The following is a 57,671-nucleotide window of genomic DNA, read 5'->3' on the forward strand; positions in this document are numbered from 1 at the left end:
GAAGCGAAGTCGCTGCCATGACTGTCGCCGGACGAGCTCCGGCTATCCCGAAGCTGATGAACATCTGACGCGATGGCGACTTTCGGGCCGTCACGCCACAAAGGAGGAACGGCTATGAAGGCTGGGCGGCGGCACTTTCATTCTCAGGCGCCGCTCTATGCCACCTGTCGGCCAATGTGACATCGCCACTGCGGTCCTTCGAACAAGTCGATTCGATTCTGAATTTCGGCCTTTAGATGATTGTAGCGATTGAATCAGCGACAAGGGCTGGGCAATCGCGGTTGTGGTGACCGCGAGCCACTAAGCTTGTGCCGTACCCTTACAATGATTCATCAAGGCGTTTACCTCGGCAATCACGAGATCCGGCGTGATGTCGAACTTGCATCGGACTTTGACCGGACAATGCCGCACTTGGTCCAGACCACATCCGCGACATTCAATAACACTCATAAGCATGCTGACCAAGGGACCTCGAAACCCCCAAATCTCCGGTAGATGTGACGCCGTGAAAATGCCGATAGTAGGGCGGCCAAGCTGGGCAGCGACATGGCCGGCGCCTGAATTGTTCGAAACGACGAGGGCGGCCGAATTCACGAGACAATTGAATTCCAATTCTGACAAGTCGACAGCCGTCCGAATGTTCGCGGCCCCACGTTCCCTAGCGATCCTCGCAACCTCCTCAAGCGCTTCCAGGCATTCGCCACGGCCAACGAGGACCACCTCACCACGGGTCGAAAGAGCAGCGACAACTTTGCCAAAACTTTCAATCGGCCAATCTCGCAGGCTGGAATTGGAGAACGGAGCCACGACAATCGGGGCATTGCCTGTAGTCGAATTCTGTGGGTGACCCGCTCCGCTTTCGAAATAGGCAGCTGCCTTTGCGACCAGAAAGAGGAGGATTTCTGACACATGCTGGAGACGCACCTGCTTACGGTCAATGAACCAATCAAGCCATCTACGGGGGATTTTGTTAGCAAGCCCTATTTTTTGGACCAGCTTGTAGAAAATGGTTCTGCGCAGTTTCAGATTGAATGGCGCTATCGCAATATCGATCTGATGCATGCTGTACGGATCAACTATCGCCGCACGGTGCCTGGCGGGAACTTCAAGCAAGATCGGCCTTGTTTCTTCCGGAACACGCATATCAATGGCAAGATCAAACTCGCCGGTCAGCAGCGGCCTTATGTCCGCGGCTTCTTTGCGCGTTTTGACTTTTGGGTTGCGAGGAAAAAAGTCAAAAGCAACGTGATCGTCGGCGAGGTCGAACTGTTTTGCAGTAGCGATATTCCAGCTTCCCACCACCAGCGTAATGTGGGCATGCGCAAAACGCTGACGAAGGTCCTTTAGAGGCCCTAGAGACATCCAAAAGTCGCCGACATGATCAAGCTTGAGGACCAAAATTCTCATCCTTGCGCTTGACTGTTCCGGCTCTTCCCAGCTGCGGTATATAATTTGATTGCCGTCGTGCTTTGTAAAATATGCCATTGCCATTCCGAAGATTATACGGTCAACACTGATAGCCCAGTGACGCGTGTGTAGGTTGGAGTGCTCCCCACTTTGTCCGCGTCTCCGCAAGAATTCTGCCATCAGATCCAAGCCGCGCTCCAGCAGGAGCTGTTGGGCGAAGTCTGCATCTCTAGCGATGGTAGCGCGCCAAGAAAGCCAGCTATGTCCCGACCCGCAATGTGAAGGGCTTCGTCACGGTCTCGCATGCAGTGAGTTCGGCAACGCCGAGTAGACGGTGATCGCCAAGCCGCCGTCCCCAGATCTCGGAGCATAACGGCAGTGGCCTCGCTCTTTGGTCGATGCTGATCCTGAATGCGACCGTCGCCGCCGGCGACGACACCGCCGGCCGCATTGACCGTCTCGGGCACGTGGTCCCGCATCACGGTCGCTAGCAAGGACCCGCCGCAGCCGCTTTTTTCTGCGCGTCCGGTCGTCCAAGGTGAAGTGGACGAATCAACCCTGTGATGAAGTCGACTGCCTGCCAGCGGTGAGGTGGCAGGCGGCATCGATGAACACCATTATTCGCCGAGCTTGGATAGCGGCACCTCTATCACGCTGAGAGCCTGTTATGCTGGTCCAGCGTTTGATCGCAGTCTTGATCCATGCGAGCAGCTTGTGAGGGATGCAATCGAACGAGGCGCTGCTCCCACAGCCGTCGCAGGCCCTCCATCAGAGCTTCACGCTTAGCCTGATCCGGCGCAATTGTATTGAGGAGATCTCCCAACACGGCTTCGCCCTCAATCCGCATCAGCAGATTAAACAAGTCGTGTGAAATTCGTACACTGTCACTGCTGAAGTGGGTCGTGCTGATCTCGCAGTGAGTCTCCCGACGATCTGGCGCTTTGTAAGCGCGGGTTTGATGGAGGGACACATAGGGCGGCAACGAAACCGCAAGCGCAGTCCAATCCTGCAGCGTTGCAGCCCGCTTTTTTACCAGGAAGGGCCCGACCACAAGTCCATCCAGCTCTGTCGTCAGAAAGGTGGCAATCGCGTCTGCAACCGAATCCACGATCGGTTCGGCATTGTTGTTAAAGGACGTATTGAGCAGAATTGGAGTGCCTGTGCGCTTCTTGAACGCATTGATGACCTCCCAGTACGCGGGATTGGCGTTGCGCGATACTGTTTGCAGGCGAGCGGTACCGTCGACGTGCGTGATGGCACCGAGCAAGGCGCGCTTTGAGTCACGCACGCGAACGACGAAATTCATGAATGGAAATTCGTGCCTACCGTCCGGGAGGTCGAAAAATTCGCTCGCATCCTCCTCCAGCACAGATGGCGCGAAGGGCCGATAGCCTTCGCGCTTCTTGACCATCGCATTGATCCGGTCCTTGTTTGCGGCGGGCCGAGGGTCGGCAAGAATGCTGCGGTTGCCCAGCGCACGTGGCCCAAACTCCGAACGACCCTGCACCCAGCCGATCACGGCGCCGTTGGCGATCCAGTCGGCTGCACTGCTTGCCACGTCATCAGAGCGTTCAACCTCGAGATGTCCGGCCCATGCATTCAGTTCCTGTTGCACGGCGCGCTCGCTCCCGAGATCAGGACCCCAATAGACCCCCTGCAGTCGCTCACACGGCGCGGGGCGGCCCATCTCGTTAGAGACTATCAGCGCAGCTCCCAATGCGCAGCCAGCGTCGTGAGACGCGGGTTGCACGAAAATGTCTTCGAAAAGCCCTGAATACAGCAGCTTACCGTTCATCGTGCAGTTATGGGCCACCCCCCCCGCCAGGCATAACCGCTTCATGCCGGTGGCCTCACGGTGATGCCGGAGAATGTGGAACACGATCCGCTCAAGCGCTTCCTGCAGTGACGCACTCACATCTCGATGCTGCTGGGTGAAGGGCATTCCCTTTCGCCTGACCTCGATATTGCGGAGCAACGCCGGACCGATGCGGTCGAGGTGAACACGGTAGCCACCGCCGTTGGCGGAGAGCTCGTAGAACTGCTCGAAGAGCTCGCGATAGGGAGCGGGGTCGCCGTAGGGCGCGAGTCCCATTACCTTATACTCGTCGAACAAGCCGTAGCCGAGATAGCGGATCGTCTCGAGATAAAACAGCCCAAGAGAATTGTTCTCGGGGAAAGCCTCGAGTTGCGTAATTTCTGTGCCAGACCCTACCGCCAAGAGGCCCGATAGGAAATCACCAGAGCCATCAATCGCTAGAATGAGACTTTGTTCGAAGCCCGACATTGCAAAGGCGCTCACGGCGTGCGCCTGATGATGACTTACGAATGAAATACGCGAACTGTCCAACTTAGTGCCGAACTCACGCGTTAACAGATCCTGCACCAACGTTTTAGCATCCAACGGAATGGAGAGAATGTCCGGGTGGGATGCGGACATACCTTCAAGCATGGCGTTGGCATAGGGCTCGCTGGCGTAGAGCGCGACACGATCAATGTCGTTGAGCTGAACCCCCGCCGCTGACAGACAGTATTGAATCGAACGAATTGGGAGCTTGTTGGAGTGTTTCATCCGATTGAGGCGTTCCTCTTCGACGGCTGCTATCACCCGTCCGTCTCGGACGAGCACCGCGGCGCCATCGTGCATAAAGGCGTTCCGAAGCTCGAATCGGTTTTCATGGACTTGGTCAAGTCCGCCGCTAATTCCTAGACACAGCATTTCTTTCTCCACATAGTGACGGGCAAGCCAAATTGGCCTGCCTCAGACCGTTTCCAACTAAATAGGCCGCGTTGTCGCTTGCAGCTGCAACCGCCTGTCAGGCATCACCGGCATCAAAGAACGCCTCATAAGGGTCCGCCTGAATCAACATGAGATGCTTCGATCGTGGCGCCTGCCGTTCCATGGCGCCGAGAGCTTGGCTGGATCATCGAATCTTGAGCGGCTGCTGACTTGCATGCCGGCGATGCCGTTTTCATCTGCAGCACGAACTTGTGACGCGGGCTGCCTATATCCTTGCGAAGGGGCGGCTGTTGACGAATAATGCCGCGCCGTGAACTGGCCCGATTTCATTCCCCGAAAGACCGTCGCACAGGCGACTGACATGTGCTGCACTGTCCGCCTGCTTCCCGGTCGCACATCCGATAACGCCTTCGCTTGTGCAGGAGGCCGCATCGCGTCATTCGTCGGCCAAACATGGCACCGACTGGAAGCCCGGCAATACCGCGTAGATGTAAAGTGCGCTGATGTTGTATGGTAGCGCTGCCGGCCGGGTCTCCAATCCGCTGCCCAAACGAGCGGACTGCCTGCGGCAAAAAGCCCGCCACAAGCAGAATCGCGCTGGGCAGCTGGCTCGCCTGCAAGACTTCGCAGCTCAGGAACATTGGGGACGACTAGCGTCGAACCGCCGACATGATCGGCCAGTTGCAACTCACTTCTCGGCACGACCTCCACTGCACGTCAGGGCGCATGGAAGATTTTCTCCTTTGGATGGGTGACCGGTGCGGACGTGCTTTTGTCCATGCAAGATTTCCGAAGAGTTATGAAATCGTTTGTTTCGATCAAAGTCATCCACGCTATGAATAGCTGCCGGACATGCGCTTCAAAGGGGCTTCAGGCTTCCCGGATGGCTACTCCGATTCGAAGCGCGTGGCATTCCATGCGCTCTATGACAACATTTTTCAGCAAAGGGTATGAGAGCAAACCCACACTTCTTTTTCAGAAGTCGCTTCGAAGCAGCCGAGGCCTTGATGGGCTTCTTCACCAAGTTCGGCGATGGTGCCGCAGACATTCTTCCTCTTTCCGGGCTGAACAAGCGCAGAGTTCGCGCCTTGGCAGTGTATCTGGGCGCTCGTCTGATCTTGTTGAAAAGATCCCGACCGCCGACCTGGAGAACCTCGTCCCGGTCTCACATACGATGAGATTGACGACTTCCTCGAAGGCCAAGAGATCAACGAAGCGGCGCACAGGCGTATACTTCATGCGCATTCCAGCACAGCCCATAAGCGAGCGCTTCCCGTCACAACGATTGCCATGACGGGTTCGATATTTAGGCATCGGCAATAGCGTCTCAACATACACGATCGATGGGCTTGCCGCAGTTAGGCAGCTAGCGGCCTGAATTGAAGCGCTGCTCTTTCAGCCCGCCTGCGGTCATGAGGTTGACAGTGTCGGCACGTATCGCCGAGGCCGGCACGCGAACTCATTCTCCCTGAATGCCTGCTCTATCGATCTTCCGCAGCGTACCCACTTGACCGGTCGCTTCGACATTCCAGGCACCTGGATTCTAGCCGATCCTTGCCGCTCTCCTTCGGCCGGTCGCAATGCTGGACGTGCGGCCGTTACGCGATGCAGAGCTGGTTGTCAGATGCGTGATGCGAAACGTGAGATGCAGCTCCAGTTTTGGCGATGGCGGGCTCGCCGCATTGTTGATATCATCCGCACAGAACAGGCGCGCAAATGACATCGGATTCAGAGAAGGCTGAGGCGGTCGAGCAGTTACTTGATACACCTGACCTTGCAACCGCACTGGAAAGCGAACAGTTCAAGAAATTCCTCGACCAGGTGCCGATCGCCATAGCCGTTTCGGACCTTGCCGGTGAAGAGCGCGTGGTCTACGCCAATCCGGAATTCGAGAAATTGTCAGGCCTGACGTCCGCCAGGCTCACCCAAGAAAACTGGGCGGCCCTTTTAGGCACGGGCCTCCATCAGCAAAAGGACAGGCCGCTAGCCGAGGCGGTGGTCGAGGGAACCGATTTGGTCGGCACCTTCAGGCTGGAGCGCGGCGAGGACAAACCCGCGATCGTCGACGTTTATTCCAACGTGATCGAGGATGACAACGGCAAGATGTGCTTCCGGCTGGTGGCCCTGGTCGACGTATCGGCTCACGGCGAGGCGGGAGATCAGCGCTCGGCCGAGGAGCGTGTCAGCGAGAAAGACACGCTGCTGCGCGAACTGCAGCACCGGGTGAAGAACAACCTGCAGATGATCACCGCGCTGATCCGGCTGGAAAGCCGCAACGCGACCGAGGCCGACCGGAGACGGTTTGAGCGGCTCGCCGGTCGCGTCGACGCTCTGGCGATCCTCTACCAGACGCTAACGGCCGACGAGCCGAAGGAGGAGGTCGATCTTGGCGTCTATCTCAGCCAGATCGCGTCCGCGGTGATGAGCTCGCATGCAGTCGAGGGGATCCGGCTGGATATGAAGGTGGATACATATCCCGTGTCAATAAACGTCGCCATGCCGGCCGGGCTGGTCGTAAACGAATTGCTGACCAATTCACTAAAGCATGCGTTCCGGGGCCGCGATGGCGGCACGATAACACTGCACAGCGTCGTCGATGGCGACGGCTGCCGGGTTATAGTGGCGGACGACGGAATCGGCCTGCCGGAAGGCGAGGTGTGGCCCAAACCAGGCAAGCTCGGAGCGCTGATCGCGCGATCGCTGACCGAGAACGCCAAGGCGCAGCTAGCCGTCGAGTCCAGCGCCAACAAAGGGACGAAGGTGACCATCGTTTTCAAGCGGTCGGCGGCAGCAAGCTGAACGGTTGCTGTCGAACTAGCAGGCTGGCGGCTGGCTTCATGTCGCGGCTTTGAGCAGGTGGCTGCAAATAGGCTAGGTCGCCCTTCACGGCCTGCTTCACATGGTCGAGGTCTTCCATTATGCTCCAGGCTTGCTGCTTCTGACTTCGGCGGCCAGTCCATCCCCACCTAGCGGAAGGCACTCCCGCCTGATTACGTTGCGGCTTGAGTCTTGACGGCGGGGGCACCTGACGCCTTCGCGCTCATCACGCGCGGGCCGGCAATTCAGCAGCGAGTCATCGCTTGGCCAATCTTGCCGAGGGCGAAGGTCTAACCTACAAATAAAATTGGTCCGACTGTTCGTGGCCGGAGGTAACCGCGAATTTGCGCTATCGGGACAGGAGAGCAGTGCTGTAGGCAAACCGCGATGCGTGCATTCGTTCGATTGGTTCTACGATTATCCTGACGCCTGGGGTGACCAGTTGCACCAGTGTTTCCTACTACGCGCAATCTTTGTAGGGTCATGTGCAGATCATCGCGGCCCGCCAAGACATCGGAAAACTGATCGACGATCCTTCAACCCCTGAGATATTGCGCGCCCGAATGGCATCGGCGGCCGCCATATAATAGTTTGCGGCAAAGACGGCCGCGATCGAACGGCTGAGGACGCGCTCGCCAACAGATTGCGCGACAGACGATGGGGTGGATACCGCGGATACGACGCCTGGTTCGATGCTCCGATCAACAACGCGAAGCTCGCCGCGACTTCCGTCTACAGCGATTCGGTTCAAAGGCTTGGCGCGTTGGACAAAGCTCGCCGCGCCGAAGCGCGATGCATAGAAGCCGGGATAGTCGCCCGAACACAAGTCGAACAAGCGGAGTGGTCGACCGTTTCGTCCTCCCCGGGGACGAGCCGGTTGCTCTGGCCTGGGGCGACCTGATGGGTCTTGCGGAGCACCGTCTCCAGCATGGCGATCAGGTCTTCGGGAAGTATGGCCTCATTCTGCACAGACGGTTTTGCGTGGCTGTTACGGATGCCGGCGGGCACGGTGGCGATATGGCGGTCCTTTCGATCGAGCGGCTCGCCACGCTGCGTATAATTCCACGCCAGGGAGGAGAGACGGCGCTCGATCGTCGCCACAGAGTTTGGTTTCTTGTCTCCTGTAACCTTTCTGGATGCACAGGCCGTGATGTAGAGGCCGACGGTCTGCGGATCAGGCGGCAACACCTCCGAGGTGCTGCCGGCGCGCCCAGGCGCAAAAAATCCGCTCTCGACCGAGCGGCGTCAGACCGGTATTCTTATGGATGTTCATCCGGTCCCCCTGGAGTCACTGAAGCTTCGACAATCTCAGCTTTCCCGGTTCGGACCGGATGGACAAGCTACTGAAAGCTCACAACTAGCTACCAATGCGATCAGCTTTCGGGCTATCGGGCGCATCCAGGGAGGATGGGTATGTTCTTGGCTAACGGGCTCAAGCTGCGGGACCGCGGGTGCACGCTGGCACTGATGTTGGCGATCATACGTGTATGTGCGCCTGCACTGGCGGCAAACGCGTCGGATCAGGCGTGCCGGTCCATCGCCAAGCTCAAAATTCCAAGCGTGATCTTTACCGAGGCTAGCCTTCAAAAGCCGCAGGAGATCCCCGCAGATCCCTTCACTGCATTCACCGGCGCCTCGCCTCAGGCGGTAAAAGTGGGCGGGCACTGCCTTGTCCGAGGTGTTATCGGGAAACGCCAGGGGGTCGATGGTCAATCATATGGCACCCGGTTTGAGGTGCGTCTTCCGACGACCTGGAACGACATGTTCCTTTTCCAGGGCGGCGGCGCAGTTGATGGCTTCCTGGCGCCGGCCGTCGGGACCATTCCTTGCCGGAACTCGACCGCGGCTCCCGGGCTCTTGCGCGGCTACGCTGTTGTAAGCATGGATGGCGGGCACCCAAGCCCCGATCCGGCTTTCGGGGTCGATCAAGCCGCACGCATTGATTTTGCGTACGCCTCCATTGGCAAAGTCACTTCGGTCTCGAAGCAGGTGATTGCAAAGTTCTATGGGGCGGCTCCGAAAAAGTCGGTGTTCATGGGATGCTCGAATGGCGGTCGTAGGCGTTGATAGCGGCTCAGCGATATCCGCTCGAGTTCGACGGCATTGTTGCAGGTAGCCCGGGTTTTCGTCTCAGTGCCGCCAACATTGCCGAAGCCTGGGATACTCGCCAGTACATGAGCATCGCTCCCAAGGATGAGGCCGGCCATCCCATTCTATCCCGCGCCTTCTCCCAGCAGGATCTGAACATCGTCGCCAAGGCGGTTCTCGCTGCCTGTGATGCTCGCGATGGCATTGAGGATGGCGTCATCAACGCCTGGCAGCAGTGCCGGTTCGACCCAAAGGTCCTGTCCTGCCAAGGCGATAAGACGGACAGCTGCCTCACGGCTGGTCAAGTGCAGGCCATGAGCCGCGCGTTCGCGGGTCCGGAAAGCTCCGATGGCGAAAAGCTTTACAGCGATTGGCCATATGATACGGGCGTTGCGGGCGCGGACTGGAGAATGTGGAAGCTGGGCAATTCCCCCACTTCCCAGTCGGATGCAAATAACATCGTTCTGGGAGCCCGCTCGCTTCAATACTACTTCATGACGCCCCCGGCGCCGAATTTTGACCCCCTGAAGTTCGACTTCGACAAGGATCCGGCACGCGTTGCGGATACGGCCAAGCTCAATGATGCGACCGGCACGTATCTCGCCAGCTTCGCTGCCCACGGTGGAAAGCTGCTCTTGTTTCAGGGACTTTCCGATCCGGTCTTCTCAGCCAACGATCTGGTGCGCTGGTACAAGCAAGTCGTCGAGGTCACAAGCGGCGGCGATTTGGAAGCGACTCGCCGTTTCGTGCGCATGTTCATAATCCCGGGGATGACCCACTGCGGCGATGGCCAAGCCTTCGACGACTTTGATCCTTTGGCCGCCATCGAGGGCTGGATAAACCAAGACAAGGCTCCGGATTCTCTCGCGGCTGGCAGCAAGGCATTCCCCGGCAAGCACCAGCCGATCTGCGCTTATCCCACTCAAGCTGCCTATGGCGGTAAGGGAAATCCCGATGAGATCGCGAGCTATTCGTGTCGGGGATAAGAGACCTCGTCATTTGTTCGCTTCAATCTGCGCGCATTCCCGGAACAGGTCTCCCGGACCAAGGATCGGTTGGAAAAGCTAAACCCGGAATTTGTGGGCCGTGCCATAACGCAGTTGATGATCATGCCTGACTACGAAGCGTCGGCCGCCGATAGTCTGGACACAGCGCTCGCTGTGCTCGATGAGGTAATTGTTATCGCCTGAGATCTGACCGCCTCATCCCAGCGGACAAAACGGGGGCATCAGAGCCCGGACGCCTTGGTGAGATTTACGCGGAAACGATCGCGCCGGCGCTGATAATTTCGCGTCATCTCCGCGGAGGCATGGCCGAGCTGTTTTTGCACATAGCGTTCGTCGACCTCGGCCGACGAGGCGAGGCCGGCGCGCAGTGAGTGGCCGGCGAATTTCTTGGCCCGTTCGCCCTCCGACAGATCGCCGCGCACGCCGGCGGCGAGCGCCGTGCGCTTGACCAGGCGTGCGACCTCCTGGTCGTTCAAGCGATCGGCACCGACGGCTCTGCCTTGACCAGCAACGCGCCGAAACAGCGGTCCGTGCGCAATGCGCGCCAGTCTTAGCCAGGTCTGCAGAGCGACCACAGGGCAGGTGGCGTCGGAGGAGCCGCGGCCGATTTCGACCTCGCGCCAGCCGGTTTTGCCGCGCAATGTGACAAGCAGACCCTTATCGGCAAAAATCTCGACCCAGCCGCGCCCGTCCTCGGTCTGATCCCTGCCGACGTCGAGGCCGACGATTTCGGATCGGCGAAGGCCGCCGGCGAAACCCAAAAGCAGCATGGCGCGGTCGCGCAGACCACGCAGCGTGCCGCGGTCGAGGGTCTCGAACATGCGATCAGATCCTCGGGCAGGACCGCTTCCTTCTGCCGGGGAGGGGAGGCGTGGGTGTTTCGAACGCCAGCCATCACCGTGGCGATATGCCGGTCCTTGCGGTCCAGCGGCTGGCCGCGCTGGGCAAAATTCCAGGAGAGCGACGAAAGCCGGCGCTCGATGGTTGAAACGGTGTTGGGCTTTTTGTCGCCAGTGGCCGTACCTGACGCGCAGGCGGCGATATAGAGCCCGACGACCTCAGGATCGGGCGGGAACATCTCGATGCCTTGGCGCCGGCACCAGCTCGAAAAATGCTTCCAGTCGGCTGCGTAGGCGCGGCGCGTGTTGGCCGAACTCGCCGCCTCGATATAATCGCGCGCGCGGCCGGCGAGCGCCTCAAGCTGCGCAGGCAGGCTGGGATTGGCAATGGCTGGAAGGGGAGGGGACGAGGCTAGGTCGGCATCGCCCATCTGCATGACGATATCGATGATGTCGGGCAAAGCCGCGGCGCTTTGTGTGTGAAGCTTGTCCGAAATTCGTAGCATATTTCGGACATCTTGACCGTCACTTCGTCCGAAATCGGACCACAGATTTCGGACAAAGCCCCGGCATCAACCCGCCAATATCTCGATCTGCCGTCGCCGCTGCAAACGTCGCCTGTGAGAGGCGAGCCGCCTCTAAACTGGTCGTATATCCCGATTAATAATAAGAATGTAGTCAACTTCCATATTTTAGAGGGCACGCATGCTGCCACTCAACCGGCCTGATCACCACACAAAGTGAGGAACAACCTGGTTAGGTGCAAAGCGACAATTGCCTCGACAGCGGGTCCCGGAAGGTTTATGCTGCCCAATCTTACCGCAATCCGAAATGGCGATTGAGTACCTTCACGAGTGAAGGGATTCCCGCGGTCTTAGAGATGAGTTGTCGAATGGCGCGAAGTCGCACAGAATCGCGAAGTCGCACAGAATCGTGTGTTTGATACCGATCAGGATCGCGAGCTATTTCAGGCGCAGAGAGGTCTTGCGCCCGATGCACGAGTTGCTCCCGGTCCAACGGAAGTGAATGGGGTGGAACTGCTTTGTCGACCAAATTGTTGACGGAACGTCCGGCGCCCATTGTTGCTACATGTCTGGATTCTTGGGGCGTTTTGGATGATGCAATCCACCATCTCACTCCAAAGGGCAGTGGAATCTGGAACAATGTCGCTTTTGTACGCAGGACATCCTTCGCGCCCGATTGGCATATTGTCTTTAACTCTGCTTCTATTTTTGGGCTCCCTGTTGATATCGAGGCGAGTCCAAACAGGACAATTTTTGCAATCGGCGAACCGCCGACGAAAGCTCATCGCGCATTTCATGAAGGGCAAGGGAAAAATACCATCGTCCTGACGTCTGACGCAGAGCTGGCTGCTCGGCAGAATGCAGAGCGCCGATTCGTTTTGTCTCCACCTATCACTCGGTCTTGGTCTGTAACAAAGACATATGACCAACTTCTGGTCAGCGAAGTCGTGGACAAGCCGCTTCGGCTCTCATGGATTACCAGTAACATCGCCCTGCTTAAAGGGCATCGATATCGGCTGGCGTTTCTGGAACGGCTGAGAGAGGAGCTCGATTTTGACCTGTTCGGCCGAGGTTTTCGGCTGATTGGAGATAAATGGGACGCACTCGCACCGTACCGTTACAGTATAGCTTTCGAGAATACTCGTGCTGATTACTATTTTACAGAGAAGCTTATGGACTGCTTCGTTGCTGAAACAATGCCGATCTATTACGGCAGCCCGGCAATCACGAGGTTCTTCCCTTCCGACTCAATGGTTCTGATTGACCCAGAGGACAAGAACGTAATCCAAAAAATTCAAGAAATCATCGACTCGGACCTCTGGAAGGAGCGTCGCGGCGCAATACAAGAGGCGAAGCGGTTGGTTCTTGAGAAATACAATACGTTTGCTTATCTCGCGGGCTTCATCGAAAGCGTTCACGATAAACCCTTACCGCCGGAAGTTATACACATCGGTTCGCCTGCGGTCGATTTTGGGACAGACGAATGAAGTACTCCAACGCTCGCTTCGCGTGCCCGGCGGTTGGTGGTCTGGCGAGATCGGTACGGAGCGCTCGGCGGAGAATGCCTACCTGCGCAGACGGGCCGGCACGGGCGCACGAGGTCATGCGCCCCCGGCTGCCGCTGATCAGACGAACTGGGGAAGGCCAGGAACGGAATTGAGGACCTCGTCCACGAGTTCGTCGCCGGCATGTTCCTTGGCGAAGGCGATCGTCTCGTTGGCGATGGCGGCGATCTTTAGAATGCTGAGACCCTCACTCATCAATTGCTGGCCGAGCCCCATGAGGCCGCCTCCGCCCTCTGGGTCGTTGCCATGATACTTCGCCACTAATTCCGAAGCTCCGGGAATGGCCGCGATCATGCGCGCAACGGGACCGTCGGCCGCGTGGCGTTGCAGGAAACCCAGCATTAACCCAACGGCCTTCTCTGCGAGAGCCGGGCCGATGCCGGCACCAGTGGCGATGCGCGATAAGAATTCTTCCATGGCAGGGTTCGTCTCTCTTTAATGAGGTTTACACGGGGCCGGTCCGGCGCCCAAAGCGCCCTTGGCCGAACCACAATTGAACTCCACAAAAATAGGCCGGCGGAAGTGCTATTGCAACTGCGCGTTCCCCATCCTGCTGTCCGCGAATTAGTGAAACTGCTGTCCGCGATTTAGCGGAACGACTGTCCCGTTTTTGCGAAATACGCACGTCCGACGCAGCTTGCGTTGACAGAGGCGGTTTTACACCCCACTCAGCCCTGTCCGGATCTGGCGCTCCTTGCTCGCTCCGCTGGCCTACACAGTTGATTGCGAACGACCCAGAACGGCTCTCGAAAACGAGCGTCGAACGAAATCAGATCACTGCTTGTTCTCCCTTAGCGTTGTTTGGCGTACTTTTATCGCGATGCCCTCTTGTGGGCCGTGCCTCATGCCTGACTACGAAGCGGCGCTAGTCGGACCGGTTGCCCGCGCGACCGAAGCCTTGGCCCGCCTTGACGAACGGCTGGCCCGTTCCCCCGTCCGCGAAGGGTTTATCGAGCGCCAGCATTTTGCCGATGCGGCCGCGGCGCTGTGGCTCGAAGGCGAACTCGTCATATCGAGGACCTCGTCCTGCACGACGCCCACATGGAGATTCGCATCCCGACCCACGAGCTCACCCGCGCGCATGCCGTCTTGCGCGTCCGCCGGCACCGACGTGCCGGCGAGGACGCCACGTTCCGACGAGCGGCCGGACTTGATCTACGATCTCGACTGGAATGAAGAAGAACGGCTGACCGAATGGCAGACCGTCTTCGCCGACACGCGGGAGTGGCCATTGGTGATGCGCGCCGCGATCCTGCTCGATGCCTGGTCAGACATCGAGGTGCTGCAGCATGGCATCTGGCTCGGACAGCTGCTGGTGACCGCGCTGCTGCGCCAGGAAGGTATCTCCGCCAACCATCTCGCTAGCCTGCATCTCGGCGCGAAAAACATTCCGCGGGAGCGGAGGCGGGCGCGCAATCGCAGTGACCGGTTGCTGGCCTCCCTCGATGGAATCCATGAGGCCGCACTCGTGGGGCTGAAGGAGCACGACCGGCTGGTGATGGCGAAAAGCCAGATGGAACGGCGGCTAAAACAACGGCGCACCAGCTCGAAACTGGCCGACCTGGTCGAATTCGTACTCTCGCGGCCGATCGTCTCGACCGGCATGATCCAAGAGGTGCTAAAAGTCTCGAAGCAGGGCGCGCTCAATCTTGTCGGCGAGCTCGGCCTGCGCGAGATGACGGGGAGGGGGAGGTTTCGGGCATGGGGTATTGTATAGTCCGCAGCCGTTCGTCGTAAGTTCTGCCAACTTTGCCAAGTCATTTCATCCACCCGCGCAGAGTGTCCAGCGTTCGCTTAAGCCACCCGTGTTCCCAGCCGTACATGGTGACGTAGTTGGTCACTTCGGTCACTTCCTGCTGGCCAGGCTCCGCAATCTTGAACCCCTGATAGTCCATGCAGCTGTAGAGAGCCCCTGGCTGAGGATTGACCACACGATTGCCGGCTGCATTGATTCCAAAAGCTAAGGAATCCGAAAAGCCCCACATGCCAAAATGATCCGAAAGCCATGTAGCTTAGGAACGCACCTATCGCGGCCATTTCCAGCGTATTGCCGACCTCGCTGACTCGTTGAACATGGTCAGATTGGTCGATCGGCAGCACGTTCAAGACGCGGGACGCGATCGAGTGGGCATCCTTTGTGTCGACGGGTGTTCAGGTACTCGATGGCTTCGGAATAACGTCTCCATCCGAGCTTGAGCGAGTTGCCCGGGAGTCCGCAAAGGTCGACGCGCCCAGTTGTGCCATAAAGCCCTCACCTTTTGTCTGGTAGTGAAATACTCGGGTCCGATACCTATCTGTAGTCATTCAGATTCGGATCAGGTCTTGAACTCCCAAAGCGACGGCGATACTCGGAGCGTTGGACGGGTCGGCTACCAACGAGCGATCAAAATCGAAAGACATTTTGGGTGGGAGTCCTGGGAGGTTCTTCTGCTTCCAGAGATATTGGGTGGCAATGCACCCCTGTCTTATAATGCCTTGCGGAAATTGCTTTGGGTTGTAAGCAAGGATGCCTTGCTCGAAAAGAAAATCATAGAATTCACTATTTGACCCAACGTCTGATAAGGCCTGTTCTCCGGTCTGATCGCTTTTACGCATTACGTTCCTGTTGAATTGAAGGGCGGCGCTCTCTAGGGTGGCGCGCGTGTTTCCAGGAAGTTCAACAGTCCATATGGCGCTTGTTATCTTGGTTAACCATGGAACCATTAGGTATGAGCCATAGACGCCTGGATAGTAGGCCCCCTTTAAGACGGCTTTCATCCAAGCGCGAAGGTATGCTTCGTATTTTCCGCCAGCAGGTTTAGGAGTCTCTATGTCGAAGTAGACTACAGAACCCGGTGGGAATTGTGCCTGCTTCATCAATTTTATAGCCGCTTCGCCGTGCAGCGTTCCATCTGCTTCTGCAGGACTGTCGCTCTGATTTCCGATGTAGGTTGGAAGAAAGCCCCAATCTCGCTCGGCTAGATAATCCTTCTTTGAAATCCATTCGTGATCTATTTTGGTGATGGAGTGAGTTAAATAAAGGCAGGTCAGTTGGAAATTATTCTTGCGAATGGCTCTTTCATTAGCGTCTTGAAAGTAACTATATATGTCGATGCCGAGAGTAGGCTTCTTTTCATCGCAGTTGACTGCTGAAGTATCCGGAGGAGTGGCTGCATCCGCGCGCCCTATGGGTAGGGCCGAAGCAAGGGCCAGTGAGGAACCACAGACGAATTGCCGGCGCGTACTCACGGAGCCGCCTCCCCCTCGTTAGCGGAACAGAATAGCCCAATCCTTCCGCTCGCCATAGTGGCAGCATTCCAAAAGGTTGGCAAATGTAGCCGACATTGGGTTAAAGCGCTCGCTCCTCGCCACCCTCACGGCCCATGCCGTCGTCGGCCAGCCCGTGCTGACTCTAAGCGCCGAATGGTTTCTCGGCGTTCTGAGCGCGCGCCGATACCAGCGACAACGCTCCGCAGCGATGCCGGACCACGGTCGACGCCGCCGTGCCAGGAGCAGGCGCCCTGCCGCCCGATCGAATTGCGAGTGCCAGCCGTCGCGGCAGGTCATGAGCCGGCAAGGAGCACCAAAGGTCACCATCGCGAGAACGAACGCGATTGCCCTTATCGCGGCAGGATGCCTAAGAGCTCCATTGATCGGAAGCGGCTCGCCGGCGACGCGATGCACCTGCTTGTGCCCACTTCGGATGGTAGCGCCGAAGGCTGAATCAGGCGAACGCCCTCGAACAAATATTTCCCGCCTTTCGGGCTGCTCGGCAAGCTGGGGAAGAAATGTCATATGAAATTCAATTGTTTAGATGTTTTGGTGCCCAGGGGCGGGATGCTTCCAGACGATTGTTTTCAGCGACTTGCCAGCGGTGGGACACGGGGAGGATTGAGGCGCGCGTCGTCTCTGAAGGTGCCAATCTCGACATTATTGACGAAGTCGCACAGCGAGTTTCTATTCAAGGAACAGAAGGATGCGCTTTGGCTCGCCAGCCCGGTCCAGGTCTATCTCGATCTGCTGCGCGGGGACGGCCGTTCGCGGGACATGGCCGAGCATTTGAGAAAGGAAATTCTGGGAATTTGACATGAGCAAACCGATAACTGCCGATGGCTGTAAAAAACGAAGTCACTGACAACTGCGAACGCCTCCTGGTCACGCTAATACGGGGCCTTGGCCAGTGGCACGACTCGATCCTCCTGATCGAGGGGCTCACCCCGCGCTACCTGATTGACAAGAAGCCGCCGGACGTTCCTGCCCATGCCGGTACCGGCGATGTCGACGTCGTCATTCAGCTCCACATGCTTGGCCGATAACGACGCCTTTCACACGCTGGAAGACAACTTCAAAAAGCTCGACTTCGAGCGCGGGACTAACAGCGCCGGCTGACCCGTCTCTTGGCGCTGGGAGATCAAGGCTGACGCGAAAGCGAAGGTCATTCTCGAACTGCTTGACGACGATCCGGAAATCCGTCACCCGCACGCACGCGCATGATCTGATCTACTGCCTGACCCACTACGACGGCGAACCGGAAACGAAGGAGTCGCTCAGACTCTCGGGAGCGCTGTCGTCGCTTATGAGTTTATGTAGGGGCCCTGCGTTACAAGGGCGCCGGTCAAATTTCACAAGCCAACCGAGGTCCCAAGCGCCGCGAACCTTTCCTCCGATGGGTTAGGGGCAAAGTCTCGCTGCCCCGCTAACCATTTCCTCGAGAGTGGTACCCGCCGGCAGATTCAGCCATCCGTTCAGTCGCCGTTTGCCAAGCGGTGTGTCCGAACTTGGGCTGGTCCAAGACCAGTCATGCTCTGACACTTTCTCGCTTTGTCACGGCGACGTTGCTCTTTCTTGAGCAATTGCACGAGGCCTCCATGGGCCTTGTCCAGCGTCTTCGGAGCAGAAACTTTTGCCCACGGTCTTCGCCGGATGCCTACGTATTGCCTAGATCTTCTCGCTCCTGTCGCATCATTTCATCAACCCGCCTTCAGGAAGCCGAACAGCCCGCGCCTGGGCCGCTGATCGGCAAGCAATCGCTGGGAAGTCTCGGCCTGTTTTTGCCAGCTGTCACGCTGGGCCTTTAGATCGTCGGCGTGGTCCCGCATCATTGCCAGCTGGGCGCGCAGGCCTTCAATCTCAGCCTTCAAGGCGGGTGTTTCATCTGCCGTTGCAACTGGGGTTGCGTCTCGTTTCACAGCACCGTCGAGCGCAACCGTCCCGGCGTTGCGCGGATATACTCGGAACAACTCGGCAGGATCGATGTCGAATATGTCGATAAAGGGCGTCGGCGATCTTCAGAGATTGGAGTAGTTTAGACGACTACCCCCTGCCCGTCACCCATCGCAATTAGGTCCGGACTCACAACAGTGCCCTGTCCGTTGCTGCGGGCTGCCTGGACAACCGTGCCCTGCCCGTTGCCAATCGAAAGCGCACTTTGATAGGCGGTAACCCATACCAACCCGATCAGCGAGAGAGCCGCAAGACAGTTGAGTATGTTCCTGCTCATGCTTTGCCTCCGTCGTGTTTGCCGATCTTTTTGGCGAACTCTTCTTTGATGGGGAACCAGACGTCCTCATAAAACGTCTTGGCGATCGGCCCAACCCGAATGTCGAACTCTTTGCCTTTCGTGACGGTCACGAAACCGAGCCGCGCCAGCCGAGCCAGCTTTGCCTTCGCGTGGGACTGAGGGCACCCCGGGTGATAGTCGCCGGTATCCCTGAAGTGCTCCAGGTTCATGGGACGGTTGACCCACGAGTAGCGCGTCAGCACATGGACCCATCCTTCGACCTCGGCGCTTCTCGCCAACACAAGCCAACGCAGTTCATCGGGGTCGATGTCAAGAACGCCATTCATCGTGGCGATTTCCAGATTCTTGGCGATGCCCTGCTCGTACACCTGCGACGGCAGCGTGTCGTGCCGCGCCTTCTCCACCATCTTGTTGGGAGGCGTCGCGGCATAGCCTGGTTCATCGCACCAAGGCTTGAGAATCTCCACGCCATGAGCAGTGATGGAACTCTTGTTTGCGCGCAGCCAGTCGAGAGTGGCCTGAGCGGCATCGCGTATAAGCGCTTGGATGCGCGGATCGCTGAACCGTGCTGCGTAAAAGGCGAAATGGTCGGGCCTTTGCATCTTGGGGTCCGGGCAGAGCCCGCTCCGTTTGATCGAACTTCACAGCATAGAGTTGGGAAGCAGATGGGGATAATTCAAATTGAACCCACCCCGGCGCCTGCTCGCGCGCGTACGACGACGCAAGCAGACCCGCATTCACTTTGAACGCTCACCTTGCACATTCAGGGTGCGTTATCCCTCCTCGTTAATCGCAGGCATCGTGCCCGGCAGCTGCTCCGTCGGAGCCGCCGCTTCGAGCGCCAACATCAGCTCGAAGGCCCGCTTCTTCCGCCCTGAGGAGGGCTTGTTCCATGAAGAAAGCTACGATGATGCAGACCACGGCCTCTGCATTCTTCATCGCCGCGAGCGCCGTCGGCTACTCGACCCTGGCTGGGACTGCCTCGGCCCGTGCGGATGAGACCATCGTCATCTGCAAGGAGGCCTTGGCCGTCCCAGCCGCGGCGGCTGCTTGCGCGGCGGTCGGTGTCGTCGTTCACGAACTCTTCCTCGCGGATCGCCCCTTCGGCCCGAACGGCGAGCTGATGAAGATTATCCTGATGCCGGTGAGCATCATGGACGGCAACATCAAGGCGATAGGTCGCGAGTCCGGCGAGCTGGCCAAGGTGCTGCGTGGCATCAGCGGGATCAGCATTCGCGACATCGAGCGCTACGGCATCCTCGGCGGCCCGGGCTCGGTCTTCCACAAGCCCTTTGGCTAGAACCAAAACGGGAGGTTGGCGGATCTTCGGACCCGCCACCCACCACAATCCCACAGAAAGGAATTGCAGTCATGAAGAAGCTTCTCCTGGCCTCCGCTCTGGGATTGGCCACCCTCGGCGCTTCCCCTGCTTTCGCGGCGGGTGCGTTCGACTTCCTGGACCCCTGCATCAAGGCGGCGGGCGATTTCGCTAATCAGCGTCAGCAGGTCCGTGCAAAGTACGAAAACCTCGAAGGCAGCATCCCCACGATGGTCGCCGACGCCGAATTTCGCGACGCCTGGATGAAGGCCAAGCGGGAGCAGGCTCGCCCGATCTTCGATGCGGAGGTGGCGCCTCAGCTCGCCAAGTACGGCCTCAAGGACATGGATCAGGCGTTCGATGCCTGGTTCAAGGACATGATCGCCGCTGTAGACCCCCAGGACCTCCAGAACCTCATCAACGAGACCTATCGGATGATGGCGAAGGAGGAGGTGGCTCAGTACCGCTCGAAGACCGAAGCCGGTTACGACAAGGCCAAGTCTGAGCTGGATGGCTCCTGCAAGCAGGATGTCGGCAACCAAGCGCTGCGTGTCGTCCTCGCTCCCATCGGCATCATCGGCGGCAACTTCGAAGCGGCCAAGGACGAGCGCAACGTCGTCACCCAGGTTTTTCGCGCCATGACGGGCATCAGCCTCAAGGACATCGCCTCGCATGGCATCCTCGGCGGCGACAACTCCGAGCTGCGCAAGCTGGTCAACGGTCTCGTCGGCGGTAAGAACTCGGAAGTCAACAAGTTCCTCCAGGCCCCCTTGGGCGGCGGTAACTCATTCTTCCACAAGCCCTTCGGCTAAGATAAAACCAACGCGGTGGCGGGTCTTCGGGCTCGCCGCAATGCGCGTAAGCCGGCTTTGGTTGTTCCAAGGAGTTGATTGGCGTGAAAAGTCCTTCTGCCGTAGGGCGCTTAGCAAAGAGTTGGGAAGATACATTCTTATTCCATTGTTTATTGCCGCCGCTTTCATCGCAGTTGTGAGCTCTTCCCATCGCATCCCCACAATATTTGTTCATCCAATCGAAGATGTGCGAGATGTTAAGCCGATTCCTCGTATAACCCCTCAAGGTGAGGAGGCTCCTGGACTGGATTTTGGGGGTCTGACGGACGCGGAGTTTGGGGGCGGAGGGGCAAGCGATCTGGTTAGAAGTCGGTAGCTCTTTGGCCGGGATCGTTAAGGGCTTCAGTTCAGCATCGAGGCGATGCTCTTGGCGCTATAGGCAGCACCGCGGTCGTTCAGGTGGTCGGCTGCCGCCAGTTCGGCCGCAATGGTGCGAAGACTCCGCTGGCCCCGCTTCGGCCCCCTACGGCGCAAGCTCTTTGCCATTGCTACAACCTCCGGCATCTTGGCAGCGGGACAGACTTCCCCCTTCTTGGTCGGACGTTTCCGCGAGACCTTGCGCCCGCGCGTTGCTTGCGCAATATCTGGAGCATGGCGAAACATGCAACTACCGCTCGGCGCTCGGCGTCATCAGGCCAGTTTGTCACTACGAAGGGCGCCAATTCGGTTGGGCGGACCAGTGACGGGGTTGTGATCCTGAAGCCTGCCACCAAGCCGACGCATTTCACGCAAAGTGAGATACGCAGCACGATTAGGGAAGTGAAGGGGAGCGACGGCCGCTTATCGAGCAGTAAGAATCATTGATGGCTGCGCATCCGCGCAATGTGTTCATCAACTGTGCCTTTCGACCCCGAATTTGAACCCCTATTCCACGCGATAGTTTTTACTGTGATCCGGTCAGGATTCCGCGCGCGGTGCGCGACCGAATCTGACGACGCGGGAGAGAACCGCTTCTCTAAGATTCAGCAATCGTGGAGGAATGCCGCTACGGCATCCATGATATTTCGCGAACTGAAACCAGCGGCAATCCTCCTCTGCCTCGGTTCAATATGCCGCTCGAACTCGGCTTTTCCTCGGTGCCAGACGCTTTGGCGACGGCGATCAAAAAAAGAAGAAGACTCTAATCCTTGACCGCGAGCAATATCGATTCCAACGGTTTGTTTCGGACCTCGCCGGCCAAGATATTCACTCGCACAATGGCGACGTTTCGACCGCGGTGCGTGAAATGGCAACTTGGTTGCGCACTCAATCGAGGTCGACCACTGTACCGGGCGGAATGAAGATCGCCGACGAGTTCGCCCAATTCCAAGAAGCCTTGCCCGCGATCTTAGGGCAACAAGGACTTGTAAGAGCCGAGATGACATTCGGCGACTACACCGCTATTGCCGTGGCATACATCAAGGAAAACGCCTGACATTACCCGTGAAAAGGTAACACTGGCCACTGCCGTCAGTGCTGCTTTGGGAGTTAGCTACTGGGCGGCTTCCAAAAGCGAGATTTTGTTTTCAAGTGGCCAGCGTTGACCCCCATGCCGCCACTTGCCGGACCCGAAAAAAACCTGCTAGATGCGCGCGTCATGTTTCTAGCTATCTGGCTATCCGAATGGCGGGAAGAGCAACAATTCGATCTTCGGATCGAGTACCAATCCAACGGACCGACGGTCGGCGGTCCTTACTCGTCTACCTCGATCCGGATATTATTAAGGCGCTGAAGAAAGCGGCCGTTGATGACGACCGTCATAGCTACGAAATCGCCGAAGAAGCGATTCGGGAGTGGCTTCGGGAGCGTGAGGTTCGGATATCGTTGGGGTAAGCTCGGCGTTTCGATGAGTAGTTTCGTCTGGGGGGCGATCAATGTCGATCAGGACTGTCCAACAACTCTGCGAAATTTCGCCCCTGGTGCAGGATGATGGGCTTGTTGACCAGATCGCTAATGTTGAGGACCTGCACAGGGGCAAGATCGATCCAGATGCGTTCTTCCGCAGGAACCATTTCACCGACGGCTTGAATACACTGATCCGAAGCGGCTTCGACCGGCTCTCGGGGAGATCGGACGCTGGGGCGTTCTACCTTTCGCAGTCGATGGGCGGCGGCAAAACCCACTCCCTGATCGCATTCGCTCTGCTAGCCCAAGATGACGGCCTGCGGCACCGGATCATCCCTTCTATTGCGCCGACCGCGACGTTTGGCGCGGCCAAGGTCGTGGTCTTCAACGGCCATCAGAACCCGCCGAATTTTCTGTGGGGCGAGATCGCCGAACGGCTCGGTCGCCCGGATGCTATGTCGCGTTTCTGGAAGGACGGCGCCAAGGCCCCCGGCGTCAACGACTGGATCGCGGCTCTTGGCGACGAACCCGTCCTGATCCTGCTCGACGAGTTGCCAAGTTATCTACAGATGGCCGAAGGCCAGATGGTCGGAAACTCAACACTTGCCGACATCACGATCGGCGCGCTAGAGCGGCTCTTCAATGCTCTCAGCCAATTGCCCGCTGCCTGCGTGGTGGTGACGAACTTGCTCGACGACGTGTTCGCGGAAGGGTCGAATAAACTCAAGACTTTGATCAACACGTTGAACAAGCAGTACGGAAAATATGCCCAGGCGATCACGCCCGTTCAGCAGAACTCGGGCGAAGTCTTCCAGATCATCCGTAAGAAATTATTCGACAAGCTTCCCGACGACGATGTGATCGAGGAGATCGCGCAAGCCTACGTTGACGAGTTAAACAAGGCCAAACGCGTAGACGACATTCCGGTCGTCCCCGAAAGCTACATCGCCCGCATACGCGAGACTTATCCGTTCCATCCGTCGATCCGGGACGTTGTCGCGCGATTCAAGGAAAACCCGGGGTACCAGCAGACGCGCGCTCTGATCCGCATCCTACGCTTTGCCGTCCGAAACGCATGGAAGTCGACCGACCAGATCTTCCTCATTGGCCTGCAGCATCTCGACTTCAATACGCAGGGCGTGATTGAGGAGGTCCGCAAGATCAACACCCATTTCACCAACGCCGTCTCCAAGGACATCGCCGACCGCGGCAATGCCAAAGCCGAGCAGATTGACGCCGGAGCGGACTCAACCACCGCCACGTCAGTCTCCAAGCTTATCCTCATGGCGTCGCTCTCGACTGCCGAGCAGCCGATCCTGGGCCTGCGCCGCAATGAGATTGTCGAGATACTCATCGATCCCCTGACGAAAACTCCGGCGATCGCCTCCGCGATCGACAAACTCACTCAGGAGGCGGAGTATCTTTTCGTCGATCCGTCCCAACGGATATTCTTCGGGCAAACCGCGAACGTCACATCAGAAATCAACAACACTGCGTCGAGCCTGGCGGAGGAGGTCGTCGATCAGGAACTGCGCCGGAAGCTCGAGGACGTCTTCGAACCGAAGACAAAATCTCTTTACCGGCAGCTCGCGATTCTGCCCTCGCTAGACGAGATCAAGATTGGGGATGAGGACGTCACCCTGATCATCCTGGAGCGCTCGGCAACAGAGCTTCCCGCCGAACTCGTTAAGTGGTGGGAGGAGCTTGATCGTCGTAACCGCGTCCTGATACTGGCAGCCGACCGCAACGCTATCAGCACACTGCGCTCTGTCGCTCGTCAGATGCGGGCGATCGCCGTCGTTGGTGCGTTCGTCCTTTCACGTCATGGCAAAGAGTCGTCGCAAATGCGCGACGTCGAAAAAATCAGGGAGCGGGCTGCCAACCAGTTTACTTCTGCCGTGCGGGAAGCGTTCTCCTCGCTCGTGTTCCCGACCGGGTCGGCGCTGCGCGATTACAGCCAGTTCCGCATGGAGTTCGACAACAATGACTACAGGGGCGAGGAGCAGATCCTCAAGACACTTGAGGAGCGGGGCAAGTTCTATCCTCCGGCCAAGATCGAAAAAGATATTCGGGCCATCAGGGCTGAAGCTGAAGAGGAGCTTTTCGATACCGACGCGGTCCCGCGAGCCGAACTGAAACGAAAGGCGGCAGCTAAGCCCGGATGGTATTGGCTTGCTTCGGGCGGCCTCGACTACGTGATCAATGAGAGCGTGCGAACCAAACATTGGCGCGAGCGTAACAACCTCATTGAGAAGAAATTCACCCGACAAACGTCCGTGCAGGTCAGGCTCGACGGCGCCATCGAGCCGATGGTCGATAAGGGGGTCTACCGATTGACCGTGACGCCAGAGGATGCGGACGTCGTCTATGCCTCCGAGCACGGCGCCCCCGATCCAAATACGTCTGCGAGAGTCCAGGGCCGGCTCTGGGAGACGAGTGCCTCCAAGGCGTGGTTCCTGGCGGTCGATTCGAAGAGTGAAGCGGTATCGGGTCCGGTCCTCGAGTGGCTAGCGCCGGTACGACTTTCCCCGTCAGCGCAATCCACCTACGCGGGCGTCGAGATTACCTGGGCCGTGCTGCCGCGTTCGGCGCAAGTGCGCGTCACCTTCGACGGAAGTGATCCAAGGGCGATGCCGTCTGCCAAGGGGCTAATCGTCGCGCCGGAAGGTTCAGTTACTGCCCGCCTGATCGCGACCGTCGACGAACGCATCTCCGATGAAGTCGAAATAAACCTTGTCGGCGGCAAGAAGTCGGAGAAGCGGATTCTACGGGACGATCTGCCCGTTCTGCTCCTGGAGCGTCAGGAGTTCGTATCGATTACCACGCTGACCGACGCCCTCGAAACGCTCAAGATTGCCCAAGGCGCAACCATTAAGGGCGGAAAGCTTGAGATCGGGACCGAGGAGGGCGACCTCTTCGTGGACACTGTCTTTGGCGATCATGTCGCGCTACCTCCGACCGCTGTCGAGACCATCATGAGCACCATTGCGCGTGAAGCCGGATTCGAGGCCACTCGCGCTAATGGAGCGTTCAACGCGACGAAGTTCACGACCGGAAAGGATTTCCGGATTTATGCGGACACAATGAAGCTCGATTTCGAGAGCCTCAAGTGGACGCAGGACAACATCGATTGATCGAAACCAACAAGGGAATGCGCGTTATGTCTGGGTTCGATTGCGCCGATCATTACCTCGAGCACTGCTATCTCGTGCAGGTTCCGCGCGGTCTGAAGGATGATGTGCACGTCTTCGAGGTCTTCGGTCGTCGTCCGAAGGAGACAGAAGAAAGCTGGGGGCCCGAGGCCATTCACCGAGCCAATCTCGTAAAGGCAAAGTGGGATGCTATCTCCGGCGAGATCCGCCTCGAATTCAACCGCCGCCTGAAGTCAGAACGCAAGAAAGCTGGATCGTGGTCGCTCGGCAACAACGCCGTACAGCGCCTTCTCGGCAAGGAGCTTCTGGTGCTTGTCTGGGCTGTCGAGGGGGACGATATTTCGATTGAGCAATGCGAGGTTGCCATTCGGAACTGGATTGGGTTCAAGCCCGAAGAGCGTTGGTGGCTCTACACCATGACCGCCGCCTCGACTGGCTATGCGCATCAGACCGGCCTGGGATGGCGCGGTGCGCTGGCGAAAGCACTATGCTTCGGAACGAAGCAAGATGTTTTCTCGCTCGGGTCAATGATGGGGCGCGGTCAGTTGCCGCCCCGGAGGAACGACGATTTCCAATCCGAGCGGAATTCGGAGCGCACGAAACTCGAGTCCGCCGTGCTGAAGGCCATCGCAAGTAACGGCACCACGCCTACCTTTGCTTGATCCGTGGCCAGATGAACCAGATGACGTTAATCCCTCCGATAGTAGCGCCGTTGTCCCTGGCCGATGCACCCTCTTTCATCGAGCGTGAGATGCCGGTTGGGCGCATTTCCGCTGAAGCTTACAAAGAACGGAAAGCCGGCGCAGGCCAGACATTGACGGCGCTTGGATCATATTGGAAGGGGCGCAAGCCACTCATTCTCGTTCGGGCCACCGTGCTCGGATGCCTATTGCCCGCGACTAATGATCCAGTGAAGGACCTCCGTATTTTCCTGATGCTTATGGGCATGGACGACAGTGCGTTCGCCCGGCGCATCAAGTCGATCTCACCAAAGGACATCGATTTGGATTGGTCAGGCTATCTGAAGCTCGTCGAGCCTGGCGAACGGCCGGTCTGGCGGAAGACCCTGCCCAAGGAGAACCGGCACCGGTTGATTGCCGATTGGCTAGAGACGCTCCCCTATGACGATCGGCTCGCATTTTGCTTCCGGCCTGAGGAATGTAACGAGGACGAACTTCTTGGCGGCATCTGGGACGAGGTGAACGCGCATCTCAAAACGTCGGCGCAATCATTCCAAGAGCTGATCGAGCAACTTGGCATCATGCGGTTTGGCCATCGGCCCAAGGTCGCTGATACTTTCTGCGGTGGCGGCTCGATTCCGTTCGAGGCAGCGCGTATGGGCTGCGACGTCTACGCCTCCGATCTAAACCCGATCGCCTGCATGCTAACCTGGGGAGCCTTCAATTTCATCGGCGCCAGCAAAGAGAAGCGTGCCGAGATCGAGGCCGAGCAGAAGCGCGTTGCGCAGGCCGTTGAAGCCGAGATCACGCGCCTCGGGGTTGAGCACGATGCCCACGGCAATCGCGCCAAGGCCTATCTTTATTGCCTGGAGACACGCTGTCCGAAAACAGGCTGGACGGTTCCTATGGCGCCGTCCTGGGTGATCTCGAAGACACGTTGCGTAGTCGCACGTCTTGTTCCTGATCACGACCTCAAGCGCTACGACATCGTAATAGAGAGCGGCGTCGATGAAAGCGCGATGAAAGTCGCCGCACAGGGCACCGTCCGAGACGGCCGCCTTGTTCATCCGATGAATCCTGGGAAGGACGGCGTCGCGGTATCCGTCATCCGCGGAGATTATCGTGAGAATGGGGTCAACAAGAATCGGCTGCGACGCTGGGAGAAGAGCGACTTCGTACCACGACCGGGTGACATCTTCCAGGAGCGTCTCTACGGCATCCAGTGGATCACAAAAGAGTCGATTGGCAAAGGCCGCCAAGAGACGTTCTTCGCCTCTGTGACGGAAAAGGATCTCGCCCGCGAACACCAAGTCGAATCGATAGTTCGGGAGAACCTCTCCCGCTGGCAAGAGAAAGGGTTTGTCCCGGACGGGCCGATCGAAGAGGGTGACAAGACTGACGAGCCTATTCGTACCCGAGGATGGACATATTGGTCCAATATATTTTCAGCGCGGCATATTCTGTATTTGTCCTTATTTCAACAGACATTGAGTCCTCATACCGCTATATCTGCTTGCGCGGTCTTAAATTTTTCGTCCAAGTTGACGCGATGGTCAGTTGGGAGTCGTGGAAAGCCAGGAGTTGCTCCAAATGGAGACTTCCCTGCTATGGTATTTAGTAACCAAGCGTTGAATACGTTTTATAATTACGCGCAGAGAGGCTTAAACGACTTAAACGAAATTTTTCGGATTAAGACCCCCAGATTTCCAATCGATAGCAGCGTTAACATCACAACAGTGCCTGCTGCTGGAATGGATGCCGGTGCAGACATGTTTGTCACCGACCCGCCCTACGCCGACGCAGTCAACTATCACGAGATTACCGAGTTTTTCATCGCGTGGCTGCACAAGAACGCGCCACCGCCATTCGATCACTGGACGTGGGATAGCCAACGTTCGAACGCCATCAAAGGCTCCGATGAAAAGTTTCGCGCCGACATGGTCGATGCCTACAAGGCAATTGCCACCCACATGCCGGACAACGGAATTCAGGTGGTCATGTTCACCCACCAGGATGCGGGCGTCTGGGCTGACCTTGCGGCAATCATGTGGTCGGCTGGTCTCAGCGTGACGGCTGCCTGGAATATCGTGACCGAAACGGAGAGCGCGCTCAAGCAGGGCAACTATGTTCAGGGCACGATCCTGCTCGTCCTTCGCAAGAGACTGGTGGCGAAGAATGCCAAACGGATGGATATAGAGGGTGAGATCGAGGCCGAGGTAGACCGGCAATTAAAGGTACTCAACGACCTGGACGAGGACTGGACCACTGAGCGCCTCTATACGGACGGTGATCTACAGCTTGCGGCGTACGCGGCGGCGCTTCGCGTCATAACCGGCTACGAGACAATCGACCGCGTTCAGGTCGGTGCAGACGTCTACCGTAAGCTCAACAAGGGCGAGAAGACTGTCATCCGCGAGTTGATTGAATATGCGGCGTCCGTTGCCAATAACAAGCTCGTGCCTGAGGGCTTCCAGACCGGCCTGTGGCGCGAGCTAGATCCAGTTTCGCGTTTCTACGTCCGCATGCTCGACATGGAATTCAAGGGAACAACGAGGTTCGCCGACTATCAAGATTTCGCCAAGACCTTCGCGGTCGCCGACCATACGGCGCTGATGGGGTCGACCAAGGCGAATGCCGCATCGCTCGCAGGTGCCGATGAGATGAAGGCGCGTCTCCTTGAAGGCAGGGGTTTCCCGACGTCGCCGCTGCGCCGCGTCCTGTTCGCGATCTACAAGACCATGCAGAAGGAAGATCCAAAGTATGGCGTGTCATTTCTGCGGACTGAGTACGGACCGGATTACTGGCCGACGCGCATGAAGCTCGTCGAGTTCGCACGATATGTGGCGCTCAAGACAGTGAAGACCCGCCCGGCTGAATGTTCGGCAGCGGATCTCCTGGCTCAGAAGCTCGAAGTCGATCGCCTCTAAGGTAGGTAGTCCATACCGCATGGCCATTACGCGTCATTCGTCTCGCCGCACCTCGCTCCGCGACATGCTAGGCGAGCGACTGTCGCGCGCAGAACGGTATCTGCGCATCGCTGGCTATTTCCGATCGTCGCTCCTGGAGTTGGTCTCGGAGGAAATTCGAAATGTCGACGAGATTAGGGTCGTCTGCAACGCGGAACTCGACCCGAATGACGTGGCTATCGCAAAGGCAGCCTCCGAGGGGACCGACGCCATTTCTCGCATGCTCATGGCGAACTGGATGGCGGACCAGACGAGCCTCGACGCGCTCTTCGAGAAGGATCGCTACCGCATTTTGCACGACCTGCTTGTGTCCGGACGGATGAAGGTCAGGGTCGTGCCTCGCGATGGCTCTACTGTATTTCTGCACGGCAAGGCGGGAATCATCGAGTATCGCAATGGGGGGGCGAGCGCCTTCGTTGGCTCGATGAACGAGAGCGCGACCGGCCTGCTCCATTCCTACGAGATCCTGTGGGAGGACGATGATCCAGAGGCGACCGCCTGGGTGCGCGAGGAATTCGAGCATTTCTGGTCGCTCGGCATCGACCTGCCGAATGCGGTCGTTGAGCACATCGGAGCGGTCTCTCGCCGAATCGAATATCGCTCGATTCAAGAGGCACGCGATCAGCTTGGCATTGAGAACCCCGCTTCCGTCCTGGTCGATCGCCCAATATACAAGTCCGGCCAAATCCTCCGTCCATGGCAGAAGCGATTCGTCCAGACCTGCGTCGATGACTGGAAGGTCCATCGCAAGGCACGATTCCTAATTGCCGATGACGTGGGGCTGGGCAAGACGCTCTCGATGGCCTCCGCCGCACTCGTCCTCTCCCTCCTCTCCAACGGCGGCGTCCTGGTCCTGGCGCCGGCGACCCTCATGCGGCAATGGCAGACGGAGATTCAGGACAACCTTGGCCTCCCATCGGCGATCTGGTCGAGCACGACAAAACAGTGGCTCGACGGCAAAGAGTTGCCGCTCTCTTTCAAGGGCGAGTTGGGCGCAGTCGCGCGTTGTCCCTTGAGGATAGGGATCGTCTCGACAGGACTGATTGTCAGCGGCGATGAGGACGGCGAGATCCGGCACCTCATCAACAAGAAGTTTGCGGTCGTTATTCTGGACGAAGCACATAAGGCTCGGGCGGACCGCGGCGGTAAGGACGGCGCCCGCATCGGCGAGAAGCGGCTACTTTCCTTTATGGAGAAGATCGCCGGCAACGCTCAGAGTGTCCTGATCGGCACCGCAACTCCGATTCAGTTGCGGGCCGAGGAACTTCACGATCTCATCGCGATGCTCGCGAAGGGAGCGAACCATGTGCTCGGGATCGAAGGCAGCCGCGGTTGGGCTTCCGACGCCTGCATGGGCTATCTGACCGGCGACATGTCATGGCCAGTGAATCCAACCGACCAATGGGCCTTGCTCCGTAATCCTCTGCCGCCTTCAGCCGAAGATCCAATTTACCGTCAGGTTCGGACGGCGGCGAAACTTGCTGACAACAGGGTAGACGGACCGCGATACGACGATCTGTCGCGCGGCGTCAGGGCCGAGCTTCGCCACCAGTTCGAGCGATTGGCGAAGCAAACAAATCCCATCATTCGCCGCGTAATCCGGCGCTCGCGCGGCATGCTCGAGGAGGCCAAGCTTCTCGCCCCGATTGAGGTCGTGATCCATCCACGCCTTGAGGACGAATTGTCCGAGCAGCTGTTCGATGGCGGCGGCCTCGAAATGGGCCTTGCGTTTCGACAAGCCTATGACGCGGCAATCCGATTCTGCTCGCTCTACGCGAAGGAGCGCCCGGCCGCGGGCTTTATGAAAACGATTCTCTTGCGCCGCATCGGATCGTCAGTCGCAGCAGGTCTTTCAACTACGCGCTCGCTGCTTGCTGGCGCCACGGTGACAGACGAGGACGACGATCTGATCGGCGAGAAGATGCGGCTGCCGCTGACGCCTACCGAAATCGACGCGCTAAGAGAGGTTGAAACCAGCCTCGTCGCCGTCCTCGAGCGCGACCGCATGGACCCAAAGGTTGCGGTCATCGTTCACTACCTACAGAACCGTCGATGGCTCGTTGACCATGGCATGATCGCTTTCAGTCAATATTACGACACGGCGGCGTTCGTGGCCGAACGGCTCTGCGAGCAATTCCCAAGCGAGAAGATCGCTCTGTATGCAGGTGGCGGGCGATCGTTCGTGTTTCTGGGCAAGGAACGCCGGCGCGCCGATCGCGACGACATCAAGGATAGAGTGAAGCACGGCGAAATTCGTCTGGTCGCAGCCACGGACGCGGCCTGCGAGGGTTTGAACCTTCAACAGCTGGGATCGCAGGTCAACGTAGACCTGCCGTGGAACCCGTCGCGTCTCGAGCAGCGCAAGGGCCGCATCCAGCGCATCGGACAACGCCGGAAGCAAATCCATGTCGCCAACCTTCGCTATGCCGGCACCTATGAGGACGAAGTCTACGGAGCCTTGTCCGAGCGGTTCGAGGACATCTTTAAGGTTCTGGGGCAATTGCCGGATTCCTTCGAAGACGCCTGGGTCGATGCCGTACTGATGGATCGTAAGGCGGTCCGCATGTTCCCGACGCGCGTTGATCTAGTGAAGTCGCCGGTTGAGAAGCGCTACTGGCGGGACACAGCTGACGACAAGGGGCTCGATTGGGAATCGACCGAAAAAATCTTGTCGTCGCGCGACCTCGAGGCGTTCATGCGGACAGGATGGTCATGACCGAACCCGCTGCTCCCGGCATCGTTTATATATTCACCAACGAGGCCATGCCTGGCTTCGTAAAGATTGGCATGACGCAGGCAAACGACGTCACCACGCGTCTTCGGCAGCTCGATGTGACCGCCGTTCCCTTGCCCTTCGAATGCCACTACTCGGCCCAGGTCCCCGACTGCAGGAAGCTTGAGCGGACGCTGCATTTCGTCTTTGGGGAAAAACGCGCGAGATTGCGGCGCGAGTTCTTCAAGGTGGATCCCGATCTCGCGAAGGCCATAATCGAGTTGGTAGAGATCGCCGATGTGACGCCAAGCGATGTGGAGCAGGGCTTCACGCCTGCAGAGAAGGAAGCCATCGTCGCAACTCGCAAACGCGCGGACAATCTCACCTTCGACCTGATCGGCTTGAAGCCTGGCGCAGTACTGAGCTTCGCCAAGGATCCAAATGTGACCTGCACGATCGTCTCGAACCGCAAAGTGTCCTACGAAGGTCAGGAAGTATATCTTTCACGCGCGGCGCTCCTGGCGGTTCGGAAGATGGGATACAACTGGCCGTCGGTGCGAGGGTGGGAGTACTGGATGCACGACGGAAAACGGCTCTCCGAAATCATCGCCCTCGATATCGACGATTACGAAGCGCGGGACGCCTAGGTTGAGGAACGCGAGGAAAAGCTCAAGGCGTTGCGCGCCATGCTCGACGGCTCGTTTCCCCGTGGTTACGACGCGACGGATGGCGATGTCGACGCAGCGCTGGATGCCAAGGCAGCGCAACTCGCGAAGGAAGGGCTTCTAAGGGTGCCACGACTGCGCACATTGCCCTCGGCACAGGCAGATCTGGTCAATCTGCTTGAACACATCACCGAGAGAGCGGCAGCCCCGATATCGCGAGATGGTTTGTGGGAGCACTGCGCCAAAAAATTTCGCGACCTGGCGACTTTCGGTCGGCTCCGCCCGGAGCTGCGGCCGGATGTGCGCAGCTTTTCGTTGCGGGACTACGTGATCTTCTTCCGGTATCGAACATCATAGAGGGGGGCGCCGTGATGTTGAGACATTCCTTAGGGACCCCCACGAGGTCCAGCAGCTGAGCGACCGGGCAATTTTGATACCTTGGAGACCAGACTGCCGAAGCGCGGGATGCTACGTGTTCGTTCAAACCAGTTTGAGATGGTCCTTTTAAAATGATCGTAAGATCGTCATTCAAATGCGGCACGTGCGGCACAATCCACACTGTAAGGATTGGGATGGGTCAAGAAACGCGCCAGGTCCACCGTGTCGCCTGCACAAATTGCGGCGAAGACATGGTTATCGCCCTGCATGTTGACTACGACAAAATCGCGTCCTGGGCCGAAGCGGTCGAAAATGCGGAAGAGGTTCCCGAGGAAGTCGGCGCACCTGTTGTGAACGTCGACGCAAACTTTGTGATACCGGCAGAGCTTAGACATCAAGATAGGGTGTTTCCGCGGCTTTTCCAAATGCACGACCTCGCAGAGAAGCTTGAAAAGGAAGGCAGGTTAGCCGCCCGACCCATGTCAGAAATCATGTTGGATGAGCGACCATTTCGGCGCCCCGACTTTGAAGAGGAGTGGCACGCGCTCAAGACGGCGTGGTCTCTATATCGGCGAGGAAAGGACCACCTACTCTCAGATCGTTTGTCGGCGGCAAGCGAGCAGTTCTACAAGTCTGAAAAACTGGATGATGTCCCTGACTGGGTTTTTCGGTTTTTGACCGCCATGAGCGGCGTGGAGTACGGCAAGTTATGCAAAAATGTTGCCGACCAAATGAAACCGCTTATGCGGCCGAACGTATTTGCCGACTTTCTCAAATATTATGTGAAGACGGTCGATGCTCGATCTGAGCGATACTTTAGCATAGCGAAGTCATATTTTGAGAAATATCCTGATTTCGGACAAGTGCATTTCTACGCTGGGAGAGGTGACGATCTGCCAAAAGGCTCGCACGTGACCTCAACTAATTTCGATGCAACCAAAATGTTTTATGGTGACTGTTTCGAGATATTTTCGTCATCCGTTGATATCCTGGCGATGTTTGCGAACATGCTAGCCGGACGCCCATTCGATAAGTTTGAGAGGCTCGAGCTAAAGGACTACCTGCGTCTCGACAAAGCGGGCCGCTTCGCTGCAGTGGAAGCTGTGCCCGAATTTGCAGCTCTGTGCGCGGAGCACGACAACAAGCTTCGTAACGCATCTCACCACGGAGGGACGAAATTTGATGCCGCTTCGCAGATGGTGGCGTATCGACATGGCAAAGGTGGCAGCGGAGAGGAACAGCAGATCGCGTATGGCGAATATCTACTGCGATCCTCAAGGATTTTTCTCCAGACGATGACGTTGCTCCGATACGAACTGCTAATGTGCAACGTGACGCGAACGCGGCCTCCCCTTTAGTCTGTCCTCCCGCCAATTCATAGTACTATCAGAATAATTGTCTGACATTCACCCACCATCTGGCTGATCCGCTAAGTACTATTTACCTTTCTTGTGTGCGTGTTGCGTTCCTGCTTTGAGTTGACTTATGTTTAACCCAAGTAGAATTGCGGTGATTTGCATGAGTGTCAGACCCAGAATCCGCCGCAAGAACGAGCGCGGATACGCCACCTCGACCGATGTTTGGCATAAGGCAAGCAGCAGAACGGCGGCTTTCACCGATCAAAGGCTACAACCGGACGAATGCTGTCGGCCCCCGATCGGCCTGTTTGGGCAGCAAGGCTTTTCAATTCGCGATTGAAAGCAAGAGCGTTGATTTAGCCCGATCGAAGGTGATTAGGCTAGTTGCCGTTCTGCGTTGACTTTGTGCCGTTCGGCAAGCAGCGCCTGGCGGCCTGATTGGCCTCATCGATGGCCTCACGAGGCCGAGTACTTCACTGTCACACCGCGCTGCCGAAAATAAGCCTGCATCAGCTTTCTGCCTGACCGGTTATTCTGTGCCAGCCTTGTCGGATCGAACACGGCCTCTTTCAGACCCACCCGCGTCAGCGCTGCCTTGAGGGTCGCTATATGCGCGTCGATGTCGGCATTGTCCGCCTGGAGTGATGCATAGATGCTGTTTGTTGCATCTGTCACGGTCGGTTCGCTCACGGGTGTACTCCTTTGGTTGTTCGGCTGGGCGGTTAGCACAGTTCTCGGCTTGGCCGATACTGGAGGATGGCAAATGCGCGTCAGCGAGCGACCGAGGTGAAGTGGAACGACGAACGTCCGCTCTCGAAGCTGCGCCGCCAGAAGCGGATTGGCAGCAGCCGGCCCTTAATGCGACACATTTGGTTCTCGGCTCGGAAGGGTCGCTCTTGGCACAACTGAGCCATGACGAACAGCGGATCCCAGCATGTGAGCGAAGTCATTCTGACATTGTTCGATGTTTGTTCGCCCAAAGTCGCATAAGATTGCAGTGTGGAAGTCAACGGCGGCTCATTGGTTTTGCGGGTTCAGCTCGTGGAAAAGGTCCGTCGGCCTTCCATGAATACGGGTTTCCGCATCGCCTACCTCGATTTGGTCGATGAACGCCGGACAGGCGAGGCGGAACCGTATCTCGCCCGAGAGCACATTCGCGCGCATGATTTCGACGAACGCGGCTATCTTTTCATCCGCAGTGAGAAACCTGCGTTTGACGGATGCAGTGGTGCTACGCTTGTGGAGCCCCGGGGCGTCTCTATGCGGCAATCCCTCATCGTGAGCCGATGCTATTGTGCAAGTTTCGCAGCACTGCGGGTGGCGATATCGCCCAAGACAGCATGAAGAAGCGTTCCAACTTCCTGTTCGGCGACCCCGGGTGCAATTCCTGATTCGGACAGTTGAACGAGAATTGCCTTGGCGGTGTTGCGCCAGAAGGCGTTCGCGTCCTCCCCGTTCTTGGATTCCAGGACCCGGGCGATCCCTTCGACCAACTTCCGCCGCCGATGCAGCGGAAACGGGCTTATCTTTGAATCACACATCGATCACCTCACCCCTTCAGTCGCGCGAATAAGCATTGGCGGGTGAGAAAATTTGGTTAACAGCGCTTTTGGACAATGGTCAGCAATGGAATAAAGCGTCTACCCAACAAGCCAAGAGGTGTGCCGCGTGTTGATGATCGGCGCGTGCTGAACGGCATCTTCTGGGTGCTGCGCTCCGGTGCTCCATGGCGCGACCTGCCTCAGCGCTATGGCCCGCGCACCACCTGTTGCAACCGCTTCGTCCGATGGCGAAAAGCAGGTGTGTGGCTGCGCAGTAACGAGTCTACGGCCTAAGGTTTGCGGAGCCTCACGCCGGCGCGGCTGCCGTTCTCCGGGATGAACTCGACGCCGGCGGCCTAGAGGGCGACGCGCAAGGCAGCAACGGTTCGCTCTTGTGTGGGGCCCTGTCGGGCCGCGACATCTACTTAATGTCTACTCTAGACAGTAGCCGCGACCATAACTTTTGATAGCAAGTCAGGGTCGCGGGATGCCGAGCCGCTTGAAATACCGAGTTAGGTCCGGGTGCTCGCGATCGTCCTGCCTCAACCGCGTCATCATCGCCGGCGAGCGCCATAGCCAAACCGCGAGCGCTTATTCTCCACGGAGCACCGGGCATTGTCTGGTTGTGAAGACGGTGTTTGATCACCAGCCGCCTGAGTGTGTCTTCGCTTACGCTGTAGTCGTACCTGAACAGATCAATGGCCCTCTGGACCGTGATCGCCTCTGCCCGTGGGATGTAGAGCGGCCGAAGCCGTTCGCCTGTTTCTGGTGCTGTTTTGACAGGACGCGCATTGGTCATTCGGCCCATCGCGCTTTTCTGCGGCCCGCCGTTTCGCCCGACATCAGGGAACGATATCGCGCCCCATGTATTAGAAACCCATGGACACTATGGAACCCCACGGCCACGGGATGGCGGCCGATCTTTTGACATCGGAAGTTGCCAATGCCAGGCAGCGCATCCACCGGACCGAGCTCGCGCTTCAACGCACTGAAGAAATGCTGGCCGAAAATCTCGCGCTGTGCAGCAGGATACGAACTGCGGTCGAGGCCGCAGACCGCTTGGTGAAGATCGATCCCCCCAGCTTTGAAGGACGTCGCGCGGGTTGAACTGGGCCGGCGTTTCATTCGTCGCGCCCTTGCGGCACCCTGCAGCAAGAGCCTGCCCTATTGGCATCACAGCGTGAGCAAACATTGGACAGAAGCATTCCAACGTTCACGATGTGCAACACCGACGCCAGATCGACACGAATCTTCAGTTCAAAGAGCGAGGATTAATGCTGCGGCAAACGAAGGGGGCTTCGCGCGAGCCAGTTATCCGATCTCCCGCTCAGAAATTTCTACCAAATATTCCGACCTCCTGATGGAACCCATTCGTTGCGGGCGAGTTGCGGCTCATTGGGACGGACTTCCCGAATATGACAACGAGCAACAAAGCAGACCATCAGTCTGTCTACGAAGCGTTTCGGAAACTGATCCGTTCCGAAGGCTATCGTCATCACGTACAAACGTTCTTAAATCTGGAGATCGAACCAGAACTGCCGCCAACCCTACAGTCATTACTTGCGGCTATTGATCGGGCCAAACAGGGGCCGACGGAAGAAAGGTCCCTAGCCGGCTGGCTGAGCGCCAAAGCGGAAGAGTACAGAGGCTCGCCCCGTACTTGTTCCTCTGGTTCCCGCTCAGAAATTCCGGCAAACATTTCTTCTTGATTTTTCCCGACAGGGGATCATGAATGTCCCCTTGGGTTCTCGCTGAGGTGGGAGGCCTTGTATGAACGTTTGGACGAACTGCCGACCCGACAAGGTGACTGCCAAACACCTTGTTCACGAGCTGATCTTACAAGCCCGTCGCGGCCAAATCATCTCCGTCAAAGAGACTGTCGCAGCGGTGCGCCGAGTCGGGCCACATCTGGCGGAAACTGACTGCGAGCTGGTTGCCCCAACCTTTGGCCTGTTCGTCGGGTTCGATCTTCGCGAATAGCCTGATGGCAACCCATTGGTTCTCGCCTGCGGTGTACGTCAGGACAGACCGACCTGGGATTGTGGGAGAAAGGCGGCTCGAGGCGCGTCAATAGGATCGAGGAGGAGCATGAGGGTCTTCGCGAGCCGGTGTCCGATCCCCACCACAGAAATTCTACAAACATTCCTGACCGTCGCGGCCCAGCGCCGTACCAATTTGTACAATTCGTACATGGCCTTGATGCCGCTCAGGTAGGGAGTAGAGTACCCTTCGGCGTGTCCCTGGGGAGGGCTGGATGAGCGTCGCGCGAAGGGTCGGTCCGTTTCTAGAACAAGCAATTACTGTACTCCTCAACAGGGCGGACCGTCGCGATACGGTCTCGATCAAAGCGGCACTACGCGAAGCTCGCGAGACTGCGCCTAATTTGGTGGCCTCCGACGAAGAACTAACCGAGGCAATCGTCGAGGCAGCAACTGCCATGGGCCTCTGCGTGGCTTTCGACGCCCAGGAGTAGCTGTCAGCCAACTTCAGTCACTGTGGCATCGCAACGGAAGCGCGCAGTCCTGCGTCATTTTCAATGTTAGAGGTAATCCGCAATTACCGTCGCAAGCTGCTAAATCTGCCTGTAGAACGGAAGCTCCCGGCTGAGCAAAGGTATTTGCTGGAGAAACTTGATCGGGCCGACAAAGAGTGACGTATGGCTCTCCACTGGTTCAACCCTCCGGTCCCGGTCAAGACCGAGCGTCCCGGGATCATCCACAATGTCAACAACGCCGAGACAGCCGGCGAGGAGCTGATGAAGTGGACCAAGCGTGGCCCTTGGTGGGACCTCGCGGTGCGTGTTTGCATGGCCGTGATTTTCGACGAGATGGAACCTGAGGAGGCCCGCAAGGCATTCCTAGCTGCTGCACAAGAGGAGGGGACATTACTCCCCCCAATGACAACTAGCTAACTTGGATGCGGTATAAGGTTCTAGGTGTCTCTTACCAACACCGCCTTCGCGAAAGGAGCCCGCCGCCAGCAAGGGGAGGCGACGGACCCCGCCACAGCGGCTGCACATCCGAGAAGGACCACTGCAACCTCTTGTCGATGCCGGCTCAATACTCCCCAGAAGTGCCGTTTGAATCTTCCCCAGTTTTAGCGCCTGTCGCCGGTCTTCCGGAGCGCGCTCCGGGAGACCGGCGGCGCGTGATCGTTGATGCTTCTCCTGATGGTCGGGAGAGGGATTTCGGTGATCAAGTTCGGGGAGATGATGATGATACTGGATTTGCATCGGCAGGGCCTGTCGGTGTCGGCGATCGCCAGGGAGAGCGGGATCGACCGCAAGACGGTGCGCAAATACATTGAGCGCGGGCTCGAGGCTCCGGCCTACGGACCGCGCAAGCCGCGTCAGGCGGTGATCGATCCCTTCACGGCCTATCTTCGCGAACGCGTCACGCGATATCCCGGACTCACCGGCAGCCGGCTTTTCCGGGAACTGAAGGACCTCGGCTATGGCGGCGGCTACACGGCCGTCACCGACTTCCTGCGCGACGTCCGTCCTGCCGCGGCGGAGCGTGGATACGAGGTTCGCTTCGAGACCCCGCCCGGCGAGCAGGCGCAGGTCGACTTCGCCCAGTTCAATGTCGTCTTTGCCGATGAGCCGACCACGCCGAGAATCGTCTGGCTATTCTCCATGGTGCTTGGCTTCAGTCGCCTTATCTGGGCACGCTTCGTCGTCCACCAGGATCTGCCGACTGTCTTGCGCTGCCATGCTGGGGCTTTCGAGGCGCTGGGCGGCGCTCCTCGCGAAGTGCTTTACGACCGTATGAAGACGGCTGTGATCGGCGAAGGCGATACCGGCGGCATCGTCTACAACCGTGCCCTCGTCGATCTTGCCCGCCACTATGGTTTCCATCCCAAGGCCTGTCGGCCTTACCGCGCCAAAACCAAAGGCAAGGTCGAGCGGCCGTTCCGCTACATTCGCGAGGACTTCTTCCTGGCCCGGTCCTTTCGCAATCTCGAAGACCTGAACGCCCAGTTGCGTCATTGGCTGGACACGGTCGCAAACCCGAGAGTTCACGCAACCACACGGCGTGTCGTCAACGAAGCTTTCGCCGAGGAGCGGGCAGCGCTCCGGCCGCTGCCGTTGGCTCCGTTCCGATCGGTCCTGAAGCTCGAGCGACGTATCAGCCGGGAGGGCATGGTCAGCGTCGGCGGCAATTTCTACAGCGTGCCCGACGCCACCAGGCGCCGTGTCGTCGAGGTGCACACTCTGGCCGAAGAGGTACGCATCTTCGAGGACGGCGCACTGATTGCCATCCATCCCATTCTAGAAGGTCGGCACCAGCGGCATGTCGAGCCCGGGCATCGCAACATCCACGTCCACAAGCGCCGACAAAGACTGAGGAACGACGAGGTCATCCTTCATGGCTCAGGCGACAGGGTCGCTCAGCGCCCGTTGGCCTTCTACGATGCCGTCGCCCGGGTGATGGCGAAGGAGCAGCGTCCATGACGAATGCGCTCGACACCACGCCATCCACCATCGACCGGATCCGCCACGATCTCGTCGGCCTGAAGATGCCGCGGGCGCTCGAAGCGCTCGATCATGTCGTGCGCCGGCTCGAGCAAGGCGAGATCGCCGCCCTCGAAGCCATGGACATCCTCCTTTCGGAAGAGTTGACCCTGCGCGAGAACAGCCGGATCAAGACGGCACTGCGCATGGGGCGTCTGGCCACGATCAAGACGCTCGCCGGCTTCGACTTCTCTTTCCAGCCCTCGCTCGACCGAGATCGAATCTTCACGCTCGCCCAACTCGGCTTCGTCGCCCGCTGCGAGGTCGTCCACTTCCTCGGCCCACCCGGCACAGGCAAGAGCCATCTGGCCATCGCGCTTGCCGTCGAGGCTGTGAAGGCTGGAAAGAGCGTCTATTTCTGCACGCTCGCCGAACTCATCGCCGCACTGGCAAGGGCCGAACGCGAAGGCCGCCTGCAGGAACGCATCCGCTTCTTCTGCCGGCCTGCTCTGCTCGTTGTCGATGAGATCGGCTACCTGCCCGTCATCCACGGTGGCGGCAATCTGTTCTTCCAGCTCGTCAACGCCCGCTATGAGAAGGGCGCCATGATTCTCACCTCAAACCGCGGCTTCGCCGAATGGGGCGAGGTCTTCGGCGATCCTGTCGTCGCAACCGCACTTCTCGATCGCCTGCTTCACCATGCGGTCGTCGTCCAGATCGAAGGATCGAGTTATCGGCTCCGCCAGCACGCCGAGCTCATGCCCGAACACTTGCGATCGAAAGCCTCCATCACGCCGCCGACATTAAATCCACCATCGCGGCCGCGCGGCCGGCCACCGAAAAATGGACACCCCTCCGCGACAGTCTGAGCGGCGAAACTGGGGAATTTTACTTCGGCACTTTTGGGGAAAATTCGAGCGGCATTGACAACCTCTAAACCCGCGAGGGCCTACATCGTTCCCTTGGCTGCGGCTACAACTGGGTTGGTCAGCGGGCTCTTGCCGCTCTAAGTTCCCCCTCATGGCTCCCCTCTGGTTCAACCCTCCGGTCTACGGTGAAGACGAAACGTCCGGGCATTCGCAATGGGGTCAGCCACGTCGAGGGAGCCGCCGAGGAACTCATGGCGTGGGACACAAAGGGTCCGAAGTGGACCAAGGCGGTCCAATCCTGCGTCGATGCGTTCGAGGGCAGGATGTCCCCCATGAGGTCCGTGAAGCCTTTGAGGCGGCTGCCAAGGAGGCCAACGTGTATCTCTCCCCTGAGTAGGAGGTATCATGGCGTCCATCTGGTTCGTCCCTCCGGTGTTCGTGAAGACTGAAACCGGTGTCAGGCATGGCTGCAACAATGCGAGGAAGCCCTTGAGCAGCTCAACATGTGGACCCGGCGAGGACCTCGCTGGCACAAGTCGGTGACCCTCTGCCTGTCAGCTCTGGAGGGCGATCCGATTGACCCCCAGGTGATACGAAAGGCTTTTGAGGCTGCCGCTAAGGAGGCCAAGATGTATCTTTCTCCGTAGGAGGAGGTGTCATGGCAACCCATTGGTTCTCCCCTCCGGTGTACGTCTAGACTGACCGACCTGGGATCACTTACGGGTGCAACAATGTCGAGAGTGCCGCCGAGGAACTCATGAAGTGGACCAAGATGGGACCTAAGTGGAGGAAGGCTGTGCAACTGTGCGCCGACAGGAGGTCCGTCAGGCTTTCGAGGCTGCTGCCAAGGAGGAAGGGGTGTTCCGTGAGTAGCAGGCCGGTGCCCATGGCTATGTTGGGACGGACCCGCTAGGCTGTCCGAATGCTGACCAAGTCCGCGCTGCTCGAAATAGACCCGGGTACGAGAGCATTCACTCTGGTCGGCGCATTTATGGGCCATTTTGCACTTCTTGAAACTGGCATCGGAGCTTGCTCTGGGCGAGGGTACTTGGCGTCTATGGGGCACGTCGAGGTAAGGGGACCGGAACCGGAATGTCAGGCTTCTAAAGCCGATGGCAGAAACCGGATAGGAATGTCGAAAAGGCCGACCGCCTCGTGTTCGACCTCGACCCCGATGAAGGCCTCGATTTTGAGGCCGTCCGCGCCGCTGCCTTTCAGTTCCGCGCTATCCTTGAATCGCTGGGACTTACGACTTTCCCGATGCTGACGGGAGGCAAAGGAGTGCACGTCATCGCGCCCCTCACCCCTGGCGCCGAGTGGCCAGAGGTGAAGGACTTCGCGTCTCGCCTGGCGCAGGCGGTCGCCCAGAGCGATCCGGCCCATTTCACGGCCGTCTTGTCAAAGGCGCGCCGCAAGGGTCGCATCTTTGTGGACTATCTACGCAATCAGCGCGGGGCGACCGCTATAATGCCCTACAGCGCAAGATCACGTCCGGGCGCTCCTGTCGCGGCACCGATCACGTGGGCGGAGATGAAGACAATAGATGCGCCCTCTCATTTCCACGTTGGCGATGCTCCTGAATTAAAGAAACGTGCAGCCTCCAAAGCTCTGGCGGGATGGGGTCGCGCTGACCAATCCTTGTCCAATCTGTAGCGTCCGACGCGGGAAGAGGCAGTAAAGCCGGGATTCAAAGGGCAACGCGGCGCTCATGGCCTTGCCTGATTGGAACCTGCGGAGATCGGCCTCGTTTGGCTGAAGCCATGGCAAAAATCGATCCGAGGACCGTCGCCAGTCTTTTAAGGGAATACGCGCAACGGGCGTCCATGCGCGGCGACAATCCCTATCGCATAAAGGCATACTTGCGCGCGGCAGACAGTCTGACGGCGCTGTCGCAGCCGCTTGATCGGATCATCGCCGCCGGCGCCCTCACCAAGATCCCGGGGATCGGTGACGCGATCGCAGACATCGTGACCAAGCTTTACCAAACCGGCACGCACCCGAGCCTTGAGAAGCTGCGCGAGGATGTTCCAGCGGGCGTGATGGAGCTGTTTGCCATACCCGGGCTTCGTCCTGATAAGATACTGAAGCTTCATCAGGCGCTCGGTGTGAACTCGCTGGCGGAGCTCGAGGCCGCAGCAAGAGAAGACCGCATACGCCAAGTCAAAGGCCCGGCGCCGCGCTCCAGACAATGCTCCTGCAGAACCTGGCCATCGTGCGAAGCGGCGAAACGCAAGTTCACCTGCACAAGGCCGCCGCCCTTCTCCACCATGCGGTCATATCGGTGAAGCAACAGCATCCAGAGTTTTCTCGCGTCGAAATTGCAGGCGACTTCCGGCGCGGTTGCGAGCTCGTTTCCGACTTCGTTCTGGTAGCGCAGGGCTTAAAGTCGACTGGTATTGAGGATACGACCCTCAGGCTTGTTGTCACGGACCGGAAGCACTTTGGCGCGAGCCTGCTCCAAGCAACCGGTTCGGCAGACCACCTTGAGCAACTGAAGACGTTCGCGGCCGACAAGGGATTGACCCTAAACGCCGACGGGCTTCATCGCGGGAGAAAGCTGATCGCGTCAGCGACAGAAGAAGAAATCTACCAAGCTCTAGACTTGCAGTTTATCGAGCCTGAATTGCGCGAAGGCAGGGACGAGATTGAGCGAGCGGCAAAGCAGAAGCTACCCGCCCTCATTCGGGATGAAGATCTGCATGGCATCCTGCATTCTCACACGACCGCATCCGATGGCACCGAAACGCTTGAGGCAATGGCTGAAGCCACGCGCAAGCGCGGTTTCGAATACTATGGTGTCGCCGATCATTCGCAGTCCGCTCACTACGCAGGCGGCCTTTCGTTGCAGGAGATTGCTGAACAGCACCGCGAAGCTGACCGGCTGAACAAGGCATACAATGGAAAATTTCGCATACTGAAGGGCATCGAGGCGGACATCCTGGCGGATGGCTCGCTCGATTACCCGAATCACATCTTGGAGCAGTTCGATTTCGTCGTCGCGAGCGTGCACAGCCGCTTCAAGTTGCCCAAGAAGGAACAGACGGAGCGTATCATCGAGGCGATCGGAAATCCTCGGACGACAATCATCGGGCACATGACCGGTCGCCAGCTGTTGCGCCGACCCGGTTATGATCTCGACGTCGACAAAGTCCTCAAAGCGTGTGCGAAACACGGCGTCGCTGTCGAAATCAACGCACATCCTTGGCGACTCGACCTCGATTGGCGCTGGCATCAAAAGGCACTCGATCAGGGCTGCATCTTCAGCATCAATCCGGACGCTCATTCGATCCGCGAGCTCGACCACATGCATTGGGGTGTCGAGATGGCGCGCAAGGGCGGTGTTCCTGCGAAGCGGGTCCTGAACGCGATGTGTTTGACGGCTCTCCTTGCGCATCTCGCACGGCGCAGCCAAACGGCCTAACCTGCTTGTGCGCCCGGCCTATCAGTGCAGGAGTCCGTCCTTCTCAAAATCTTCCCAGCCGCGCAAATTGGAGTGCGAGTTCTCATCCTGGCCATAGCCACCTGAAGCTGCAGTTTCGCGACCGCTTCTTTGAGCACGTTTCATAGCGGCCTTCCCCGCGGCTCGCCGCCTGTTCTCTGCAGCTGTCGCTGCGTCCTGTTCGCGCCAGACCGTTACCAGGTCGCGGTCAAGCACATCCTCCACGTGCTGCGGGTCGAACACGTGAAAGGTGATGTTCCTTGCCCGCCCGCGGAGTTTCACCGTTTTCGTCCCGGCGCTCTGCAAGCGACCATCTTTCAGCCAGCGGTGCCGTTCGGCCGTCGAGATCGTCAGAATGTCCTCGATTTCACGGGGGATTACGGGCAGGTCTTCGATATTCTGCAGTGCTTTGGATACGATCCCGAATACCACCTGCACATCATTCTCGGCGCCCTGAGACACGCGCAGGGTAAGCACGCGGGACTCGATATGGAGCAGTTTCCTGAAGTCCGTTGGAAGGCGGGCGCGTATTTCGAGAAAAATACCCCTCGCTCTGACGGACGATCCAAACGTTGCAGCCGGGGTTAAAGGCCACTCTCCAATCAGCTTCGCTGTTGGATTGATTTTTCGGCGCGTGGACATGCCGCTTTATATAGGTCACCGATTGTCGGCAGCGATGAGCCGATCGCAAAGCCAGCAGAGTTCTAATCCGCCAGCGGTCTGAACCAGTATGCACTAAAGGCGCAACCACGATTGTTAGCGGGGCCGCTTGCAACTTCGGCTAACAGGAAGCGGCAGAGTTGATCTCAAAGTGCGATATCAGGCGCGTTGCCGCCTGGCGGCTGTACGTGGGCCACAACCTGACCGTCCGTGATTGGGAGCCACATGGCTAAAGCGGCTGTTCCGCTATTGAGCCTCGACATGCGTTTTCGGGACCCACCCCGTCGGATTCAATCGCGAATCCCGCATCGATCGCGCTTCGCGCAATGAGATCGCCAAGTTGCCAGTCCGTGAGTTCGCAAAAGGGAAGCATTCTCCTCACGGTGTGGCTAACCTCGGATATCGAAATGCTCGGGCTGCCGATGTTGTCGATCAGGTGGCGGACAATCGCTTGGCGAACGTCCGATAAGGTAGGCGTCTGCGCGAGCGCAGGCATCACCGGCCCTATGAATGGAGCCGTGGTTCTGCGGCCACGGCTGTTTTTAAGTCGAACGCGACTGGCACACCGTGAATAATGGATGCTGCCGCCAAGAGCTCCTCCAGCTCGCGGTCGGTGGCCCTGCATGCGGGCATGAGTGTTCGGATGGCGCGGATTGCCTGTGCTATCGAAAGGAAGTGGGCCTTGCCTCTGGAGAGAACATAGGCTTCGGCGGCTCTTTCAACCGTGACTGTGTCAAAAGTGGTGGTCATCGAGAATTCCTCCCTGAACCCTGACCCACACGATTTACGGCACGAATTCGGTAGCTTGCAAGGGTTTGTCTGATTTAGGACAGTTAGGCGGAGGCTAGGCCGAAGTGACTTTGCTCCTCCTCCCCGTAAGCACCATGCGTGAGTCGTATCATTCCAACGCGGTCGATAATCGTGATCTCGCCGCGCTTGGCGTGAACCAGCCCCCGATATTCAAGCATTTGGAGGGCCGTGGTAACGCCGGGGCGCTGGGCACCAAGCATTGTCGCCAGGAATTCATGCGTCAGGTAGATCTTATTTCCTTCGACGCGGTCTTGGACCATCAGCAACCAGCGGGCCAAGCGCTCCTCGATTTTGGAGTGGCCGTTGACCAGTGCCGTCCGGGACGACTGGATGAGGAACGCGTGGGCATAGCGAAGCAGTGACTCGCGAAGGGATTGGCTCTCCGCAATCGCAGAGCGAAGAGCTTCAACCGGGAGGATCCAGCCATTACCTGCGACTTGGATATAGGTTTCATTGGGCGACTTGTCCTGGCCGAGAATAACGGCAACTCCTGTCATGCCGTCGTGGCCGACGATGCCGACCTCGCTTTGCCGCCCTCCGGTCATCGTAGCGACCACCGACGCGATGCCCATCTCTGGAAAATACACACGCTCGATCGGCTGATAAGAGACTTCCAGCTGGTCTTTGATGTTGAGTTCGACGTGATGCAGTGACGGCCTCAAAAGCGCGAAATCCTCCGAGGAGAGGGTTTTCAATACATGGTTGCGAAGAAGGGATTGGGGCATGGCTCTCTCTCCCATGCGGGCAAGAGCACGTACCTCTTACTGTCGGCTGCGTCCGACGCGCTGGCGGCCGATGTGGGAAGCATAGGCTTCAAATGTGCGGTTGGCAAAGAGTCCGTGCCTGGCGAAAGGCTCGGGGAATGTCGGCTTGAGTCCCGTAGGTGGTGGGCGCTTCTTATGACTTATGAGGCCGGTCACGAATGTCCGGAACCGGCCTAAGCAGATCGGCAGGTTTCGAGCATCGAGTTGGCAAAAGCAGTCGTTCAGCTCACGTGATGAGTTTCGGGCGCCGTCGCCTTGCGCTTACCGACATTGTGCTTCACCCGTTCCGGCCCTCTTCTTAAGCGCAGTAACTTTGAAACAAATCCTGCCGGCAGGCGTTCCAGCATGGCGCGCGGCGTTGCCGGGACCCAATGCCCGACGAATACAATGACCTCGTCATCCCCCAAGACCACGATGCATCGCCACTTCGGGAGGAGGAGTATTTCGTCCTCTGCCCGGCGTGCGGCCAAGGGTTCGACATCAGGTGTATGGCAGAGCGCTTCATCACAACGAGCTAGGCCACGAGCCATACGACCTCGACTCGTAGTCGGCAGTGATCGACGACCGTCGATGATCGTTTGGAGATGTCCCTTCAGGCCTCTATAGGAGCCGGGTCGAGACCAGCACCGAGGGTAAGCTCTCGCTCATCTGGCCGGTCGCGTTGCCGACCGATCGGCCTGACGAATCCCTGTCGCGAGGGCGGATCTTCGCCGGCAACTTATGTCTTGACGATACCTTGCGGGCTTTCAGCAACGACTTGATGCCGTTGTGGTCGTCGTCGATGCGGCCGCGGCCGACCGAAAGCTCGACAACGTATGCACCGCATGCGACAGTTGTTGTTCATCCAGGGCGACGGCGCCTACTCCACCGCAACCATGTCGCCCAGTTCTGTCACGACACTCCGAAGCAGACCTGCTCCCGGCATCGGGTGCCGGGACCAACATGTGATCTCCATAATGCGTAAGAGCCGGAGGCCCATCGCCGGCGACAAGGCGCTCATTGCAGAGAAAGGTTAACGATCGATCGGATGCCCGCGTGCCTTCACGCGCAATGTTGCTGGGCGCCTCCTTCGACAGCGCGCACATGCGACACGTCCTCGCCGCGCGCGCCGCCTGTTGCCGAGAGCGACGATCGCGAATGCGCGAACGGCTGGACGGCAGGTGAAGCGGGGTCGCGATAGGCGCACATCGATGCTCGGCTGGCGGCAACTTGCTCGCCAGCCGAGTTTATCTTTGCCGGTGGTCGGGGGAGACCAGCCAGCCACACGCTGGTGATTCCAACCCGAGCCGATGTGCCAATCAGCAACCTTCGTCGGTCTTTTTCACCTGGCCCGGCGCGGCGGTATTGGCTGTCGTGTCCTGCTGACCTGGCGCAGCCTGCTGAGCGCTGCCAGTCTGCTGGCCGGGCGCGCAGTCTCTGGCCGAGTTCTGATTTGTGGTGCCGCTGGTGGTGGTCGTGTCGGTGCCCTGATCGCCGGACATGTTGGTCCCGCTGCTCGTCGTGCCGGTGCCCTGATCCGTCGTGCTGGGCACGGTTGTGGTGGTCGAGGTGCCGCTCGTCGAGGTTCCGCTCGAAGTTCCGCTCGTCGTCTGGGCAAAGGAAAGCCCAGCCGACACCGCCAGCACGGCCGAAGCCAAAAGGATGCGTTTCATCTTCTTTCTCCTGTCTGAATGCGCGGGATGCGCCTGGCAAATCGAACAGGCAGACAGAAGGAGTGTTCCCCGATGAAGTTCAACTTTTGTAACTCTGGTCGTAGGTCAGCCTTAGGATGGCGGGCGTATATTAGAAGCCTCTTGAAGAAGACACTGCCCGCACCAGAATCCATGGCATGGCTCGGGGAATAGGCATTGGTGACCAGGTGGCGATTACTGCCACGGTTCGAAGGCGGATAACAGAGGACTGCGTAAGCCGTCTCTATCCCAGGTTACGACTTCCCACATTCCATCATCGACCACACCAAGGTGAACCGAGGCCAGCAAATCGACCTGAAAGGCGAGGTCACGCGCATCGACGAGGATACCGTGACGATCGACCTCGGGCCGCTGGTCACGGTCGACCGTGACAAGGTCCGGCTGGTAGAGAAATATCGGCCGCCAAAACGACGAAAGGCACTTGTCGTTGCCCCGGATTAGAACCGACAACATCGCGACAGGCTATGAGGGCAGGCCGCATGACGGGCCGGTAGAGGACGAGTCGAAGCACTTGGTCTACTGCCCAGTCTGCGGCCAAACGTTCGACGCGCGCGATCTTGGACAGGTCTTCCACCACGCTGAGCCGCAGCACCAGCCGCTTCCGGTCGAGCAATAGTCCCGCTAGTTGAGCTCCGGCGGCAGACCGACGTTTGAGACCCTGCGCCACCGACGTACGTTGGATGAGATAAGGGTGCTGCGTGCACCGCGCCTTCCCCGCGCGCCGATGCTCCACCTGGACCGCAAAAAAGTCCCGCCGCACTGCCAGAACGGCGGGACCGATCAAACGCTTTGCACCAGGCGGGGGGATGCGGGGGGTTGGGCTTGCCAGGTGAGCGCGGACCGTAACCAACCCTAAGCGCCACAGCGGCAACGCGTCCACCAACCGCCGGTTGGAGCGATAGGACGACTGAGCCGCCGGCAAGTCAGGTCATCCCGGGTCGCTATCGCTCGCAACCAGACGGTAGCGGAAATTGTTGCGGATGTGGTCGTTGAAATAGCGGCCCTTGGCGAACGCGGCCCGGAACGCGGCAAAGGTTTCCGGCGGTACCCCCTCAAACTCGTATCGTTTACGGCTGGCGACGAACCACACCGAGAGGGTCCTTCTATCCAGATCATATTCCATCTTGCGGATCGAAGTAGATGGCATGAGCACCACAGGCCGAGGCCCGCGCCCTTGCGGGGAGCGCGGGCCGATCGGGATAGCGATCTGCAGCAATACCTGGAGGGGGAGGATTCGCTGCGTGCACCGAACTTTCGCGGCGGTCCCGTGTTCCCAATCGAGATACACAAAAAGCTGGCTGCACCTTTCGGCATCACGCGGACGTTGGATTTGTGAGAAAGCGCGAGCGTCAATACTAACTTCTGGTGATGGAATTTTCCCGTGAGATAGGCACGCTCCACGGCGAAAGGAGTGCCCCGCCATGACCGTCCTCGCCTACAACCTTGCCAATGACATCGAAGGATTGTGGAGGGTCGTCTTCGTGCCGGACGAACTGCATCTGTATGTGGAATTCAGCCAGCCAGACGCCGACACAAACCCGGCTGATTGGATGAGCGTTGATGATTTCCTTGCATGGCGGCCGAAAGGCGCACTCCACGAGCGAGCGCGCGACAGCTTGGTTTCGCTCATTTGCAAGGCGCTGACAGGGCGATGAGACAAGGGAAACCCGCACCGAGATCCAGTGCGAGCGCCGCGAGTGGGCCTAGGGCCCCACAAGCCAGTGCCACCCCGCCGCCGGCAAACCGCGGCGGGCGAGTGCCTCGGGGACACGATGGTAGATCGCCAATGCGTTTATGGGTGTGGCCTTAAGTCGCAAACTATTGGCTTCAGAAGCAGGGCGTCGGGCTTCATTGACGGTGCTGCCAACACCATATGGTGATCCATAGCCTCCCAAACGAGAGAAGCTCGCCCCTGATGGGTCGCACTGCGGCCGTCAGCCGGCAATTGCTGTGAACTAGGAAACCATCATGATGCCTGAAAATATCAGACCAACTTCGCGAGACGTCCCCCTCATTCAGCTAGGCCTCTATCAGTGCCGCTTCCCGGTGAGCGAAGACGCTTCTGTACCCGGCGGTTATCGTTTTTGTGCTGGGCCAACTTCGCCGGATCGCGTCTACTGCGATCACCACCACCACATTGTGACCGCCGTGGACCCTCGTCGAGCCCGTTCGGGGGGTCTTCACCTCGCTCAACGACGCGCCGCGTAAGCCTGGCTGGCGGCGGCCTCCCGGCCAGGCGCTATGCGCTCCAAGGCCGCCTTGGCTACGACCTTTCCGTCGGCTCGGTCTGGCCCATCCTCCCTTATGCCGTCTTCGCCGATGTATCCCCCGTCGCCCGATTGAGAACGACGACTTCTCGCCGAGCCCTTCAGCTCGCTACTCGCACAAACGCGTCGGCTCCAAAGGTTTGTCTGTCAGCACATCTTCAATGTGCCCGCGCCTGAAGCCCCAACATCTTCTGCGACCAAACCGCGTACCTGGCACCGCCGATCGGTTGCTGCGGCGGATTTTCGCTGTTCGCAGCTGAACAATGCCTATCAACCTTGTCATCGCACCTAGTCGCATGTAGCGGCCGTTCGAATTCTCATCGCTCGGCGCGATGTTTGGTCCGTCTGGCCAGAAGAGCGGAGCAAGCCATTGACACCCACGAAGTTGCTGATTGGGCAGATCGCTGTCGTATTCGCAATTGTCATTCTTGGCGTGTGGACTGCAACCCAATGGTGCGCCCACATGCTCTCCTATCAGCCGTCACTCGGCCCACCATGGTTTGTGACAGTCGGCTGGCCGATCTACCAGCCGTGGAAGCTGTTCGAATGGTGGTTCCAATTTGACGCCTATGCGCCTGAGGTCTTTGACAAGGCTGGCATACTTGCCGGAGCCAGTGGGTTCCTGGGCTGTGCCGCCGCGATAGCTGGGTCCCTCTGGCGCGCACGGCAGCGGGGGTTGGTCACCACCTATGGGTCCTCACGATGGGCCATGAAGCTGGAAATCGAGAAGGCGGGGCTGTTTCAGCCGGCCGGCGTTTTCCTTGGCGGACTGAATTATCGCTATCTGCGCCATGACGGACCGGAACACGTCATGGCCTTTGCGCCGACACGTTCGGGCAAGGGCGTCGGACTCGTTGTTCCAACCCTTCTTTCCTGGACCGGCTCGGCCGTCATTCACGACATCAAAGGCGAGAACTGGCAGCTGACCTCTGGCTGGAGGTCGAAGTTCTCGCACTGTCTCTTGTTCAATCCGACCGATCCGAGATCGGCGCGGTACAACCCGCTGCTGGAAGTGCGCAAAGGTCCAGATGAGGTCCGCGACGTTCAGAACATCGCCGACATTCTCGTCGATCCGGAAGGCGCGCTGGAACGGCGGAACCATTGGGAGAAGACCAGTCATTCACTTCTAGTTGGCGCTATCTTGCACGTGCTCTACGCCGAAGAGGAAAAGACACTCGCCCGTGTCGCCACCTTCCTGTCGGACCCGCAACGCTCATTCGCTGCGACACTGCAGCGGATGATGACCACCAACCACCTCGGCACGGTGGACAAGCCCCAGGTCCATCCGGTCGTAGCCTCGGCGGCTCGTGAGGTGCTGAACAAGTCAGAGAACGAGCGCTCAGGCGTTCTCTCGACCGCCATGTCGTTTCTCGGGCTCTATCGTGATCCAACGGTGGCCGCGGCAACATCGGCCTGCGACTGGCGCATTGCCGACCTTGTGGATGCCGAGCGACCGATGTCGCTGTATCTGGTCGTGCCGCCGTCGGATATCTCGCGCACTAAGCCCCTGGTGCGATTGGTGCTCAATCAAATCGGCCGGCGGCTGACCGAGCGCCTGGAGGGCGATCCAAAGAAGAGCCGCAAGCATCAGCTCCTGATGATGCTGGATGAATTTCCGGCGCTCGGTCGGCTCGACTTCTTCGAGACTGCGCTCGCCTTTATGGCAGGCTACGGCATCCGCGCTTATCTGATAGCGCAATCGTTGAACCAAATCTCCAAGGCCTATGGCGAGAACAACGCCATTCTCGACAATTGCCATGTGCGGATTGCCTTTTCCTCAAATGACGAGCGCACGGCCAAACGCATCTCGGACGCGCTCGGTACCGCGACGGAACTCAGATCGATGCGTAACTATGCCGGCCATCGGTTGGCGCCCTGGTTGTCCCACGTCATGGTAAGCCGCCAAGAGACCGCTCGCCCCCTGCTGACGCCGGGTGAGGTGATGCAGTTGCCGCAGGCTGACGAACTAATCCTGGTTTCGGGATTGCCGCCGATTCGCGCCAAGAAGTTGCGTTATTACCAGGATCCGAATTTCACGGAGCGAGTGCTGCCTTCGCCGGTGCTGCGCGACGGTGCCTACGCGGATCGGCCCACGTCGCGCCCGGACGATTGGAGCGGACAGGTGCGCGGCGTGGATCGGCGTCTTGCTGGCGACGACGACAGTGCCGGCGCGGCAATCGAAGACGGAGGTGTCCAGCAGCAGCGCCATCCGGGCCTGCCCGAAGAACGGACCCTCGTCGCCCAGGAGCCTGATCATGGCGATCTGTTCACGCCCGCAGACGATGACTGCGAGACGCTCGCCGACAAGCGCGTCATGGATCGGATTTCCACCGCAGCACGTGCGTACGGCCTCAATGAGGGAATGGGCGACGACAAGGACATCGTGCCCGGCTTCTGAACGGCGCGCCATACGCGGGCGCATCTCAGCGTAGATAACGGCCGTAAGCGATTTCGAGGATCTCGACGATGCTCGTTCCCGTCGCCGGTGCATCAGCGCCGGTCAGAGGGAACAAGCAGCATGAAGCCCCACCGCATTCGTCACCAGTTTTTGCTTGGACCCGAGTTGAGCGAGAAGCTGGAGAACCTCAGCCGCAATCCATCGACCACCAAATCGGCCATTGTGGCGCACGCGGTCGAGGCCTTTATCGAGCGGCGTGGGGAGAATGAACTCGACCACCGCTACGGCAAGAGACTCGACCGTCTTTCCCGTGACCTCGGACATGTCAGGCGCGATGTCGAGATGATCCTGGAGAGCCTGGCGCTCTTCATCCGCTTTTCGATCACGCTTCATGCTCACACGCCGGTGCCGGACAAGGCGACGCAAGCGATTGCCCAGGAGCGCTTCGAGAAGTTCGTCGAACAAGTCGGCCGCCAAATCGCTTCCGGGAAACGGTCACTTGGCACCGACGATCGCAGGGGAGGGGAAGGATGAGTTCTCATCCGGAAGCCGACCATCGCCGCCGCGCCATGCTGCGCACCGCCATGGGTCCGGCGATCACCGAAGCCCTTGCCGATCCGACCGTCATCGAGGTGATGGTCAATCCCGACGGTGCGCTGCGGCTCGACCGGTTGGGTGAAGGCCGGGTCGACATCGGCGTGCACATGCATCCTTCTGAGGCCGAACGCATCATCCGCCTGGTCGCCTCCCACGTGCGCGCCGAGGCGCATGCGGACAATCCGATTGTCAGCGCCGAATTGCCATCGGGCGAGCGCTTCGAGGGTCTGCTGCCGCCTGTCGTGCTGGGGCCATGCTTCGCCATCCGAAAGCCTGCGGCGAAACTCTACACGTTGGCCGACTATGTCGCCGACCGGGTCATGCTGCCGCTGCAGGCCGATGCGCTGAAGAAGGCGGTCCGCGAGCGGCGCAACATCCTGGTCGCCGGCGGCACGTCGTCGGGCAAGACAACACTTGCCAATGCGCTGCTGGCACAAGCCGCCGATTGCGACGAGCGGGTGATCCTGATCGAGGACACGCGCGAACTGCAATGCGCGGCGAAGGATTGCGTTGCCTTGAGGACGAGGCGGGGGTCGGTCACGCTCGCCGATCTCGTGCGCTCGACCCTGCGGCTCAGACCCGACCGCATCATCGTGGGCGAAGTCAGGGGCGCGGAAGCCCTGGACATGCTGAAGGCATGGAACACCGGGCATCCCGGCGGCATCGCGACGGTTCACGCCAATTCGGCGCGCTCCGCTCTCTACCGTATCGAGCAGCTCGCCCAGGAAGCCGTCGTCACCGTTCCCCGCCGCCTCATCGCTGATGCGGTAGATCTGATCGTCTTCATCGCTGGGCGCGGATCCTCGCGCCGCATTGACGCGATCGCTGAGGTCACCGGTCTCGACAGCAGCGGTGATTACGCCGTCACCCCGCTCACGCTTCCGCAACTCCAGCAGTTTTGAAAGGTCACCTCATGCTCAAGAAGCTTCGCTTCCTTTCGTCCACCGCGCTCACGTTTCTTCTCACCGTCCCGGCCCACGCAGCGGGCTCCGGCATGCCTTGGGAACAGCCGCTGCAGCAGATCCTTGAGTCGGTCCAGGGACCGGTCGCCAAGATCGTCGCGGTGATCATCATCATCACCACCGGCCTGACCCTTGCTTTCGGCGACACGGCAGGCGGTTTTCGCCGGCTGATCCAGATTGTCTTCGGCCTGTCGATCGCCTTCGCGGCATCGAGCTTCTTTCTCTCCTTCTTCTCCTTCGGCGGCGGGGCACTCGTCTGATGGCCACCGGAGAGCAGCATATCGAGGGTTTCGAAGTCCCCGTTCACAGGGCATTGACTGAGCCGATCCTGCTGGGCGGCGCGCCGCGAGCGGTGGCGATCCTCAACGGCACGGTGGCCGCGGCAATAGGCCTTGGCCTGCAGCAGTGGATCGCCGGACTGGCGCTCTGGATCGCCGGCCACACCCTCGCGGTCTTTGCCGCTCGCCGCGATCCGGACTTCGCCAGCGTGCTTGTCCGTCATCTTCGCCTGAAGGGGTGGCTTGCATGCTGAACCTTTCGGAGTATCGCGGCAAAGCCGATCGGCTTGCCGATCATCTGCCCTGGGCCGCTTTGGTCGCGCCCGGCATTGTGCTCAATAAAGACAGTAGCTTCCAGCGAACCTTCCGGTTCCGTGGCCCCGACCTTGAAAGCGCGACCGAAGCCGAGTTGGTCGGCATCTGCGCACGAGCTAACAATGCGCTACGAAGGTTGGGCTCCGGATGGGGGTTGTTTTTCGAGGCCGAGCGCGTTGAAGCGCTGGGCTATCCGAGCTCGGCTTTTCCCGATGCTGCCTCATGGCTGGTCGATAAGGAACGGCGCGCGGCCTTCGAGGGCAAGGTCGCGCACTTCGAGAGTCGCTATCATCTGACCTTGGTCTTCATGCCGGCGCCAGATGGCCAGGCGCGGGCGGAAAGCGCACTGATCGACTCGCATCACTCGGGAGGGGCTAGAGACTGGCGCCAGGAGCTGGCGTGGTTTCGCGACGAGACCGACCGCGTCCTGGATTTGCTGTCCGGCTTCATGCCGGAAGTGCGTGCCCTCGATGATGCCGAGACGCTAACCTATCTGCACGGCACAATCTCGACCTACCGCCATCCGGTCGCCATGCCGGAAACGCCAATGTATCTCGACGGTGTTCTGGTTGACGCGCCGCTTACCGGCGGCCTGGAGCCGATGCTGGGTGAGCAGCATCTGTGCACCCTCACCGTTCTTGGTTTCCCGAACGTCACCCGGCCAGGGATCCTCGACGCGCTCAACCATCAGGATTTCGCCTACCGCTGGATGACGCGCTTCATCCCGCTCGACAAGACGGAAGCCACAAAGGCACTGACCCGGTTGCGCCGTCAGTGGTTTGCCAAGCGCAAATCGGTCGCAGCTATCCTGCGCGAGGTCGTGACCAACGAACCCGTCCCTCTCGTCGATAGTGACGCCGACAACAAGGCGCTCGATGCGGATGACGCCCTTCAGGCATTGGGCGGCGATCACGTCGGCTTCGGCTATCTCACCACAACGGTGACGGTATGGGACCAGGACCGGCAGGCCGCCGCGGAAAAGCTCCGAGCGGTTGAGCGCATAGTCAATGGGCTCGGCTTCACCACGATCCGTGAAAGCATCAACGCGGTCGAGGCGTGGCTCGGCTCGTTGCCCGGTCATGTCTACGCTAACGTTCGCCAGCCGCTCGTTCACACGCTGAATCTTGCCCATGTCATGCCGCTGTCGTCGGCGTGGGCCGGTCCGGTGGACAACGAGCATCTCGCCAACGTGACTGGGACCGAATCCCCGCCGCTTCTCTTCGCAGAGACCAACGGGTCGACACCGTTTCGGGTTTCCACCCACGTCGGCGATGTCGGCCACATGCTGGTCGTTGGGCCGACCGGTGCCGGCAAGTCGGTTCTGCTCGCGCTAGTCGCTCTGCAGTTTCGACGCTATGCCGGGGCGCAGGTCTATGTCTTCGACAAGGGCAATTCGGCTCGTGCGGCAACACTGGCCATGGGCGGAGAACACCACGCGCTGGGCGCGGATGGTGCGCTTGCCTTCCAGCCACTGAGCAATATCGGCGACCAGGCTACTCGCAGCTGGGCGGCGGAATGGATCGCCGGCCTCGTTGCCCATGAGAATGTCACCGTTACGCCGGAGGTAAAGGAGGCGATCTGGTCGGCACTCATCAGCCTTGCCACTGCGCCGGTGCGGGAACGCACGCTGACGGGCCTGTCGGTTCTGCTTCAGTCCAATGGGCTCAAGGCCGCGTTGATGCCCTACACGCTCGACGGTCCCTTCGGCCGGCTGCTCGATGCCGATGAAGATCGGCTGGCTTTGTCGGATGTGCAGTGTTTCGAGACCGAAGAGCTGATGCACAGCCAAGGCGCTGTGCTCCCGGTGCTCACCTATCTGTTCCATCGTCTCGAGGAGCGGTTCGACGGACGGCCGACGCTGCTGATGCTCGACGAGGCGTGGGTCTATCTCGACAACCCTCTCTTTGCCGCCCGCATCCGCGAATGGCTGAAGGTGCTGCGAAAGAAGAACGTCTCCGTCATTTTCGCCACGCAGTCACTTGCAGACATCGCTGCCTCGTCGATCGCGCCGGCAATCATCGAGAGCTGCCCACAGCGCATTTTTCTTCCCAATGACCGTGCCGTGGAACCGCAGGTGCGGGCAGCCTATGAGTGCTTCGGCCTGAACGAGCGGCAAATCGAATTGGTCGCCCGTGCCACACCGAAGCGCCAGTATTATCTGCAGTCGCGCCGCGGCAACCGCCTCTTCGAGCTCGGGCTCGGCCCGATCGCTCTTGCGCTCTGCGGCGCCTCTGATCC

Annotated in this window: 51 protein-coding genes and 5 pseudogenes (1 of these 56 running past the window's edge); 39 read left to right on the forward strand and 17 right to left on the reverse strand. The window is 58.9% G+C overall.

The features are described 5' to 3' along the window. Positions 1 to 300 precede the first annotated feature (300 nt). A complete protein-coding gene (locus tag NKI08_RS22965; RefSeq protein WP_352772320.1) occupies positions 301 to 1,485 on the reverse strand; it encodes a glycosyltransferase family 9 protein in 1,185 nt (394 codons plus the stop codon). A 571-nt stretch (positions 1,486 to 2,056) separates the two neighbouring features. Beyond that, positions 2,057 to 4,123, reverse strand: a complete 2,067-nt coding sequence (locus NKI08_RS22970) for a carbamoyltransferase family protein (RefSeq protein ID WP_352474134.1) — start codon at positions 4,121 to 4,123, stop codon at positions 2,057 to 2,059. A 1,013-nt stretch (positions 4,124 to 5,136) separates the two neighbouring features. Between NKI08_RS22970 and nadE the strand changes: the two are divergent. The 3 genes and pseudogenes from nadE to NKI08_RS22985 form a co-directional block, all read left to right on the forward strand. After that, positions 5,137 to 5,467: pseudogene (nadE, locus tag NKI08_RS22975) on the forward strand (NAD(+) synthase); the annotation flags it as partial. Between the two features lie 393 nt (positions 5,468 to 5,860). After that, positions 5,861 to 6,943: a sensor histidine kinase gene (locus NKI08_RS22980; RefSeq protein WP_352502715.1), complete on the forward strand. Its 1,083-nt coding sequence runs from the start codon at positions 5,861 to 5,863 to the stop codon at positions 6,941 to 6,943. A 661-nt stretch (positions 6,944 to 7,604) separates the two neighbouring features. Further along, entirely contained in the window at positions 7,605 to 7,862 is a 258-nt protein-coding gene (locus tag NKI08_RS22985) for an aminopeptidase (protein WP_352453904.1), read from the forward strand. A 2-nt stretch (positions 7,863 to 7,864) separates the two neighbouring features. Here NKI08_RS22985 and NKI08_RS22990 read toward each other — a convergent pair. After that, a pseudogene (locus NKI08_RS22990) lies at positions 7,865 to 8,183 on the reverse strand (integrase); the annotation flags it as partial. Between the two features lie 191 nt (positions 8,184 to 8,374). Between NKI08_RS22990 and NKI08_RS22995 the strand changes: the two are divergent. Both NKI08_RS22995 and NKI08_RS23000 read left to right on the forward strand, forming a co-directional pair. Beyond that, on the forward strand, positions 8,375 to 9,028 hold the full coding sequence (locus NKI08_RS22995) for a tannase/feruloyl esterase family alpha/beta hydrolase (protein WP_352772324.1): 654 nt from the start codon (positions 8,375 to 8,377) through the stop codon (positions 9,026 to 9,028). Then, entirely contained in the window at positions 9,025 to 10,035 is a 1,011-nt protein-coding gene (locus NKI08_RS23000) for a tannase/feruloyl esterase family alpha/beta hydrolase (RefSeq protein WP_352772326.1), read from the forward strand. Before NKI08_RS22995 ends, NKI08_RS23000 begins: the two co-directional genes overlap by 4 nt. Before the next feature lie 242 nt (positions 10,036 to 10,277). On the opposite strand, the pseudogene NKI08_RS23005 reads toward NKI08_RS23000, so the two are convergent. Next, positions 10,278 to 11,401 (reverse strand): annotated as a pseudogene (locus tag NKI08_RS23005) (site-specific integrase). 536 nt (positions 11,402 to 11,937) lie between these two features. Here NKI08_RS23005 and NKI08_RS23010 point away from each other — a divergent pair. Beyond that, positions 11,938 to 12,906: a glycosyltransferase family 10 domain-containing protein gene (locus tag NKI08_RS23010; RefSeq protein ID WP_352453731.1), complete on the forward strand. Its 969-nt coding sequence runs from the start codon at positions 11,938 to 11,940 to the stop codon at positions 12,904 to 12,906. 138 nt (positions 12,907 to 13,044) lie between these two features. Here NKI08_RS23010 and NKI08_RS23015 read toward each other — a convergent pair whose 3' ends face one another. Next, a complete protein-coding gene (locus NKI08_RS23015; protein ID WP_352453730.1) occupies positions 13,045 to 13,401 on the reverse strand; it encodes a hypothetical protein in 357 nt (118 codons plus the stop codon). A 427-nt stretch (positions 13,402 to 13,828) separates the two neighbouring features. On the opposite strand from NKI08_RS23015, the pseudogene NKI08_RS23020 reads away from it, so the two are divergent. Beyond that, a pseudogene (locus NKI08_RS23020) lies at positions 13,829 to 14,701 on the forward strand (RHE_PE00001 family protein). A 40-nt stretch (positions 14,702 to 14,741) separates the two neighbouring features. Here NKI08_RS23020 and NKI08_RS23025 read toward each other — a convergent pair. Beyond that, a complete protein-coding gene (locus NKI08_RS23025) occupies positions 14,742 to 14,969 on the reverse strand; it encodes a hypothetical protein (protein WP_352502711.1) in 228 nt (75 codons plus the stop codon). Between the two features lie 319 nt (positions 14,970 to 15,288). Beyond that, complete coding sequence (locus NKI08_RS23030) at positions 15,289 to 16,212, reverse strand: glycoside hydrolase domain-containing protein (protein ID WP_352772329.1); 924 nt, start codon at positions 16,210 to 16,212, stop codon at positions 15,289 to 15,291. 546 nt (positions 16,213 to 16,758) lie between these two features. Between NKI08_RS23030 and NKI08_RS23035 the strand changes: the two genes are divergently transcribed. Both NKI08_RS23035 and NKI08_RS23040 read left to right on the forward strand, forming a co-directional pair. Next, a complete protein-coding gene (locus NKI08_RS23035) occupies positions 16,759 to 17,049 on the forward strand; it encodes a hypothetical protein (RefSeq protein ID WP_352502709.1) in 291 nt (96 codons plus the stop codon). Between the two features lie 23 nt (positions 17,050 to 17,072). Further along, positions 17,073 to 17,279 (forward strand): hypothetical protein, encoded by a 207-nt coding sequence (locus NKI08_RS23040; protein WP_352502708.1) that lies wholly within the window; start codon positions 17,073 to 17,075, stop codon positions 17,277 to 17,279. A gap of 654 nt (positions 17,280 to 17,933) precedes the next feature. On the opposite strand, the gene NKI08_RS23045 is transcribed toward NKI08_RS23040, so the two are convergent. Together NKI08_RS23045 and NKI08_RS23050 are read right to left on the reverse strand one after the other, a co-directional pair. Beyond that, positions 17,934 to 18,104 carry a hypothetical protein gene (locus NKI08_RS23045; RefSeq protein WP_352772334.1) on the reverse strand — a complete coding sequence of 57 codons (171 nt, stop codon included), beginning with the start codon at positions 18,102 to 18,104 and terminating at the stop codon, positions 17,934 to 17,936. Between the two features lie 355 nt (positions 18,105 to 18,459). Beyond that, entirely contained in the window at positions 18,460 to 19,086 is a 627-nt protein-coding gene (locus NKI08_RS23050) for a hypothetical protein (protein ID WP_352772337.1), read from the reverse strand. A gap of 308 nt (positions 19,087 to 19,394) precedes the next feature. Between NKI08_RS23050 and NKI08_RS23055 the strand changes: the two genes are divergently transcribed. Both NKI08_RS23055 and NKI08_RS23060 read left to right on the forward strand, forming a co-directional pair. Further along, positions 19,395 to 19,784, forward strand: a complete 390-nt coding sequence (locus tag NKI08_RS23055; RefSeq protein ID WP_352772340.1) for a hypothetical protein — start codon at positions 19,395 to 19,397, stop codon at positions 19,782 to 19,784. Positions 19,785 to 19,855: 71 nt separating this feature from the next. Continuing rightward, entirely contained in the window at positions 19,856 to 20,614 is a 759-nt protein-coding gene (locus NKI08_RS23060; protein ID WP_352772342.1) for a hypothetical protein, read from the forward strand. Between the two features lie 381 nt (positions 20,615 to 20,995). Here NKI08_RS23060 and NKI08_RS23065 read toward each other — a convergent pair whose 3' ends face one another. Next, a complete protein-coding gene (locus NKI08_RS23065; RefSeq protein ID WP_352502703.1) occupies positions 20,996 to 21,139 on the reverse strand; it encodes a hypothetical protein in 144 nt (47 codons plus the stop codon). Positions 21,140 to 21,929: 790 nt separating this feature from the next. Between NKI08_RS23065 and NKI08_RS23070 the strand changes: the two genes are divergently transcribed. From NKI08_RS23070 to NKI08_RS23105, 8 genes are all read left to right on the forward strand, one after another. Beyond that, positions 21,930 to 22,067: a hypothetical protein gene (locus NKI08_RS23070; protein WP_352502702.1), complete on the forward strand. Its 138-nt coding sequence runs from the start codon at positions 21,930 to 21,932 to the stop codon at positions 22,065 to 22,067. Between the two features lie 439 nt (positions 22,068 to 22,506). Then, on the forward strand, positions 22,507 to 25,611 hold the full coding sequence (locus NKI08_RS23075) for a DUF499 family protein (protein ID WP_352502701.1): 3,105 nt from the start codon (positions 22,507 to 22,509) through the stop codon (positions 25,609 to 25,611). Beyond that, entirely contained in the window at positions 25,608 to 26,291 is a 684-nt protein-coding gene (locus tag NKI08_RS23080) for a DUF3780 domain-containing protein (RefSeq protein ID WP_352502700.1), read from the forward strand. Before NKI08_RS23075 ends, NKI08_RS23080 begins: the two co-directional genes overlap by 4 nt. 11 nt (positions 26,292 to 26,302) lie before the next feature. Further along, entirely contained in the window at positions 26,303 to 29,236 is a 2,934-nt protein-coding gene (locus tag NKI08_RS23085; protein ID WP_352772348.1) for an anti-phage-associated DUF1156 domain-containing protein, read from the forward strand. A 19-nt stretch (positions 29,237 to 29,255) separates the two neighbouring features. Then, positions 29,256 to 31,991, forward strand: coding sequence for a helicase-related protein (locus NKI08_RS23090; RefSeq protein WP_352772350.1), 2,736 nt, complete (start codon positions 29,256 to 29,258; stop codon positions 31,989 to 31,991). Further along, positions 31,988 to 32,635: a GIY-YIG nuclease family protein gene (locus NKI08_RS23095; RefSeq protein WP_352502697.1), complete on the forward strand. Its 648-nt coding sequence runs from the start codon at positions 31,988 to 31,990 to the stop codon at positions 32,633 to 32,635. The genes NKI08_RS23090 and NKI08_RS23095 overlap by 4 nt, the downstream gene beginning before the upstream one ends. Positions 32,636 to 32,674: 39 nt before the next feature. Beyond that, positions 32,675 to 33,010, forward strand: a complete 336-nt coding sequence (locus NKI08_RS23100; RefSeq protein ID WP_352772354.1) for a type II toxin-antitoxin system RelE/ParE family toxin — start codon at positions 32,675 to 32,677, stop codon at positions 33,008 to 33,010. A 272-nt stretch (positions 33,011 to 33,282) separates the two neighbouring features. Beyond that, positions 33,283 to 34,389 (forward strand): hypothetical protein, encoded by a 1,107-nt coding sequence (locus NKI08_RS23105; RefSeq protein WP_352772357.1) that lies wholly within the window; start codon positions 33,283 to 33,285, stop codon positions 34,387 to 34,389. Positions 34,390 to 34,845: 456 nt separating this feature from the next. Here NKI08_RS23105 and NKI08_RS23110 read toward each other — a convergent pair whose 3' ends face one another. Both NKI08_RS23110 and NKI08_RS23115 read right to left on the reverse strand, forming a co-directional pair. After that, positions 34,846 to 35,079 (reverse strand): hypothetical protein, encoded by a 234-nt coding sequence (locus NKI08_RS23110; RefSeq protein ID WP_352502695.1) that lies wholly within the window; start codon positions 35,077 to 35,079, stop codon positions 34,846 to 34,848. 599 nt (positions 35,080 to 35,678) lie between these two features. Then, positions 35,679 to 35,930, reverse strand: a complete 252-nt coding sequence (locus NKI08_RS23115) for a DUF6074 family protein (protein ID WP_352772360.1) — start codon at positions 35,928 to 35,930, stop codon at positions 35,679 to 35,681. Between the two features lie 75 nt (positions 35,931 to 36,005). Between NKI08_RS23115 and NKI08_RS23120 the strand changes: the two are divergent. The 12 genes and pseudogenes from NKI08_RS23120 to NKI08_RS23175 form a co-directional block, all read left to right on the forward strand. Continuing rightward, a pseudogene (locus tag NKI08_RS23120) lies at positions 36,006 to 36,203 on the forward strand (transposase); the annotation flags it as partial. Positions 36,204 to 36,839: 636 nt separating this feature from the next. Then, positions 36,840 to 37,037: a hypothetical protein gene (locus NKI08_RS23125; protein WP_023722969.1), complete on the forward strand. Its 198-nt coding sequence runs from the start codon at positions 36,840 to 36,842 to the stop codon at positions 37,035 to 37,037. 308 nt (positions 37,038 to 37,345) lie between these two features. Beyond that, positions 37,346 to 37,639, forward strand: a complete 294-nt coding sequence (locus tag NKI08_RS23130; protein ID WP_352772362.1) for a hypothetical protein — start codon at positions 37,346 to 37,348, stop codon at positions 37,637 to 37,639. A gap of 61 nt (positions 37,640 to 37,700) precedes the next feature. Beyond that, complete coding sequence (locus tag NKI08_RS23135; protein ID WP_352772365.1) at positions 37,701 to 37,910, forward strand: hypothetical protein; 210 nt, start codon at positions 37,701 to 37,703, stop codon at positions 37,908 to 37,910. 274 nt (positions 37,911 to 38,184) lie between these two features. Then, positions 38,185 to 38,403: a hypothetical protein gene (locus tag NKI08_RS23140; RefSeq protein WP_352772367.1), complete on the forward strand. Its 219-nt coding sequence runs from the start codon at positions 38,185 to 38,187 to the stop codon at positions 38,401 to 38,403. Between the two features lie 183 nt (positions 38,404 to 38,586). Continuing rightward, positions 38,587 to 38,841, forward strand: coding sequence for a DUF982 domain-containing protein (locus NKI08_RS23145; RefSeq protein WP_352772370.1), 255 nt, complete (start codon positions 38,587 to 38,589; stop codon positions 38,839 to 38,841). Between the two features lie 279 nt (positions 38,842 to 39,120). Then, on the forward strand, positions 39,121 to 40,383 hold the full coding sequence (istA, locus tag NKI08_RS23150; protein WP_352772373.1) for an IS21 family transposase: 1,263 nt from the start codon (positions 39,121 to 39,123) through the stop codon (positions 40,381 to 40,383). Then, on the forward strand, positions 40,380 to 41,252 hold the full coding sequence (gene istB, locus NKI08_RS23155) for an IS21-like element helper ATPase IstB (protein WP_352772376.1): 873 nt from the start codon (positions 40,380 to 40,382) through the stop codon (positions 41,250 to 41,252). The genes istA and istB overlap by 4 nt, the downstream gene beginning before the upstream one ends. 467 nt (positions 41,253 to 41,719) lie before the next feature. Beyond that, the gene (locus NKI08_RS23160) at positions 41,720 to 41,899 is read left to right on the forward strand and encodes a DUF982 domain-containing protein (RefSeq protein WP_502899659.1); all 180 of its coding nucleotides are present in this window, start codon (positions 41,720 to 41,722) and stop codon (positions 41,897 to 41,899) included. Positions 41,900 to 42,407: 508 nt separating this feature from the next. After that, entirely contained in the window at positions 42,408 to 42,905 is a 498-nt protein-coding gene (gene ligD / locus NKI08_RS23165; RefSeq protein ID WP_352772380.1) for a non-homologous end-joining DNA ligase LigD, read from the forward strand. A gap of 95 nt (positions 42,906 to 43,000) precedes the next feature. Next, the gene (locus NKI08_RS23170; protein ID WP_352772382.1) at positions 43,001 to 43,537 is read left to right on the forward strand and encodes a helix-hairpin-helix domain-containing protein; all 537 of its coding nucleotides are present in this window, start codon (positions 43,001 to 43,003) and stop codon (positions 43,535 to 43,537) included. Then, the gene (locus NKI08_RS23175; protein ID WP_352772384.1) at positions 43,441 to 44,673 is read left to right on the forward strand and encodes a PHP domain-containing protein; all 1,233 of its coding nucleotides are present in this window, start codon (positions 43,441 to 43,443) and stop codon (positions 44,671 to 44,673) included. Before NKI08_RS23170 ends, NKI08_RS23175 begins: the two co-directional genes overlap by 97 nt. 21 nt (positions 44,674 to 44,694) lie before the next feature. Here NKI08_RS23175 and NKI08_RS23180 read toward each other — a convergent pair whose 3' ends face one another. The 4 genes from NKI08_RS23180 to NKI08_RS23195 all read right to left on the reverse strand — a co-directional run bounded on the left by NKI08_RS23180 (position 44,695) and on the right by NKI08_RS23195 (position 48,577). Beyond that, positions 44,695 to 45,333 carry a hypothetical protein gene (locus NKI08_RS23180; RefSeq protein WP_352772386.1) on the reverse strand — a complete coding sequence of 213 codons (639 nt, stop codon included), beginning with the start codon at positions 45,331 to 45,333 and terminating at the stop codon, positions 44,695 to 44,697. 522 nt (positions 45,334 to 45,855) lie between these two features. Next, a complete protein-coding gene (locus tag NKI08_RS23185) occupies positions 45,856 to 46,101 on the reverse strand; it encodes a hypothetical protein (protein WP_352479079.1) in 246 nt (81 codons plus the stop codon). 83 nt (positions 46,102 to 46,184) lie between these two features. Continuing rightward, positions 46,185 to 46,886 (reverse strand): Crp/Fnr family transcriptional regulator, encoded by a 702-nt coding sequence (locus NKI08_RS23190; protein ID WP_352449750.1) that lies wholly within the window; start codon positions 46,884 to 46,886, stop codon positions 46,185 to 46,187. 1,337 nt (positions 46,887 to 48,223) lie between these two features. Continuing rightward, a complete protein-coding gene (locus NKI08_RS23195) occupies positions 48,224 to 48,577 on the reverse strand; it encodes a hypothetical protein (RefSeq protein ID WP_352772390.1) in 354 nt (117 codons plus the stop codon). 309 nt (positions 48,578 to 48,886) lie between these two features. Between NKI08_RS23195 and NKI08_RS23200 the strand changes: the two genes are divergently transcribed. Beyond that, positions 48,887 to 49,057, forward strand: coding sequence for a hypothetical protein (locus tag NKI08_RS23200; RefSeq protein ID WP_352772392.1), 171 nt, complete (start codon positions 48,887 to 48,889; stop codon positions 49,055 to 49,057). 487 nt (positions 49,058 to 49,544) lie between these two features. On the opposite strand, the gene NKI08_RS23205 is transcribed toward NKI08_RS23200, so the two are convergent. Beyond that, the gene (locus NKI08_RS23205) at positions 49,545 to 49,763 is read right to left on the reverse strand and encodes a KTSC domain-containing protein (RefSeq protein ID WP_352772395.1); all 219 of its coding nucleotides are present in this window, start codon (positions 49,761 to 49,763) and stop codon (positions 49,545 to 49,547) included. A 274-nt stretch (positions 49,764 to 50,037) separates the two neighbouring features. Here NKI08_RS23205 and NKI08_RS23210 point away from each other — a divergent pair, with 274 nt between their 5' ends. The 7 genes from NKI08_RS23210 to trbE all read left to right on the forward strand — a co-directional run. After that, positions 50,038 to 50,271, forward strand: a complete 234-nt coding sequence (locus tag NKI08_RS23210) for a hypothetical protein (RefSeq protein WP_352508341.1) — start codon at positions 50,038 to 50,040, stop codon at positions 50,269 to 50,271. Between the two features lie 982 nt (positions 50,272 to 51,253). Then, on the forward strand, positions 51,254 to 53,281 hold the full coding sequence (locus NKI08_RS23220; RefSeq protein WP_352772397.1) for a conjugal transfer protein TraG: 2,028 nt from the start codon (positions 51,254 to 51,256) through the stop codon (positions 53,279 to 53,281). 120 nt (positions 53,282 to 53,401) lie between these two features. Then, a complete protein-coding gene (locus tag NKI08_RS23225) occupies positions 53,402 to 53,815 on the forward strand; it encodes a CopG family transcriptional regulator (protein ID WP_352458763.1) in 414 nt (137 codons plus the stop codon). Next, positions 53,812 to 54,780 (forward strand): P-type conjugative transfer ATPase TrbB, encoded by a 969-nt coding sequence (gene trbB / locus NKI08_RS23230; protein ID WP_352772400.1) that lies wholly within the window; start codon positions 53,812 to 53,814, stop codon positions 54,778 to 54,780. Before NKI08_RS23225 ends, trbB begins: the two co-directional genes overlap by 4 nt. 11 nt (positions 54,781 to 54,791) lie before the next feature. Beyond that, a complete protein-coding gene (locus NKI08_RS23235) occupies positions 54,792 to 55,100 on the forward strand; it encodes a TrbC/VirB2 family type IV secretion system protein (RefSeq protein ID WP_352772403.1) in 309 nt (102 codons plus the stop codon). Beyond that, positions 55,100 to 55,372 carry a VirB3 family type IV secretion system protein gene (locus tag NKI08_RS23240; RefSeq protein ID WP_023680309.1) on the forward strand — a complete coding sequence of 91 codons (273 nt, stop codon included), beginning with the start codon at positions 55,100 to 55,102 and terminating at the stop codon, positions 55,370 to 55,372. The genes NKI08_RS23235 and NKI08_RS23240 overlap by 1 nt, the downstream gene beginning before the upstream one ends. Beyond that, positions 55,366 to 57,671: the 5' portion of a conjugal transfer protein TrbE gene (gene trbE, locus NKI08_RS23245; RefSeq protein WP_352772406.1), read on the forward strand. It continues 145 nt past the right edge of the window; 2,306 of the gene's 2,451 nt are visible here — the first part of the coding sequence; its start codon is at positions 55,366 to 55,368; the stop codon falls past the right edge of the window. The genes NKI08_RS23240 and trbE overlap by 7 nt, the downstream gene beginning before the upstream one ends.

It is taken from the genome of Mesorhizobium sp. M0768, from assembly GCF_040320195.1.
In the GTDB taxonomy this organism is placed as follows: Bacteria; Pseudomonadota; Alphaproteobacteria; order Rhizobiales; family Rhizobiaceae; genus Mesorhizobium.

Coding starts and splice junctions, on each gene's coding strand:
- NKI08_RS23115 (WP_352772360.1), bottom strand. CDS start 35,930: ATGTGTGATTCAAAGATAAGCCCGTTTCCGCTGCATCGGCGGCGGAAG.
- NKI08_RS23145 (WP_352772370.1), top strand. CDS start 38,587: ATGGCTCTCCACTGGTTCAACCCTCCGGTCCCGGTCAAGACCGAGCGT.
- NKI08_RS23140 (WP_352772367.1), top strand. CDS start 38,185: ATGAGCGTCGCGCGAAGGGTCGGTCCGTTTCTAGAACAAGCAATTACT.
- NKI08_RS23225 (WP_352458763.1), top strand. CDS start 53,402: ATGAAGCCCCACCGCATTCGTCACCAGTTTTTGCTTGGACCCGAGTTG.
- trbB (WP_352772400.1), top strand. CDS start 53,812: ATGAGTTCTCATCCGGAAGCCGACCATCGCCGCCGCGCCATGCTGCGC.
- NKI08_RS23125 (WP_023722969.1), top strand. CDS start 36,840: ATGGCGGCCGATCTTTTGACATCGGAAGTTGCCAATGCCAGGCAGCGC.
- NKI08_RS23190 (WP_352449750.1), bottom strand. CDS start 46,886: ATGCCCCAATCCCTTCTTCGCAACCATGTATTGAAAACCCTCTCCTCG.
- NKI08_RS23095 (WP_352502697.1), top strand. CDS start 31,988: ATGACCGAACCCGCTGCTCCCGGCATCGTTTATATATTCACCAACGAG.
- NKI08_RS23180 (WP_352772386.1), bottom strand. CDS start 45,333: ATGTCCACGCGCCGAAAAATCAATCCAACAGCGAAGCTGATTGGAGAG.
- NKI08_RS23060 (WP_352772342.1), top strand. CDS start 19,856: ATGAAGAAGCTTCTCCTGGCCTCCGCTCTGGGATTGGCCACCCTCGGC.
- NKI08_RS23050 (WP_352772337.1), bottom strand. CDS start 19,086: ATGCAAAGGCCCGACCATTTCGCCTTTTACGCAGCACGGTTCAGCGAT.
- NKI08_RS23035 (WP_352502709.1), top strand. CDS start 16,759: ATGAAATTCAATTGTTTAGATGTTTTGGTGCCCAGGGGCGGGATGCTT.
- NKI08_RS23195 (WP_352772390.1), bottom strand. CDS start 48,577: ATGAAACGCATCCTTTTGGCTTCGGCCGTGCTGGCGGTGTCGGCTGGG.
- istB (WP_352772376.1), top strand. CDS start 40,380: ATGACGAATGCGCTCGACACCACGCCATCCACCATCGACCGGATCCGC.
- NKI08_RS23235 (WP_352772403.1), top strand. CDS start 54,792: ATGCTCAAGAAGCTTCGCTTCCTTTCGTCCACCGCGCTCACGTTTCTT.
- NKI08_RS23105 (WP_352772357.1), top strand. CDS start 33,283: ATGGTTATCGCCCTGCATGTTGACTACGACAAAATCGCGTCCTGGGCC.
- NKI08_RS23175 (WP_352772384.1), top strand. CDS start 43,441: ATGCTCCTGCAGAACCTGGCCATCGTGCGAAGCGGCGAAACGCAAGTT.
- NKI08_RS22980 (WP_352502715.1), top strand. CDS start 5,861: ATGACATCGGATTCAGAGAAGGCTGAGGCGGTCGAGCAGTTACTTGAT.
- NKI08_RS23015 (WP_352453730.1), bottom strand. CDS start 13,401: ATGGAAGAATTCTTATCGCGCATCGCCACTGGTGCCGGCATCGGCCCG.
- NKI08_RS23065 (WP_352502703.1), bottom strand. CDS start 21,139: ATGGCAAAGAGCTTGCGCCGTAGGGGGCCGAAGCGGGGCCAGCGGAGT.
- NKI08_RS23085 (WP_352772348.1), top strand. CDS start 26,303: ATGAACCAGATGACGTTAATCCCTCCGATAGTAGCGCCGTTGTCCCTG.
- NKI08_RS23090 (WP_352772350.1), top strand. CDS start 29,256: ATGGCCATTACGCGTCATTCGTCTCGCCGCACCTCGCTCCGCGACATG.
- NKI08_RS23240 (WP_023680309.1), top strand. CDS start 55,100: ATGGCCACCGGAGAGCAGCATATCGAGGGTTTCGAAGTCCCCGTTCAC.
- NKI08_RS23100 (WP_352772354.1), top strand. CDS start 32,675: ATGCTCGACGGCTCGTTTCCCCGTGGTTACGACGCGACGGATGGCGAT.
- NKI08_RS23075 (WP_352502701.1), top strand. CDS start 22,507: ATGTCGATCAGGACTGTCCAACAACTCTGCGAAATTTCGCCCCTGGTG.
- NKI08_RS23040 (WP_352502708.1), top strand. CDS start 17,073: ATGGCTGTAAAAAACGAAGTCACTGACAACTGCGAACGCCTCCTGGTC.
- NKI08_RS23070 (WP_352502702.1), top strand. CDS start 21,930: ATGAAGATCGCCGACGAGTTCGCCCAATTCCAAGAAGCCTTGCCCGCG.
- NKI08_RS23210 (WP_352508341.1), top strand. CDS start 50,038: ATGACCGTCCTCGCCTACAACCTTGCCAATGACATCGAAGGATTGTGG.
- NKI08_RS22995 (WP_352772324.1), top strand. CDS start 8,375: ATGTTCTTGGCTAACGGGCTCAAGCTGCGGGACCGCGGGTGCACGCTG.
- NKI08_RS23185 (WP_352479079.1), bottom strand. CDS start 46,101: ATGACCACCACTTTTGACACAGTCACGGTTGAAAGAGCCGCCGAAGCC.
- NKI08_RS22970 (WP_352474134.1), bottom strand. CDS start 4,123: ATGCTGTGTCTAGGAATTAGCGGCGGACTTGACCAAGTCCATGAAAAC.
- NKI08_RS23135 (WP_352772365.1), top strand. CDS start 37,701: ATGAACGTTTGGACGAACTGCCGACCCGACAAGGTGACTGCCAAACAC.
- NKI08_RS23205 (WP_352772395.1), bottom strand. CDS start 49,763: ATGCCATCTACTTCGATCCGCAAGATGGAATATGATCTGGATAGAAGG.
- NKI08_RS22965 (WP_352772320.1), bottom strand. CDS start 1,485: ATGGCATATTTTACAAAGCACGACGGCAATCAAATTATATACCGCAGC.
- NKI08_RS23130 (WP_352772362.1), top strand. CDS start 37,346: ATGACAACGAGCAACAAAGCAGACCATCAGTCTGTCTACGAAGCGTTT.
- NKI08_RS23055 (WP_352772340.1), top strand. CDS start 19,395: ATGCAGACCACGGCCTCTGCATTCTTCATCGCCGCGAGCGCCGTCGGC.
- NKI08_RS23025 (WP_352502711.1), bottom strand. CDS start 14,969: ATGTGGGGCTTTTCGGATTCCTTAGCTTTTGGAATCAATGCAGCCGGC.